Genomic DNA, 56,795 nt, shown 5'->3' with positions numbered 1-56,795 from the left:
CAAGGTCGGGGAAATCGCCCTGCTTCGCAAGACGCATGCGCAATCGGCCTCGTCCACATTTTTGAGCCGGCTATCTGTTTTCCCGCGCTGCGCGTGGCGTTATGTGAGATAGGTGGAAGCAGGGAGGGACGACATGCTGGGTTGGTTTCGCAAGCTGTTGCCGCGCGAGGATCGCTTCTTCGACCTGTTCGAGCGGCATTCGCGCACCGTGGTCGGCGGCGCCGAAGCCCTTGAGCAGCTTCTCCAGGGCAAGGACATCGACCGCTGGTGCCAAAAAATCATCGATCTCGAGAACGAGGCTGACGGCATCACCGCCGAGGTCCTGCTTGCCGTCAGGCGCTCCTTCATCACACCCTTCGACCGCGGCGACATCAAGGATCTGATCCAGTCGATGGATGACGCCATCGACATGATGCACAAGACCGTCAAGACGGTGAAACTGTTCGAAGTGAGGGAATTCGATCCGCTGATGCGGGAAATGGGCGGCGTCATCGTCCAGGCCGCCCGGTTGGTCGCCGAGGCGATCCCGCTGCTCGGCAAGGTCGGCGCCAACGCAGCGCGCCTCAACGCCATCGCCGAGGAGGTCATGCGCGTCGAGGGCCGCGCCGACGATCTGCACGAGCATGGCCTCAAGGATCTGTTCAAGCGTCACGGCCGCAGCGACGCCATGGCCTATCTGATCGGTTCGGAGATTTATGGCCAGCTGGAGAAGGTGGTCGACCGTTTCGAGGATGTCGCCAACGAGATCAGCGGCATCGTCATCGAGAACGTTTAGGCGATGGACGCCACGATCGCCTTTCCCCTGCTGGTCGGCCTCGTTGCCGTGGCGCTGTTCTTCGATTTCCTCAACGGCCTGCACGATGCCGCCAACTCGATCGCGACCATCGTCTCCACCCGGGTGCTCAGGCCGCATTACGCGGTGCTGTGGGCGGCTTTCTTCAATTTCATCGCCTTCCTGTTCTTCGGCCTGCATGTCGCTGAGACGGTGGGAAAAGGCATCATCGACGCCAGCATCGTCACGCCGGCGGTGATTTTTGCCGCACTCGTCGGCGCCATCGTCTGGAATATCGTCACCTGGGTCGCCGGCATTCCGTCGAGCAGCTCGCACGCGCTGATCGGCGGGCTGGTCGGCGCCGGCGTCGCCAAGGCAGGCCTGGGCGCCATCGTTTGGTCGGGGCTCGGCAAGACTGTCGCGGCCATCGTGCTCTCACCGGCGACGGGATTCGTGCTGGCGCTCGTCCTGGTACTCATCGTCTCCTGGCTGTTCGTGCGCCAGACGCCATTCGCGGTCGACAACAGCTTTCGCGTGCTGCAGTTCTTTTCCGCCTCGCTCTATTCGCTGGGACATGGCGGCAACGACGCGCAGAAGACCATGGGCATCATCGCCGTGCTGCTCTTTTCGCAGGGCGCGCTCGGCCCGACTTTCCATGTGCCGCTGTGGGTGGTGCTCACCTGTCAGTCGGCACTGGCGTTGGGCACGCTGCTCGGCGGCTGGCGCATCGTCCACACCATGGGATCGAAGATCACGCGGCTGAATCCGATGCAGGGTTTTTGCGCCGAGACCGGCGGCGCCGTAACGCTTTTCGCCGCCACCTGGCTCGGTGTCCCGGTTTCGACGACGCATACCATCACGGGCGCCATCATCGGCGTGGGTGCCGCCCGCCGCGTCTCCGCCGTGCGCTGGGGCATCGCCGGCAATATCGTCGTCGCCTGGGTGATCACCTTGCCGGCGACGGCGGCGATTTCGGCGTTGACCTATCTCGCCACAAGGCTGGCCGGATGACGGGTTCCGGCCCCGCCTGAGAGTGGGCGCTATTTGCCCACCAGGTTCAGGATGTTGCCGTCGGGATCCTTGAACCAGGCCACCTTCATGCCCGAGCCGACATGGATGTCGCCTTCGAGCGACAGGCCGGGCATATCATAGTGCTCGAAGGTTATGCCCTTCGACCGCAGCGATTTGACGATCGTCTCGATCCGGTCGCCGACCGCCCAGGTTGCGGCCGTCGCCTTGTTGGTGCCGGCGAATTGCGAGCGATAGACATTGAGGAGCGTGTCACCGCTTTTGTAGACGATCAGCTCGCCATCCATGTCGTCCACTTGGCTGAGGCCCAGCGTGCCCTCGTAGAACGCCCTTGCCTTGGCGATGTCCTTCACCGCGAGATTGGCTGTCACATTGCTGTTTTCAAGCATGACCGTCTTCCTTCCCCGGTTGTCGTGATGGCGATGGAGATAGCGCGGGCGCACCGTTTGGCTATGACCGGGCCCGAACCTGCGCAACGGCCATGGCCAAAGCCGACACCATCCGTCGCTTTCCGGGGCACGCCGGGCGAGCCGTTGCGCCACGGCTTGGTTCTGCCGGCAAACTGCACTATCTGGACGCCAAACGCCGAGGAAAGATCATGACCGTTACCAAGGAATCCGTCATCGAGCGCCTGAAGACGGTGAACGGGCCGGACTTCACCGGCAACATCGTCGATCTCGGCATGGTTTCCGAGATTTTCATCGCCGATTCCAAGGTCTTCTTCTCGATCACCGTGCCCGCCGCCCGCGCCCAGGAGCTGGAGCCGCTGCGTGCCGCGGCCGAGCGCGCGGTGAAGGCTATCCCCGGCGTCGCCAGCGCGGTCGTCGCGCTGACGGCGGAGAAAAAGGGCGGCGGCATGGAAGCGCCGGTTCCGCCGCGTCAACCTTCGCAGGCTGCACCGCAGCGGCCGACTCCGCAGCCGGCGCCGCAGCGCCCTGCGCCGCATGCGCCCGCCTCGCAGAGCCATGGCAGGCGCGGCGTGCCCGGCATCGACGCCATCATCGCCGTCGCCTCCGGCAAGGGCGGCGTCGGCAAGTCGACCACCGCCGTCAACCTGGCGCTCGGCCTTGCTGCCAACGGGCTGAAGGTCGGCGTGCTCGATGCCGATATCTACGGCCCGTCCATGCCCAGGCTGCTCAACATCCACGGCCGGCCGCAGACCGTCGACGGCAAGGTGCTGAAGCCGATGCAGAATTACGGTCTCAAGGTGATGTCGATGGGCTTCCTCGTCGATGAGGAGACGCCGATGATCTGGCGCGGCCCGATGGTGATGTCGGCGCTGACGCAAATGCTGCGCGAGGTCGAATGGGGTCCGCTCGACGTGCTGGTGGTCGACATGCCGCCCGGCACCGGCGATGCCCAGCTCACCATGGCCCAGCAGGTGCCGCTCGCCGGCGCTGTCATCGTCTCTACGCCGCAGGATCTGGCGCTGATCGACGCCCGCAAGGGCCTCAACATGTTCAAGAAGGTCGACGTGCCGCTGCTCGGCATCGTCGAGAATATGAGCTACTTCCTCGCTCCCGACACCGGCAAGCGCTACGACATTTTCGGCCATGGCGGCGCGCGCCGCGAGGCCGAGCGCCTCGGCGTCACCTTCCTCGGCGAGGTGCCGCTTGAGATGGGCATCCGCGAAAGCTCGGACGCCGGCGCCCCGGTCGTCGCCTCCAAGCCGGAGGGCGCGGAGGCAAAGATCTACCGCGATATCGCCAGCAAGGTCTGGGAAAGGGTCCAGGAAGAGCGCGGCGCCGCTGAAGCCGCCGTGCCGAGCATCGTGTTCGAATAACGCCCTTTCCTTTGAGTGTCAGGCGCCGACCTTCTCGCCGAACGTCGAGAAGAACTGCCCTGCCAATTTCTTCGATGTCGATTGGATCAGCCGGCTGCCGAGTTGCGCGATCTTGCCGCCGACCTCGGCCTTGGCGGCGTATTTGAGCACTGTCGAGTCTACCCCGTCGGCGGTCAGCGTCACGTCGGCGCCGCCCTTGGCGAAACCGGCAACGCCGCCCTTGCCTTCGCCCTGGATGGTGTAGGAATGCGGTGGCTTGAGGTTTTTCAGCGTGACTTCGCCGTTGAAGGTCGCCTTGATCGGGCCGATCTTGAGCACCACGGTCGCAGCCATGGCGGTGTCCGAATTCTTCTCGAGGCTCAGGCAGCCGGGAATCGCCACCTTCAGGATCTCCGGGTCGTTAAGGGCTTCCCACACTTTCCCGATGGGTGCGGCGATCCGCTCCTCGCCTTCGATCACCAAAGCCATCAAGACCTCCCGCATTGCTGATGCCGGTTGGTCGTAGCGCGCGGCCCGAAACAAGTCTATCGCACCAAAGTCCGGGTTCCGGCAGCGTCTGCCTCTTGCCTGCATGGACGCATTGTCCTATCGATTTGTCATACAAATACGGAGACCACCATGGCAGGCGCCCCCACCAAGAAGAAGAAATTTCGCTCGCAGGAGTGGTTCGACAATCCCGACAATCCGGGCATGACGGCGCTCTATCTCGAACGCTACCTCAATTACGGCCTTACGCGCGCCGAGCTGATGTCGGGCAAGCCGCTGATCGGCATCGCGCAGACCGGTTCCGACCTTTCGCCCTGCAACCGGCATCACCTCGAGCTTGCCAAGCGCGTGCGCGAGGGCATCGTCTCGATGGGCGGCATCCCCTTCGAGTTCCCCTGCCATCCGATCCAGGAGACCGGCAAGCGCCCCACGGCCGCGCTCGACCGCAACCTTGCCTATCTCAGTCTGGTCGAAGTGCTCTACGGCTATCCGCTCGACGGCGTGGTGCTGACCATCGGCTGCGACAAGACGACGCCTGCCTTGCTGATGGCGGCGGCCACCGTCAACATCCCGGCGATCGCGCTTTCGGTCGGCCCGATGCTCAATGGCTGGCACAAGGGCAAGCGCACCGGTTCGGGCACCATCGTCTGGGAATCGCGCCAGCGGCTGTCTGCCGGCGAGATCGACTATGACGAGTTCATGGACATCGTCGCCTCCTCGGCGCCGTCGACCGGCTATTGCAACACCATGGGCACGGCTACCACGATGAATTCGCTGGCCGAGGCGCTCGGCATGCAACTGCCGGGCTCTGCCGCCATCCCGGCCCCGTATCGCGAGCGCGGCCAGATTTCCTACGAGACGGGCAAGCGCATCGTCGAGATGGTGCATGAGGACCTGAAGCCGTCCGATATCATGACCCGCGAGGCGTTCGAGAACGCCATCGTCGTCAACTCGGCCATCGGCGGCTCGACCAACGCGCCGATCCACCTCAACGCCATCGCCCGCCATCTCGGCGTGCCGCTCGACAATGACGACTGGCAGAAGATCGGCCTCGATATCCCGCTGCTGGTCAACCTGCAGCCGACGGGCGAGTATCTCGGCGAGGACTATCACCATGCCGGCGGCGTGCCGGCAGTCGTCGCCGAATTGATGAAGGGCGGCCTGCTGCCGCATCCCGATGCCGTCACCGCCAACGGCAGGTCGATGGGCGACAATTGCCGGGATGCCGTCAACGAGAATCACGACGTCATCCGCAGCGCCGACAAGCCGCTCAAGGCCAATGCCGGCTTCATCAACCTCAAGGGCAACCTGTTCGATTCCGCCATCATGAAGACCAGCGGCATCTCGCCCGAATTCCGTGAGCGCTACCTCTCCAACCCGAACGACCCGGAGGCCTTCGAGGGCAACGCCATGGTCTTCGACGGGCCGGAGGATTACCACGCCCGCATCGACGATCCGGCGCAGGGTATCGACGAGCACACGATCCTGTTCATGCGCGGCGCCGGTCCGGTCGGCTATCCGGGCGGCGCCGAGGTGGTCAACATGCAGCCGCCGGCCTACCTGATCAAGAAGGGCATCCACGCCCTTGCCTGCATCGGTGACGGCCGCCAGTCCGGCACGTCGGGCTCCCCGTCGATCCTCAATGCCTCGCCTGAAGCTGCGATCGGAGGCGGGTTGGCGCTGCTCAAGAGCGGCGACCGCGTCCGCATCGACCTGAAAAAGGCCACGGCCAATATCCTCGTCAGCGACGAGGAGATCGCCAAGCGGCGCGCCGCGCTGCAGGCCAATGGCGGCTATCACTATCCCCAGCACCAGACGCCATGGCAGGAGATCCAGCGCGGCATAGTCGACCAGTTCTCGGCCGGCATGGTGCTGAAACCGGCGGTGAAATACCAGGACGTCGCCCATACCAGCGGCGTGCCGCGCGACAATCACTAAGCCTATATATTCGGCCAATCAAAAGGGCGGCTTGCCGACGGCGGGCCGCCCTTTTCTGTTGCCCTTGTTTCATCTCCAAGGAACCCACAGATAAGCTCGACCTCGGCAGCTCACGAAGGGACAGATCATCGTGGCGAAACGGCGCTCTTCCCTCGGCTTCCTCGGCATGTTCGGCCGCTCCGGCGATCTGCGCCAGCTCGACGACGCGTTGCGTGCGGCCGACCTGCATCCGGCGCTGGTACCAGAGGGCGTGAAACTCACCATCGTCAACCTGATGAACGACCGCTGGCCCGACGAGCCGCCGGCGGACGCCTATGCATCCGTGGCGCAGCTCTGCGGCTATTGCGTCGCCGGGCGCCATGTGTTCGAGCAGGCCAACGGCCGCGAGCCGACATTGCAGGTCGAGCGCCGCATCGAGGCGGCGCTGGAGGCCGGCGACAGTTTCGACGCGCAGATCGTGCTGATGACGCTGCACGCTAAGCTGATCAACGCCGAGGTCGTCGAGCGCTATGCGCTGAGCGCGGAATGATCAAACGAACAGGATGCGTTGAGATTTCGGTCAGGCCGAGTCGAAAATGGCGGGTTCCGAGAACCGGCCTACGCCGGCCGTAGCCTTAACTTCCGCGCCGCCGCCCATGAGTGCTTCGGCCGGCGAAGGCGGAAGCGCAGGAAGGCATCGTTTGCAGGCCGGCCTCACCTGAATATTAGCCGCCCATCTTGCTGCGCGGCAATTTGATCATCTCGCCGAAGCGGGCGCGCAATTTGTCGTCCAGCAGGCGCGAGACATGGCGCGGGAAGCGCTCGGCAAGCACGCGCTTCTTCTCCGCGATCGCCCGCGACAGGATGTCGGGCCGGCCCTTTTCGTTCCATTCCTTGGGCGAGAAACGGTCGCCGACGGCGGGATAGAAATATTCCGTCTGCATCAGCTTCAGCGTCTGATCGTTGCCGAGATAATGGCCGGGGCCCTTGAGGCAGACATCGGCGATGGTATCGATCGACAGCGCATCGTCGGTCACCTCGATGCCGCGCACGCAGCGCAGGCAATGTCCGAGCATATCGTTGTCGATGATCAGGCTTTCGAGGCAGAAGCCGAGCAGCGAGGCATGCATGCCGGCCGATTCATAGACCAGGTTCAGGCCGGACAAGCCCGCCATGACATTGGTGATGCCCTTCTCGTAGCCGGCCTGGATGTCAGGCAGCTTCGAGTCCGACATGCCGGCGGCCGAGCCCCCGGGCAGGTCATAATATTGCGCCATCTGGGCGCAGGCCGCGGTCAACACTGCTTGCTCCGCCGAGCCGCCGGACATGGCGCCGGTCCTAAGATCGGAGACGAACGGCCAAGTGCCGAAGATCGCCGGATGTCCAGGCTTGACGGCATTGACATAGACCAGGCCCATCAGCACTTCCGCGACCGCTTGCACGACGGCGCCGGCAATGGCGGCAGGTGCGGTGGCGCCGGCCTGGCCGGCCGACAGAAGCAGGATCGGAATGCCGCCTTCGACGCAGGCCTCCAGCACGCCGCAGGCGTCCTCGGCGAACTTCATCGGCGGCACGACGAAGCAGTTCGAGTTCGACACGAACGGCCGCGCCCGGAAATTCTCCTCCCCGCCGGCGATTGCATAAAGCATTTCCAGCGCTGGCTTGACGTTCTCGCGCACGGTGAACGAGGTGCCGACATGCTTGGACGTCCCCATCACGCAGGCATAGAGCGTGTTGAAATCCATATCGAGCGGGTCGGGAATGTCGCGCGGCACCATGGTGCGCTGGAAGAAGTGGATGTTGTCCAACCCATCGACCAGACGGGCGGCGTCGTAGAGGTCCTGCAGCAGCGATTCGCGATATTCGCGCTTCTCGACATCGACCAGATGCACCGCCGCGCCCGCCGTGCCGTAATGCACGCGTTTGCCCTGGATCAGCATGTCGTGCTTCGGATCCTGGCCATGGAGGGTGAAGTTGCGCGCCGCCTTTTTGATCGTGTCCAGCACCAAGGCGCGCGGCAGCCGAACGCGGCCGTCATCGCCGTGGGTGGCGCCGACCCGGGTCAGCGCCTCGATGCAGGACGGTATGGCATTGGCGAAGCCGACCGTTTCCAGCAGCGTCAGCACCGCTTCGTGGATGCGCTCGCGGTCGTTCTGGCTCAATGGGCCATAGCTGCCGCCTTCAAGCCCCGGCCGCACCGGACGGATGTCGTCGGCCAAGGGCGCTGCCCGCATCGCGCGGCGCGCTTCGCGCCCGCCGGAACGCCGCGAACGCTGGTCCGACGACGATTCCTGCTTCTCGAGAGCCACTGACATGGAAGCACTCCACCTTTTGTCTTTTTCTGCGCGGCGAACGCGGCGGTTGGTCCACCATCGGCTGCCTCGTCCCCTTCTGGCTCCGACTATGCCGCCGGCATTGGCACAGCCTATGGGCCAAGCAATCCCGTCGAATATGCCAGAGTGCTAAAGCGGCAAACATGCGCCCAAACAAAAAGAGCCGGCGCGGTGCCGGCTCTTTTTCAGGAGGTCCGTGGCGATCAGGCGGCGGCGGGCCTGCGCCCGGCGGCGGTGGCAAGTTCGCGGATGCCCGGCTCGATATGCTGCAGCGAGATCGAGGAGATGCCCAAGCGCATGAAACGAGAGGGCTTTTCGCTGCGATCGAAGAACCGGTCGCCGGGTTCGATGATGACGCTGCGCGAAGCGGCCGCTTCCGCAAGGCCGCGTGAATCAGTGCCGCGCGGCCCTTCCAGCCACAGCGATGTGCCGCCCGCCGAGTCGGTCGAACGCCACTCTGGCAAGAAGGCGGAAATCGCATGGACCAGACGCTTGCGCCGTTCGTCGAAGGCGGTGGAAAGCCTGCGCACCAGCGCCTCGTGATGTCCGAGCGACAGGAACAGCGCAACGGCGCGCTGGTTGTTCGCCGGCGGGTGCCTGAGCATGAAGCGGCGCAGCGCGCGAAGCTCGGCGATCAGCCCGGCCGAGGCCACGATGTAGCCAAGCCTGAGACCTGGAGCCAGCGTCTTCGACATCGAGCCGACATAGATCACGCGGCCGGAACGATCGAGGCTCTTCAGCGCCTGCTGCGGCGCCTCGTCGAGCAACTGGCTGTCATAGCCATCCTCGATGATGATCTGATTGTTGCGGTTGGCGCGCGCCAGGAGATCCTGCCGCCGCTCGGCCGACAATGGCACCATGGTCGGGCAGTGGTGGCTGGGCGTGACGAAGACGAAGCCGGAATCGCTGGGGATCGCCGAGGTCACGATGCCCGACTGGTCGACCGGAACCGGCTGGATATCGGCGCCGGCCAGCCGGAAGATCGAGCGGGCGTCGGGATAGCCCGGGTCTTCCATGGCCACCTTCGAGCCCTTGGTCATTAGCAGCGATGCAAGCATGTAAAGCGCGTTCTGCGCGCCCAGCGTCACGATGATCTCGTCCGGATTGGCGAAGATACCGCGCCGCGGCAGAAGCCTGGCCTGGATCTGTTCGATCAGCAGCGGATCGTCGCGATCCACCATGTCGGACGCCCAGTTGCGGATCTCGAGCACCGCCAGCGCCATGCGGTTGCACTCGCGCCATTCGGCGGTCGGAAACAGCGCCGGATCGAACTGGCCGTAGACGAAGGGATAGGAGGACTTGATCCAGTTGTCGTGCTTGGCCGGCGGCGGCATGTCGCTCGCGGCGATCTGCCGGCGCGCCTTCCAGTCGATCTCGTTCTGCTGGTCAGGCGCTTTCTGGTGCGGCTTGGCGGGAGTGGCCAGCACGTCCGGATTAACGAAATGGCCGCGCCGTTCGCGCGCCACCAGGAAGCCCTGGTCGACCAGCTGCTGGAAGGCGAGCACCACTGTGCCGCGGGCAACCCCGAGTTTTTCCGCAAGAATTCGGCACGACGGCAACGGCATCGAGGCGGCGATCTGTCGGTCGAGAATGGCCGCGACGATCGCCTGGCGGATCTGCGCCTGGAGGGTTTGGCCGGATTCAGCCGAAATCCGGAACAGGCCGGACCATATGGCCGTGTCATTGCGCTGTGGCATGGGAAATCTTCCTCGGACGGCCAGCTGTTTTCACTTGGCTGGACCAGTGGAGTGTATGGGTGGCATAAGGGGTTGCGCCAATCAATTTTTCTGATCGCTGGGATTTATGCCAGTGATCTATCAAGCGCGACGCGAAGCGTCGTCGCCGCGTTCAGGCGCGATGCGCAGCATCTTCGCGGCACTGTCCCAAGGCGCGATGCGACAGCATCGTCGCCCTCCGCCCAGCGCCTCGCCGCGAATTCCCGCACCTCACCATCCAACACCGCCTCTCATCAAAGCGTGAATGCGGTGCGGCAAAGCCGCGCTTGAACGAAATGGAAATCGGCTCGATAGAATGACGCGCCGACACGCGCCGGAAACATCCGGCCTGTTAAAATGGTCTAAAAACCCGCCAGGAGCCCGCCAGTGGATCAGTCAGCCTTCGACAAGCAGGTCACCGCTCTACGTGAGCAGCGTGCGGCGGCCAGGGGCACAATGCGCGAGGCCTTCGCCGCCGATCCCAAGCGCTTCGAGACATTCTCCGCCACTGATGGGGACCTTCTGCTCGACTGGTCGAAATGCGCGGTCGACGCAAATACGATGACGATGCTGGAAAAGCTCGCCGCCGCCGCCGATCTCGCGGGGCGCCGCGCCGCCATGTTCGAGGGCAAGAAGATCAACATCACCGAGAACCGCGCTGTGCTGCACACCGCGCTGCGCAACCTGACCGGCAAGAGCGTGATCGTCGACGGCCAGGACACCAAGGCCGATGTGATCGCCGTGCTCGACTCCATGGGCGCCTTCGCCGACGCCATCCGCTCCGGCAAGGCGGCCGGCGCCACCGGCAAGAAGATCACCGACATCGTCAACATCGGCATCGGCGGCTCGGACCTCGGCCCGGCGATGGTGACGCTGGCGCTCGCGCCCTATCATGACGGACCGCGCGCGCATTATGTCTCCAATGTCGACGGCGCCCATATCCACGACACGCTGAAGGGCCTGTCTGCCGAGACGACCCTGTTCATCATTGCCTCCAAGACCTTCACCACGGTCGAGACGATGACGAATGCGCAGACCGCGCGCGATTGGGTTCAGAAGGCATTGGGCAAGGAAGCGGTCGGCAAGCATTTCGCCGCCGTCTCGACAGCCCTCGACCTTGTGGCGAAGTTCGGCATCGAGCAGGACCGTGTCTTCGGCTTCTGGGACTGGGTCGGCGGCCGCTATTCGGTCTGGAGCGCCATCGGCCTGCCGGTTATGATTTCCGTCGGCCCGCGCAACTTCCGCGCCTTCCTCGACGGCGCGCATGAGATGGACGAGCATTTCCGCTCGGCGCCGATGCAAAAGAACCTTCCGGTGCTTCTGGGGCTGATCGGCTGGTGGCATCGCGTCGTCTGCAAATATCCGGCCCGCGCCGTCATCCCTTACGACCAGCGCCTGTCGCGCCTGCCGGCCTATCTGCAGCAGCTCGACATGGAATCGAACGGCAAGAGCGTCACGCTGGACGGCACTGCGGTCCCCACGCCGACCGGCCCGCTGGTCTGGGGCGAGCCCGGCACCAACGGCCAGCATGCCTTCTTCCAGCTCCTGCATCAGGGCACCGACTTCATTCCGGTCGAATTCCTCGCCGCCGCCGTCGGTCACGAGCCCGAATTGAAACACCAGCATGATCTTTTGCTCGCCAACTGCCTGGCGCAGTCGGAGGCTCTCATGAAGGGGCGCACGCTGGAAGAGGCGCGCGCGCAGATGCTGGCCAAGGGCATGAAGCCGGCCGACGTCGACCGCATCGCGCCGCACCGCGTCTTCTCGGGCGATCGCCCCTCGCTGACCATTCTCTACAGAAAGCTCGACCCGCGCACGCTCGGCCGGCTCATCGCGCTTTACGAGCACCGCGTCTTCGTCGAAGGCACGCTGTTCAACATCAATTCCTTCGACCAATGGGGCGTCGAGCTCGGCAAGGAACTGGCGACAGGCCTGCTGCCTGTCGTGGAAGGCAAGGAGACTGCCGCAAAACGCGACGCCTCGACTGCCGGGCTGGTGGGACATATCCACCAATTGCGCGGCGCGGAGTAAACGGGATTGGCGGATATCAAGGGAATATTGTTCGACAAGGACGGCACGCTTGTCGACTTCAACGCAACCTGGCTCGGCGTCGCCGACTTCATGGCGATGGATGCCGCCGAGGGCGATCGCTGGAAAGCCGATCGGTTGCTCGCCGCTGCCGGCTTCGACTTCGTCACGAAACGCTTCAAGCCGGATTCGATCTTCGCCTCCGGCTCGAACATGGATGTCGTCGAGCTCTGGTTTCCGCGCCTGTCCGAGGAAGATCAGATGCACGCCGTTTCCCGCTTCAACGAGATCACCTCGGCGCAAGGTTCGGCCATGGCGGTCGCGCTGCCGGGCGTCGTCGACTCGTTGCGGGCCTTGCACAAACGATCCTATCGCATGGGCGTCGCCACCAACGATTCGACCAGCGGCGCCGAAAAGACGCTGGCTACGCTGGGCATCGCGCAGCTCTTCGATGCCGCCTTCGGCTATGACGCCGTTGCCAACTCCAAGCCGGCGCCCGACACGGTCGTCGCTTTCTGCGACTTGACCGGGTTGAAGCCCGGCGAGATCGCCATGGTCGGCGACAACCGCCATGACCTGGAGATGGCGCGCGCCGGCGGCTGCGGCCTGGCGGTGGGCGTGCTCTCCGGCACCGGCACGCGCGACTCGCTGGCGCCGATGGCGGACGTCGTTCTGGACTCGGTCGCCGACCTGCCGGATTTTCTGACTGCGCGGGTGAACGTGCCGGCGGGTTAGACCGGGCGCGTCCCAGGAAGACGCCTCAATCAGCCATTCTCCGATGCGACTGCTTCTTGGCCCGATTGCCGCAGCTGTTCATCTCGCACCACCGTCGCGAACCGTTCTTCGTGCGATCTATGAAAAGCCAGCGGCAGTCATGCGGCGGGCATTGTTTGAGACGCGATAGTTCGTCGCCGCGAAGCAGGTCGAGAGCCGACCACGCGATTGCCGCGGTGATGCGATTGGCGCCTCGGAAATGCAACGACACCGGCGATCCAGCGAGCGCGGCGGTTCTGAGCGCTTCGGCCGCGTATTTTCTGATGGTATCGAGCGCGGCAGTGGGAGGTTCGTCGCCATGAGCTATTGCCGCGCCGGCGTCGTTTACGGCGCGGCGAAGGGCGAGAACGTCTTTGACCAAAGCTTTGTGGTCGGCCGAAGGAAGGGCGAAATCATCGTCGATCAGGCCCGTTTGCCTTGACCACGCCAGGATGTCCGCCGCCGTCGCGAGATGGTCGATTTCCCGGTCGGTGCCGCGCCGACTGATGGTGTTGGCGAGGTCAAGAGCCAGATTGCCGGCGATACGATGGGGAAATGACATTGGCGACGGCTTTCATTTCCTCGCTGCGTTGGGGCGGTCGCGCCCAAACAACGCCAATCCTGCGGCTACCAACAACAGTGCGGCGCCGCCAATCTCGGCCGCTCCGACCTTTTCGCCGAACAGCCAAACGCCTACGGCCAGTGCAACGATGGGCGAGATGAAGGCATAGAGCCCGGCGCGGGCGGTGCCCCATTGTTCAAGCAGACGCAGATAGATCGTGTAGGCTACGATGGTTCCGAGGAGGGAGAGGAACAACAGGCTTGCCGCAGCCGGAGCGACGTCGATTTTTCCTGGCAGCGTCGCCGAAACCTCGCCCAGAAGGAACGAGACGACGATCAGCGCCGCGCCGCCGAGAACGGCGTGGATCGCGGTGAGCGTCAGGGGCTTGATCGGGCCGATCAGCGGCCGCGCAATGACGCTCCCCGCGCAGTAGCACGCCGTGCCGGCCACGATAGCGGCAAGGCCCAATCCGTTTCCGGATTCCTGCTCGACAAGACGCGTCCAGAAGAGGCCAAGGAGACCTGTGCAGCCGAGCGCCAGCGCCAGGCCGTGCCGCCAAGTGGGCCGCTCTTCTCTGAGCAGGACTGCCAAGCCAAACAGAAGCACCGGAACCAGCGCGAGATTGACCAAGCCGGATAGGCCGGACGGGACCGTTTGCATGCCCCAGAACAGCAGTCCGTAGGTTCCGGCATTCGTCAGCAGGGCCGATATGATGACTCGCATCGACCGGCCTTCCGCGAAGGCCGATAAGGCTCCCTGTGTCCAAAATGCCAGGATTCCCGCGGTCAGCAGATAGCGCAGCCCCGCCAGAAGGATCGGGGGAATGCCGGCCTCCAGGCCGATCTTGACTGCCGCCCAGGTCAGCCCCCAGATCAGCGCCATGAGCCCGAACAGGGCGAGGTTGCTCATGACGGCAACGTCAGCGCAGATCCTGGTCGTCGACGAGGATGCGATGGATCTCGATGCGCTCGGGCAGTTCGATCAGAAATTCGGCGTCGCGGTCCAGATGGTGGACTTTGATCGGGTCGCCCTTGGTGAAAGCGGTCATCGCCTCGATATCGGGCCAGTAGGAGATGGTCGTGAACCAGGTCTCCTCTTCCCGGTCCTCGCGAAAGAGCTGGACGCCGAGCGCAACCCGCTGAAGCGGAGGAATGCCTTCTGCCTTCAAATAGGTTTCGTAGCTGTTCGCGACGTCGCGACGGGTGCGGCCGCGCCAGATGCGTGCGATGGTTGGTTTCGTCGCCATGTTCGTCTCCTTGGGTTCTGGATGTGGCGGAGAGCCGTGCTTACGGCAGCGTTCGCGAGAGGAAGTCGCGCACCAGCCGCAGGGCTTCCTCGAAATGTGTTTCCAACAGCCAATGGCCGGCCTCGTCGAGGATGTGCAGTTCTGCATCCGGGAGGTCGCGCCGATAGGCGAGCGCCGACTGCTCGGGCATGTAGCCGTCCTGCGGTCCCCAGACGATCAGCGTCGGCGGACGGTGCTCGCGCAGATAGGATTGGTATCGCGGGAACCATTCGATGTTCTGCTCGAGCTTTTCCATCAGCCGGATCGACACCGCCTTCCGGATCGGTGTGTTCATGAGCGGCCAATGCAGCTTCCACAGATCCGGAGGGACGCGGCTGGCGACGTCCTCGGAGACCTCGCCGATGAACTCCTCGCGGAATCCCTCCTCGCTCACCGCCTCCTCGAGTGGACGGTGTCTCTCGACCGATTTATCCGCCCACCAGGCTTTGATCGTCTCGTATTTCGGCCCGAGCACGTCCTCGTAGATGTCGCCGTTCTGGATGATCAGCGCCGCGATCCTGTCGGGATGCGCTATCGCGTGACGGAGGCCGATCTGAGAACCGTAATCGTGGAGCCAGAGCGCATAACGCTCCAAATGCAGCGCATCGGCAACGTCAGCGAGAACGCCGGCATAGGCGTTGAAATCATAGTCGAACTCGGCGGGGTCCGGTGTGTCGCTGTAGCCGAATCCAGGCCAGTCGAATGCTACTGTTCGCCAGCGGTCGGCCAAGCCCGGCATCAGGCGTCTGAACTGGTAAGACGAGCACGGGTAGCCATGCGGCAAAAGAAGGACGGGAGCATCGGGCGGTCCTGCTTCCCGCAGAAATATCGTGTGGCCGCCGATCTTTGATCGACGGTGATTTGTGTCGTGGATTTCCATGACTGCTCCGTCTCTTCGTTCAGTCCGTTAGAACTGGTAAAACGGGTTTAGCTGGTCCCTGTTCCGAGCTTTGCTCTCGGAACCATGAACAAGAAAGTGCTGTGTGACCGGTGGCGCCCGAGGTGAGGCGAGGGCGATTGCTGGGCTCCTCAGCCACTCTTTTATCGGACAAAGGCGAACACCGCGCTGGGCCTGGGTTCGCTGCCGCCGTTTCCGCCGACATCCGGCACGTGATATTCGCCGAGCAGGCAAAGCCGTGGTCTGGGCAGCCAGGCGCGGCCGGGATCGCCGACCAGCACATCGATGCCGGCGGCTAGGCAGCGGTCGAGGAACGGGATCATCCGTTGCCCGACATCCTGCGCGTAAAAGACGTCGCCGGCGAGAACCAGGTCGACCACCGGCGGGGGGCCGTCGGTGAGGTCCTCGTCGCGTGTCTGGATGGCGACGCCGTTGGCTTGCGCATTGAGGCGGAGCGCCACGATGCCGTTGCGGTCGATCTCCGCTGCGATCACTGCGCTCGCGCCGGCTTTTGCCGCAGCGATGCCGACCAGCCCCGAGCCGGCGCCGAGGTCGAGCACGCGTTTGCCGGCTACGATCGACGGACGGTCGAGGATATAGCGTGCCAGCACGGTGCCGCCGGCCCACGCATAGGCCCAGTAGGGCGGCTGTGGGTCAGGCCGGCTTCCGTCGCTCTCGTCTTCCGGTTCGAGCAGCCGCCGCAGTCCGCTGCCGGGATGCGCCTGGTAGAGTCGGACCTCCGGCACTGACGGTACCGGTGCCAGCCGCATGTTCGCCTTGATGAAATCCGCCGGATCGAGCCGCTTGCCTCGCTCCCATGCCTTGCCGGCGGAATAATCGCTCAAACCTGGTCCCGCAGCGCCCGCCGCAGGATCTTGCCGACCGGTGTCTTCGGCAACTCGGTGCGGAATTCGATGAATCTCGGCCGCTTGTAGCCGGTCAGGTTCTCGCGGCAATAGGCCATCAACGTCTCGACGGTGAGCGCCGGATCCTTCTTCACCACGAACAATTTAGGCACCTCGCCGGAATGCTCGTCCGGCACGCCGATGGCCGCCACTTCGAGCACGCCGGGGTGATGCGCCACCACCTCTTCCAGTTCGTTGGGATAAACGTTGAAGCCGGAGACCAGGATCATGTCCTTCTTGCGGTCGACGATCTTGGTGTAGCCGCGCTCGTCCATGAAGCCCATGTCGCCGGATTTGAAGAAGCCGTCCTTGGTCATTGCCTTGGCGGTCTCGTCGGGCCGGTTCCAGTAGCCGGCCATAACCTGGGGGCCGCGGATGCAGATCTCGCCCACTTCGCCGAGCGGCACGTTGTTGCCGTCGTCGTCCCGAATGGCGATCTCGGTCGAAGGCAGCGGCAGGCCGATCGTGCCGGTGAAATCGGCCGAGCTGAACTTGTTGGCGGTCGCCACCGGCGAGGTTTCGGAGAGCCCGTAGCCTTCGCTCACCGGACAGCCGGTCAGCGCCTTCCAGCGCTCCGCCACGCCCTTCTGCACCGCCATGCCGCCGCCCAGCGTCAGGATCAGCGGCTTGAAGTCCAGCTTGCGGAACTCCTCATTGTTGAGCAGCGCGTTGAACAGCGTGTTGAGGCCGGGGAAGATGTGCATCGGGTATTTCGCCAGTTCCTTGACGAAGCCCCGGATGTCGCGCGGGTTGGGGATCAGCACGTTCTGCGCGCCCTGCTGCATGCCCATCAGCGCGTTCACCGTCAGCGCGAAGATGTGATAGAGCGGCAGCGCGCAGATGAAGTTGAGATGCGCCGGCTTCGGCTTGACCGTATAGGCGTCCTCTACCCATAGCGAATTCTGCGCGACGTTCGAAAGCACGTTGCGATGCAGCAGCACCGCACCCTTCGAGACGCCGGTGGTGCCGCCCGTATATTGCAGGAAGGCGATGTCGTCGCCAGAGACCGTGGGGGGCTTGAAGGCGATGCTCGCTCCGGTCTTGAGCACGGCGTTGAATTTGACATGGCCAGGCAGCGACCATGCCGGAACCATCTTCTTAACCCGTCGCACCACGAGGTTTACGATGGCGCCCTTGAGTCCGCCCAGCATGTCGCCCATGGCGGCGACGATGACATGCTTCACCGGCGTCCTGGCGATCACCGCCTGCAGCGTGCCGGCGAAGTTCTCGAGGATGACGATCGCCTGCGCGCCGGAATCCTTCAGCTGGTGTTCCAGCTCGCGCGGCGTGTAGAGCGGGTTCACGTTCACCACCGTATAGCCGGCGCGCAGTATGCCCATCATCGCCACCGGATATTGCAGCACGTTCGGCATCATCAGCGCCACGCGCGCGCCCTTCTCCAGGCCTCTCGCCTGCAGATAGGCGCCGAACGCGGACGACAGCCGTTCGACCTCGGCATAGGTGATCGACTTGCCCATGCATACGAAAGCCGGCCGCCCGGCGAATTGCTTGCAGGCGCCAACGAGGAACTCGCCGATGGACTTGTAGGGCAGGGCGCCGATCTCGGCCGGCATGTTCTTGGGATAGCTTTTCAGCCATGGCTTTTCCGGCAGGCCGACGGTGAGCTCGGTGATCGCCTTCGGCAGGCTCTTCGAGGCAGGCTTCGCGTTGCCCGTCGCTGGCGCCATCTTCGCGGCGGGCACGGCGGCGGTCGACTTCGCGGTCGCTTTTCCGGCCTTTGCCGCTGCGGGCTTGGCAGCGGCCGGCTTTAGGGCTGACTTTGCAGTCGTCTTCGCCTTCGCTGTGGCTGCGGCCTTGGCGGTCTTGGGCGCATCGCTTGCGGCGGCGCCCTTGGCCTTTGCATTCCCCGGGGCTGTCGTCTTGGCTGCTTTTGCCACCTGTCTCTCCCTGTCGCCTTCAATCTCGGCGCCCGCTTCCAGGGAAGCGTCCTCCACGCCGTCGCGGATTTTCGGGAAATCCCGCCCATAGTCTATGTATTGCCTCTATCGGCGACGGTGCAAGCCTTGCCCCAGCGGCAGGGTGGGGAAAGATTTGCCGTCGAAATCTGATGATCCGGACACTTCCGCAGCATGTCCGGCGGCGGGCAGATCTCCGGCAGTCGGGGCCTGTCGGCTCGTTTTAACAGGTGGGCGATCAATAAAAAAATGCCGTCGTTAATAATGTTGTGAGCAGAAAAAACTACTCATTTTTTCTGCGGTTTGAGCAAACGCTAGATTCTTTTCCTGCTTCCCATGGGGTACGCAAACGAGGTGTTCCAAAGGCGAAGAAACGGTGCTTATATGCGCCCTTCGCGAGCCTGATAGAGGGGCTTGAGAGAACATCAGGGAGTGGTCAATGAAAAAGACAATGACTTTTGCAGCCGCGTTGCTGGCTGCAAGCGTCCTCAGCGGCATGGCCAGTGCTAAGACGCTCGTTTATTGCTCGGAAGCGTCGCCGGCCAATTTCGATCCGGGTACGACGACCGGCGGCAACGACTTCGATGCGTCTTCGCGCACCGTCTATTCCCGCCTGGTCGAATTCAAGCATGGTGGCACCGAGATCGAGCCCGGCCTGGCAGACAAGTGGGAAATCTCTGACGATGGCCTGGTCTATACTTTCCATCTGCATCCGGGCGTGAAGTTCCAGACCACCGACTATTTCAAGCCGACGCGCGACCTCAACGCCGATGACGTCGTCTTCTCCTTCGATCGCCAGTTCAACAAGCAGAACCCGTGGAACGGCGACAAGTATCTGCCGAACCTCACCTGGGACTATTACACCGGCATGGACATGCCGAAATACGTCGCCAAGTGGGAGAAGGTCGATGACCTCACCGTCAAACTGACGCTGACCGAGCCGAACGCGCCGATGCTGGCCAATCTCGGCATGGATTTCGCCTCGATCGTGTCGAAGGAATATGCCGACCAGCTCCAGAAGGACGGCAAGATGGCCGACTTCTCGACCAAGCCGGTCGGCACCGGCCCGTTCCAGTTCGTCGACTACCAGCTGGATTCGGTCATCCGCTATGCTGCCAATCCCGACTACTTCAAGGGCAAGGAAAAAATCGACGATCTCGTCTTCGCCATCACGCCTGACGCGACCGCCCGCATCCAGAAGGTGCTCGCCGGCGAATGCGACGTCGCGCCCTATCCGAACCCGGCCGACATCGCCACCATCAAGACCAACAAGGACGTGACGCTGATGGATCAGGCCGGCCTGAACATCGGCTATATGAGCTACAACACCACGATCCCGCCGCTCGACAAGCCGGAAGTGCGCCATGCGCTCAACCAGGCAATCGACCGGGAGGCCCTGATAAAGTCGCTGTTCCAGGATGCCGGCGCGACGCCCGCCGAGAACCTCATCCCGCCGACCATGTGGTCGTGGAACAAGGACGTGAAGACCGATACCTACAATCCGGAAGCGGCCAAGAAGGTTCTCGCCGATGCCGGCTTGAAGGAAATCCAGCTCTGGGCTGCCGATCGCGTTCGTCCCTACAACCCGAACTTCCAGCGCGCGGCTGAGCTGATCCAGGCCGACTGGGCCAAGGTCGGCGTCAAGGCGAACATCGTCAACTACGAGTGGACGAAGTATCGCGAGGAAGGCAAGAAGAAGGACCGTCCCGGCGCCTTCCAGATCGGCTGGACCGGCGACAATGGCGATCCGGACAATTTCTTCGCCACTCTCTTCGCCTGCTCCGCCATCGGCGTCTCGAACTACTCCAGCTGGTGCGACAAGGATTTCGAGGACCTGATCCAGAAGGCCAAAAAGACCAGCGACCAGGCCGAGCGCACCAAGCTCTATGAGCAGGCGCAGGTGATCTTCGCCAAGCAAGCGCCCGCTTTCCTGCTCGCTCACAGCCAGGTTTACGCGGTCGTTCGCAATAATGTCACCGGCTTCAAGATGGACCCGCTCGGCATTCACCGTTTCGACGGCGTTGACAAGTCCGAGTAATATTGCGAACGGGGCGGCGCAACTTCCAGCGCCGCCCCGTTCCATTTGATGATGCTCCGATATCTTCTCAACAAAATCGCCCTCCTGATTCCGACCCTGGTCGGCATCACCATCTGTGCCTTCGCCTTTGTCCGGCTGCTGCCGGGCGATCCGATCCTCGCCATGGCCGGCGAGCATGGCGTCGCCCCCGCCCGCTACGAAGAGCTCAAGCAACAGTTCGGCTACAATCTGCCGATCTGGGAGCAGTATGCACGCTATGTCGGTGAGGTCGCCACCGGCGATTTCGGCGTTTCCATCTCGTCCAAGCGCCCGGTCCTCGAGGAGTTCAAGACGCTCTTCCCGGCGACGCTGGAACTGTCCTTCTTCGCCATGGTCTTCGCCATGGTGATCGGCATTCCCGCCGGCATTTTTGCCGCCGTCAAGCGCGGCTCATGGTTCGACCAGTCGCTGATGGGCACGGCCCTTGTCGGTTACTCTATGCCGATCTTCTGGTGGGGCCTGCTGCTCATCATCTTCTTCTCGGGCTATCTCGGCTGGACGCCGGTCTCGGGCCGCATCGGCCTGCAGTTCTTTTTCAAGCCGATCACCGGCTTCATGACCGTCGACAGCCTCCTCTATGGCAAGTGGGATGCATTCCGCTCCGCGCTTAGCCATCTCGTCCTGCCGGCGATCGTGCTCGGCACCATTCCGCTGGCAGTGATCGCGCGCCAGACGCGCTCGGCCATGCTCGAGGTGCTGGGCGAGGACTATGTCCGCACCGCGCGCGCCAAGGGCCTTTCGGCAGCGCGCGTCATCGGCGTGCATGCGCTTCGCAACGCGCTTATCCCGGTCGTCACCACCATCGGCCTGCAGGTCGGCACGCTGCTTGCGGGCGCCATCCTCACCGAGACCATCTTCGCCTGGCCAGGCATCGGCAAGTGGATGGTCGATTCCATCTTCAAGCGCGACTATGTCGTCGTGCAGTCGGGTCTGCTTTTGATCGCGCTCATCGTCATGGCGGTGAACCTCATCGTCGATGTGCTCTATGCCGTCATCAACCCACGCATCAGGGCGGCATAAATGACCCAGACCGAAATCGCCCCGATGGCCGCCGGCAGCCCGGATCGGCTCACAGGCCTCAAGACCTTCTGGCACTATTTCTCGGTGAACCGCGGCGCCGTGATCGGCCTGTTCGTCTTCATCCTTTTGGTGCTCGCCGCGCTTTTCGCGCCGCTGCTCGCGCCTTATGCACCCGACGTCCAGGACAAGACCGCGTTTCTCAGGCCACCGGCCTGGCAGGCCGGTGGCAGCACGCAATATCTGCTCGGCACCGATCCGGTCGGCCGCGACATCCTCTCGCGCCTGCTCTACGGCGCGCGCTTCTCGCTGCTGATCGGCGCGGTGGTGGTCACGCTGGCGCTCACCGGCGGCATCACGCTCGGCCTGCTGGCGGGCTATTTCCGCGGCTGGGTCGACGTTGCGATCATGCGCGTCATGGACCTGATCCTGGCCTTTCCGTCGCTGCTCCTGGCGCTGGTGCTTGTCACCATCCTCGGCCCGGGCCTGTTCAACGCCATGCTGGCGATCGCATTGGTCCTGCAGCCGCATTTCGCCCGCCTGGTGCGTGCCGCCGTGATGGCCGAGAAGAGCCGCGAATATGTCGTGGCGGCGAAGGTCGCTGGCGCCGGCCATCTGCGGCTGATGCTCGCGACCATCCTGCCCAACTGCCTGGCGCCGCTCATCGTGCAGGGCACGCTGTCCTTCTCCAACGCCATCCTGGAAGCCGCCGCGCTCGGCTTCCTTGGCCTCGGCGCCCAGCCGCCGACGCCGGAGTGGGGCACCATGCTTGCCACAGCGCGCGAATTCATCCTGCGCGCCTGGTGGGTGGTGACCTTCCCGGGTCTCGCCATCCTCATCACCGTGCTTGCCATCAACCTTGTCGGCGACGGCCTGCGCGATGCCCTCGATCCCAAGCTCAGGAGGTCGTGATGGCGCTGCTCGACATCCAGAACCTCGTCGTCGAATTCCAGACCGCGTCCGGTCCGTTCCGCGCCGTCGACGGCGTCTCGCTCCATGTCGACGAGCGCGAGGTGCTCGCCATCGTCGGCGAATCCGGCTCCGGCAAGTCGGTGTCGATGCTGGCCGTGATGGGCCTGCTTCCATGGACGGCGACCGTCACCGCCGACCGCATGGCTTTCAACGGCCGCGATCTGTTGAAGATTGACCCGGCCGACCGCCGTAAGATCATCGGCAAGGACATTGCCATGATCTTCCAGGAGCCGGTCGCCAGCCTCAATCCCTGCTTCACCGTCGGCTTCCAGATCGAGGAAGTGCTGCGTTTCCATATGGGCATGGACAAGGCCGAGCGCCGGGCGCGCGCCATCGAGCTTTTCAAGCAGGTCGGCATTCCGGAACCGGAGGAGCGGCTGAATTCCTTCCCGCACCAGATGTCGGGCGGCCAGTGCCAGCGCGTCATGATCGCCATGGCGATCGCCTGCAATCCGAAGCTGTTGATCGCCGACGAGCCGACCACCGCGCTCGACGTCACCATCCAGAAGCAGATCCTCGACCTGCTGGTCTCGCTGCAGGCCAAATACGGCATGGGCCTGATCATGATCACCCACAATATGGGCGTGGTTGCCGAAACCGCCGACCGCGTCATCGTCCAGTACAAGGGCCGCAAGATGGAAGAGGCCGACGTGCTGTCGCTCTTTGAATCGCCGAAGAGCAACTATACGCGCGCGCTGCTCTCGGCGCTGCCGGAGAACGCCGTCGGCGACCGGCTGCCGACCGTCTCCGACATGCTGTTCGAGCCCGCACCTTCAGGAGCCGGCGCATGACCAAGGTCGTCGAAGGCAAGGACATCAAGCGCGACTACAATGTCGGCGGCGGCTTGTTCCGCGGCGCGCGCACCGTCCATGCGGTGAAGGGCGTGTCCTTCAGCGTCGAGAAGGGCAAGACGCTTGCCGTCGTCGGCGAGAGCGGCTGCGGCAAGTCCACGCTCGCCCGCATCATCACGCTGATCGATCCGGCCACCTCAGGCGAGCTCTTCATCGACGGCAACAAGGTCGATATCGCCAGGGACGGGCTCACCAAGGAAATGCGCCGCAAGGTGCAGATCGTGTTCCAGAATCCTTATGGCTCGCTCAATCCCCGCCAGAAGATCGGCGATGTGCTGGGCGAGCCGTTGCTCATCAACACCGACAAGCCTGCCGAAGAGCGGCGCGACCTGTCGATGAAGATGCTGAAGAAGGTCGGTCTCGGACCCGAGCACTACAACCGCTATCCGCATATGTTCTCGGGCGGCCAGCGCCAGCGCATCGCCATTGCCCGGGCGCTGATGCTGAACCCGAGCCTGCTGGTTCTGGACGAGCCGGTCTCGGCGCTCGACCTCTCCGTGCAGGCGCAGGTGCTCAACCTGCTTGCCGACCTGCAGGACGAATTCCAGCTGACCTATGTCTTCATCAGCCACGACCTCTCGGTGGTCCGCTATATCGCCGACGACGTGATGGTCATGTATTTCGGCGAAGCCGTCGAATACGGCCCGCGCGACGAGGTCTTCTCCGACCCCAAGCACGCCTACACCAAGACGCTCTTCGCCGCGACGCCGCGCGCCGACATCGCCAGCATCAAGGCGCGGCTGGCGAAGAAGGCGGCGTAGGCCTCCTGCTTCGTCATTCTAGGGCGGAGCGCCGCGAAGCGGCGCGAAGACCCTAGAATCCATGCCGGTACCTCAGCCGAAGAATGCAGCGGAGTAGAATTTCTGCACCGTGAGCGGCGCTCTCACGTCACGGCATGGATCCTCGGGTCTGCGCGCGTCGCTTCGCTCCTTGCTTCGCCCGTGGATGACGACGCGGAGGTGGTCGGGATCACCGCAACTTCGCAATAATCGCCCGCAGCGCTTCCCCAAAACGGTGCACCTCTTCCACCGTGTTGTAATGCACCAGCGAGGCACGAATGGCGCCGCTGTCCATCGACAGATTCAGCCGCTTCATCAGCCGCGGCGCATACATGTGGCCGTCGCGTATGCCGATCTGCATGGCCGCCATCTCCTCGACGATCCGCTGCGGCGACAGCTTGCCGATGTTGAAGCAGAAGGTCGGCACGCGCTCATGGATGCGCGCCTCGTCAGCGACGCCGTAGATCGTGGCATTGCAATCCCTCAGCACCTTCAGCATTGCGCGCGCCAGCATCAGCTCATAGTCGCGGATGGCGTTCATGCCGGCGACGATGTTGTCGCGGCGCGAGCGGTTGTTTTCGGGAAGGAAGTTGCGGCCGATCGATTCCAGATAGCGCACCGCCGCGTCCATGCCGGAGACGTTCTCATAGATGAAGGTGCCGGCCTCGACCTTGTAGGGCGGCTCGTCGGGAATGAAGTCCTCGCGGAAGGTCGGCAGCCGCTTCAGCGTGTCGAAGCGACCCCATAGGAAGCCCATATGCGGCGAGAAATTCTTGTAGCCGGAGCAGACGAGATAGTCGCACTGCCAGGCTTGCACGTCGATCAGCCCATGCGGGCCGTAATGCACGCAATCCAGGAACACTTCGGCGCCGGCCGCATGCGCGATCCTGGCCACCGCGGCGACGTCGACGATCGAGCCGATCGAGTGCGCCGTCACCGTGCAGGCGACGAGGCGCGTGCGCTCCGACACCAGCGGCTTGAGGTCGTCGACATGCAGATTGCCGTCCTCGCGCATGCGCCACCATTTGAACTTGGCACCGGCGGATTCCAGCGCCAGCCAGGTGGCAATGTTGGCATCGTGATCCATGTCGGTAACGACGATCTCGTCGCGCCCCCCAGGATCTTTCGCGAGCATCTGGCCGATGCCGAGGCTGACCAGGCGGATGAACGAGGTGGCGTTCATGCCGAAGCAGATTTCGGACGGGCTATAGGCATTGATCAACAGCGCCACACTCTCGCGTGCGTCGGCGACCGACTGATCGACGGTGACGCTGCGGCCATAGCGGCCGCCGCGCTGCACATTGTGTGAAACCAGATGATTGGTCACGGCATCCAGCACGCTTTGCGGGATCTGCGCGCCGGCGGCATTGTCGAGGAAGATGAAGTCGCCCGCCTGTTGAAGCGCCGGAAACATGGCGCGGATCTTCTCGACCGGGAACGCGGCGGCGTTGGTATTGTCGGACTGGTGCTTGTTCACGGGCAGGCTCCTGCGGGGGACTTGGACGATCGGTGGACGGGGTTCAGCGCATCTTCTCGGTCTGGAAGCGGCGCTCGAGCAGGCTGACGAGGCGCACCATCGGCCAGAGGAAGATGAGGTAGACAAGCGCCGCGCCGATCAGCGGCGAGGGATTGGCGTAGAGCGACTGCGCATTGGTCGCTTCCTTGAGCAGCTCCGGCAGCGCCACGGTCGAGGCGAGCGAGGTGTCCTTAAACATCGAGACGCAGTTGCTGGTCATCGGCGGGATGACCACGCGGATCGCCTGCGGCAGCACGACCTTGCGCAGGGTCAGCATGAACGGCAGGCCAAGCGCCTGCGCCGCCTCGAACTGGCCGCGCGGAATGCTTTCGATGCCGGAGCGAAATACCTCGGCCGAGTAAGCCGACATGATGATGGCGAAAGCCGTCACGGCGGACGCCCAGGACGACAGGCGTATGCCGAGGAAGGGCAGCGCGTAGTAGATCAGGATCAAAACCACCAGCACCGGCAAAGCGCGAAAGATGTCGGTGTAGCCGACTGCGAGCAGCCGCAGCGGCTTCGGCGCATAGAGCCGCACGAGGCTGATCGCCAGCCCCGCCGCGATGCCGATGACGATGCTCATCACCCCAAGCAGAAGCGTGTTGAGGAAGCCGCGCAGCAGCGCCGGCAGGCTGGCTGCAATAACGCCGGGATTGAAGAAGGTGTCGATCAGCGACATGGGAGCGTTCCCGAACCGTTTTGCGCCCAGAGCAATTCCACGAAAAGTGCGAAACGGCTTTTCGTCCGCAATTGCTCAAATCAAGGAGACAGACGCCAGAGCCGCGCACCGACACCGATTTTGCCGCACCGGCTTCGGCGATGGCAGGGCTCATGGGTGAAAAAAAACTGACGTGCCGGCCTCTCGCGCCGGCACGTCCTGTTGTGTTCGTCGCCGCTCAGGCCTTGGGCAGCGGCATTTCCTTGACCGTGGAGGAGTCCGCCGGAGCATCGCTGTCGAACCACTTCTTGTGGATCGCGGCCAGCGTCCCGTCCTTCTTCATCGCGGTCAGCGCGTCGTTCAGCTTGCCGAGCAGCGGGTGGTCCTTGGTCATCATCAGGCCGTATTGCTCACCGGTCTTGATGCGCTGCTTGACGACGAGGTCCTTCATCTTCTTGAAGGAGTATTGCATGCCGGGGATATCGCTGACGGCGGCATCGACGCGGCCGGCGCTGAGGTCGAGCAACAGGTTCTGCTGCGTGTCGTAGCCCTTCACGTCGCTGAAGCCGTCGGCCTGCTGATGGTCCTTGACCCAGGTTTCGCCGGTGGAACCGGAAAGCACGCCGACGACCTTGCCCTTGAGGTCCGCCTCGGTGCTGATAGGGCTGTCGGCCTTGGTGGCGATGCCCATGTCCGAATCATAATAGGGTTGCGTGAAGGACTGCGACTTCAGCCGCTCCTGCGTGATGGTGATCGAGGAGATGGCGACGTCGATGCGCTTGGAGGTGGTGGCGGCAAACAGCGCCTGGAACCCGAGATCGGCGATGTCGGTGGTCATGCCGATGCGCTTGGCCGCCTCATTGACGATGTCGACCTCGAAACCCTCGAAGGTGCCGCTCTCGTTCTTGTATTCGAAAGGCGGATTGGTCGGGTAAGCGCCGACATTGAGCGCATCCGCGGCGTTAGCGGTGGCGGGGCCGGCGGCGATGCCGATAGCGGCGGCCATGAGAAGCAGGTTGCGACGAGTAAAGCTCATTTCTGTTCCCTCTGTTGTTGAACGGGCGGGTTCGACCCGCACGGCTTTTTGCCGCCCCGCTTTCGGCAGGGCGTCAATTCATTGCGGCGGTCATGCGTTGAAGCGCCGTTTCTATCTGGTTGCTGTCGCGGCACACGCACATGCGCAGGAACGCTGCCGCCGAATTTCCGAACAGGTGACCGGGCGCAAGCCCGACCCGCGCCGTCTCCAGAATGCGGGCGCAGGCGCGCCGCGCGTCGTTCTCGCCCTCCAGGGCGAAGAACGCATACATGCCTCCGCGCGGCTTGGTCGGCAGGATGGTGCCTGGGACTTGCGCCAGCCGGTCATAGGCGAGGTCGAGGCCTATCCTGATCCGCTGCCTGATTTCCTCGACCAGCGGCTCACCCTGGCGGATGGCGGCGACGGCGCCGGCCTGGATCGGCGCGGCGGTGCCGCTGTTGACATATTGCGTCATGGCGCCGAGCTGGTCGGCAACGCCCGACGGATGGGTCAGCCAGCCGACGCGCCAGCCGGTCATCGCCCAAGCCTTCGAGAAGCTGTTGACCGACAGAACCCTGTCGCCGTCCTCGGCGATCTGCAGGATGGAAGGGGCGACGTCGCCCTCGAGATAGAGCCGGCCGTAGACCTCGTCGGAGATGATCCAGATGCCGGTGCGCCGGCTGAAGTCGAGCAGCGCCTGCATCTCCTCGCGCGTCGCGGTCCAGCCGGTCGGATTGGATGGCGTCGACAGGAAGATCGCGCGGGTGCGCGCATCGCAGCTTGCAAACAATCGGTCGAGATCGAGCTGCCAGCCGCCCTTGAAATCGAGCGAGAACGGGCGCGGCTCGCCGCCGATCAGATGGATGGCGTTGTGGATGTTGGGCCATTGCGGCGCGACATAGACGACGTTGGTGCCGGTATCGACCAGCAGTTCCAGCGCCAGATAGAGCGCCTGCATGCCGCCCGGCGTCACCGTGGTCCGCGCGATCGGGATCGAGCGGCCGTGGATGCGCGTCTGGTATTCTGAAAGCGCCTCGTTCAGCGGGCCGTGCCCGCGCATGTTGGGAACGTAGAAGGTCAGGCCTTCGTCGAACGCGGCCTTCGCCGCGTCGCGGATGAAGGCTGGCGTCACCATATCGCCTTCGCCGTACCAGAGCGCGATGACATCGCCGAGTTCCCGCGCGCGAACCGCAAGGTTGGCGATGTTTTCGGTGTGCAGGTCGCGAATCTGGGCACGCACGCCATCGAAAGCATAGCGCGCGCTGGACGATGAATGGGGCAGTATGAACGACAAGGACCGAACCCCTCTCACCCGGAACACTGCGATGGACCGGAAAAGCCCCTCCAGCCGGACAGTCGCGATCTTGATGCTATCCAAAGTACGGCGCTTTTCAAGGCGAAAGTTTTAAGCTTAAAGTTTGGCGACCCTCTGCCCTGCCGATATGCTCTCGCCTAGCCGGCCCCAGACGCCAGTTCGGCGCGGGCGGCGGTGCCGTTGGCCGCGGCCCCGGCACCGAGAAACATCGTGTCGCTGGCCAGCACGAAGAAACTCGCGCCGATGGCTGCCCATCGGCTGACGGTCTGGGGGCTGGCGCAAAATATGCCGGCAGTCCTGCCATGTGCGATCGTTACGCGAATGATTGTTCCGATCGCCTCGGAGAGCTTGTCCGCGCCTGCCGGGCCGATCGCGTCGATCGACACCGAGAGATCGCCAGGGCCGACGAAGACCACGTCGATGCCGTCGACGGCCGCGATCGCTTCGATGTTGGCCAGCCCCTCCGATGTCTCGACCTGGATCGCGACGATCGTTCGGTTGTTGGCGGAGGCAAGATATTCGGGAATACGATAGCCATAGCCCGCGGCCCGGCCGGGACCGACACCGCGCGCGCCTTGCGGCGGATAGCGCGAGGCCTTCACCGCCATCGTGGCCTGCTCCGCTGTCGAGACGCGCGGCACGAGCACCCCTTGCGCGCCGCTGTCCAGCGCCGCCTGAATGGCTTCCGGCGCATGGCCGGGAACCCGGACCATAGCCGGCACGCGATGCACGTCGGCTGCTCGCACCATGGCCTCGATCATGTCGCGCGAGATCTGCGCGTGCTCCCAGTCGATGCAGAGGAAATCGAGGCCGGACAGCGCCATGACCTCGACGGCGACCGGATGGGGAATGGCGGCGAATGACCCGATAAGGTTCGTCTTGCCGATGCACTTCTGGCGGAACTCGCTCATGCCATCCCCTTTTTGAGTTGCCCAAAGCATACCCGCAAACGACGGCGAGGCGAAGCTATTTCAGGCTTGAAATATTTTCACGCCGGCCTAGCGTGTGGCGTCCCGCCGCGAGTTTCCGAGATGATCAAAGCCCATCCCCTGCACGGCCCGAACAGACTGAAGCTCGGCGTCTTCTCGACCAATGCCGATGGCGGGCTTGCCATCACCGACGTGCCGGAACGCTGGACGGCGAGCTGGCGGGATAATCTGACGGCCGCGCAGATAGCCGACCGCGCCGGCCTCGAATTCATGTTGCCGATCGCGCGCTGGCGCGGTTTCGGCGGCCGCAACAAGGTCCGCGAATTCTCCTTCGAGACCTTCACCTGGGCGGCGGCGCTCGCGGCCGTGACCGAGCAGATCGGCCTGTTCATGACGGTGCATGTGCCGCTGGTGCATCCACTCTACGCCGCCAAGGCGCTGGCGACGGTCGACCACATCAGCCAGGGCCGCGCCGGGCTCAACATCGTTTGCGGCTGGAACCCGAAGGAATTCGGAATGTTCGGCACGCCGTTGGTCGAGAAGGGCTATGACCAGGCGGCGGAATGGATTGAAATCCTCGAGCGGCTCTATGCATCGAGCGAGCCTCTCGACTATGAAGGCGCTTATTATCGGCTGAAGGAGGCGGTGAGCCGGCCGGCCAGTCTTCAGGTTCCGCGTCCGGTGACGATGAATGCCGCTTTCGGCGGCCCGGGCCGGGATTTCGCCGCCGCCAGATGCGACTATCTGTTCACGACCTTTTCCGAGATAAACGATGCCGGCAAGCATGTCGCCGACATCGGTGAGCGCGCCGACAAGGCGGGCCGCGATGTCGGCGTCTATACGGTTGCGCATGTCGTCTGCCGCCCGACGGTAGAAGAGGCGCAGGCCTATTACACGCGCTACGCCGTCACGATGGCCGATCACGAAGCCGTCGACGCCCATATGGCCGGCAAGAAGGAATTCTCCCAGTCGCACGATCCGCACGCCTATGATCTCTATCGGCAGCGCTTTGCCGGCGGCGCCGGCACTTATCCTTTGATCGGAACCCCTGAAAAGATTGCCGCCGATATGGTCGCCATTGCCGGGCATGGCTACCAGGGCATCGCGTTGTCCTTCGTCAACTACACCCAGGAACTGCCCTATTTCTGCGACCATGTTCTGCCGCTGCTGCGGCAGGCCGGGCTTCGCGAGTAACTACTCGGGGATAACAGCCGTCGCCTGAATCTCAACCTTGGCCCGGTCCTCGACCAGCGCCACCACTTGCATCGCCGCCATCGCCGGGAAGTGTCGGCCGATCACGTCGCGATAGGCCTCGCCGATGCCCTTGAGGTTGCCGACATATTCGGCCTTGTCGGTAAAGTACCAAGTCATCGAGGTGATGTGCCGCGGCTCGCCGCCGGCTTCGGCGAGCACGGCAACGATGTTGGCGAGCGTCTGGCGCACCTGGCCGACGAAGTCGTCGGTCTCGAACCGGCATTCGGCATTCCAGCCGACCTGGCCGCCGATAAAGACGAGCCGGCCACGCGCGGCCACACCATTGGCGTAGCCGATCGGTTTGGCCCAGCCTTCCGGCTGCAGGATCGTGTGCATGTCCAGTTCCCCCTGGTTCAAACTCGTTGTCACGCCCCGCTCATCACCTGCCTGGCGATGACCACCTTCTGCACGTCCGAGGCGCCCTCATAGATGCGCAATGCCCGGATCTCGCGATAGAGGCTCTCGATGATGTGTCCCTTGCGGACGCCATCGCCGCCATGCAGTTGCACCGCCTTGTCGATCACGTCCTGCGCCTTGTCGGTGGCGAAGAGCTTGGCCATCGCGGCCTCGCGCGTCACCCGCGCGGCGCCCATGTCCTTGGTCCATGCGGCGCGGTAGATGAGGAGCGCAGCCGCGTCGACATCCAGCGCCATGTCGGCGAGGTGACCCTGCACCATCTGCAACTCCGCCATCGGCGCACCGAACAGTTTTCGCTCGGTCGCGCGTTTGATACTTTCGTCCAGCGCGCGGCGCGCGAAGCCGAGGGCGGCCGCGCCGACCGTCGAGCGGAACACGTCGAGCACCGACATGGCGATGCGGAAGCCGTCACCGGGCTTGCCGATCAGGCCGGAAGCCGGAACGCGCACATTGTCGAAGGAGAGCCGCGCCAGAGGGTGAGGGGCGATGACCTCGAGCCGCTCGGCGACGCTGAGCCCCTTCGTCTCCGCCGGCACGACGAAAGCGGAAATCCCCTTGGCGCCGGGCGCCTCGCCGGTGCGGGCGAACACCACATAGAGGTCGGCGATGCCGCCATTGGAGATCCAGGTCTTTTCGCCCGAGAGCAGATAGTCGCCGCCTTCGCGGACAGCGGTCATTTCCATATTGGCGACATCCGACCCCGAGCGTGGCTCGGAGAGCGCAAAGGCGGAGATCGCTTGGCCGGCCCGCGTCTTCTCCAGCCAGCGCTGCTGGTCCGGCGTGCCGAACAGCGTGATCGCGCCGGTGCCCAGCCCCTGCATAGCGAAGGCGAAATCGGCGAGCCCATCGTGGCGGGCAAGCGTCTCGCGCGTGATGCAGAGCGTGCGCACGTCGAGTGGTCCGGGATTGGCCGGGTCGAGCGCCGTCGGCTTCAGCCACCCGTCGCGGCCAAGCATCGCCACGAGATCGCGGCAGGCGGCGTCGACGTCGTGGTGGTCGACGGGAAGGTTTTGTTGGCACCAGGCTTCGAGACGCTCGGCGAGTTGGCGGTGGCGATCTTCGAGGAAGGGCCACGAGAGGAAGGTGCGGTCAGGCATTTGCACCTCCGCAGTGCTTAGGGCGTTGCGCTCTACGGCGCCCCCCTCTGTCCTGCCGGACATCTCCCCCTCTAGGGGGGAGATTGGCAGTTTTGGCGTCCCGCTCAATCCTGCGGCGTTGGTGGTTGGCGAAAGCGGGGGGGACATCCGATCTCCCCCCTAGAGGGGGAGATGGCCGGCAGGCCAGAGGGGGGCGCTGTCCCGCCAACCTCTCCAAGAACACACCCATCCTCAACTCCCCTCGAACACCGGCTTTTCCTTCGCGGCGAACGCCTTGTAGGCCCGCTTGAAATCGCCGGTCTGCATGCAGATCGCCTGTGCCTGCGCTTCCGCCTCGATCGCTTGCTCGAGGCCCATCGACCATTCCTGGTTGAGCTGTGTCTTGGTGATGCCATGCGCAAAGGTCGGGCCGGAAACGATGCGCGCCGCCATGTCGAGCGCGTCGGCCTTGAGCGCCGCCGGCTCGACCAGGCGATTGTAGAACCCCCAGCGCTCGCCTTCGGCGGCGCTCATGGTGCGGCCGGTGTAGAGCAGTTCGGCGGCGCGGCCCTGGCCGATGATGCGCGGCAGGATCGCACATGCGCCCATGTCGCAGCCGGCGAGGCCGACGCGCGTAAACAGGAAGGCGGTCTTTGCCTCCGGCGTGGCGATGCGGATATCGGAGGCCATGGCGATGATCGCGCCGGCGCCGACCGCGACGCCGTCGACGGCCGCGATGATCGGCTTGCCACAGTTGAGCATCGCCTTGACGAAATCGCCGGTCATGCGCGTGAAGGCGAGCAGCGCCTTCATGTCCATCTCGACCAGCGGCCCGATGATGTCGTGGACATCGCCGCCCGAGCAGAAATTGCCGCCATTGGGCAGGAACACCACGGCATCGACGTCGTCGGCATAGACGAGCTCGCGAAACGTGTCGCGCAGCTCGGCATAGCTGTCGAAGGTCAACGGGTTCTTGCGCTCTGGCCGGTCGAGCCGGATCTTCGCGATCTTGCCTTCGACCTGCCAGAGGAAATGCTTGGGCTTGAGCTTGGCCATGGCGCTCATTCGCGTCCCTCCCAATTGCTGCGGAACGATTTCAACATGCCGGTCAGCTGCCGCGCCTCGTCCTCGCTGACATTGCCGAGCAGCTCGCCGACCCAATTCTCATGCGCGGCTGCGATCGCGGCGAAAGACTTCGAGCCTTCCTCGGTCAGCCGTACCATCGACGTGCGGCGGTCGCCGTTACGGCGCGCCCGCGTCACCAGCCCTTCGGAAACCAGCCGGTCGACGATGCCCGTCACATTGCCGTTCGACACCAGCAGGAAGCGCGACAGGTCGCTCATCAGCATGCCTTCCGGCGAGCGGTAGAGCGCCGCCATCACGTCGAAGCGCGGCAGCGTGGTGTCGAACTCCTTCTTCAAACGCTCGCGCAGCTCCGCCTCGATGGTGCGCGAGGCGCGCAGCAGGCGTATCCACAGCCGCAGCCTGTCCTTGCCTGGTCCGGCGGAAGTCGGTCCCGCTACCATGTCTCGCCTCCCGAAATCGAAATGGCCTGCCCGGTGATCGACCGCGCGGCGTCGCTGCACAGCCAAAGCACCGCCGCCGCGACTTCTTCCGGCTGGATGAAACGCCCCTGCGGGTTCGTCGCCGCAAGGCTCGCGCGCGCCTCGCCGGTGGAACGTCCGGTCTTCTCGACGATGCGCTGGACGGATTCTTCAAGCATCTCGGTTTCGACGAAACCCGGGCACACGGCATTCACGGTGACACCGGATTTGGCGGTCTCGGCAGCCAAGGCTCGCATCAGCCCGACCACCCCGTGCTTGGCGGCGACATACGGCGCCACATAGGCATAACCCTTGAGGCCAGCGGTCGAGGCAATGAAAATGATCCGGCCGGTCTTTCGCGCGAGCATTCCGGCGAGCGCCGGCTTCACGGTTAGGAACGCGCCGGTGAGATTGACGTCGAGCGTGCGCTGCCAGTCGGCCAGCGCGGTCTTGTGCGCCGCCGCGCTGCCCGCCATGCCGGCGTTGGCCACGACGATGTCGAAGGGTCCGCGTGCGGCTTCCGCCTTCTGGTACACGTCCGCCATGGCGGCCTCGTTCGTGACATCGGCGGTGACGGCAAAGATGCGGTCGTTTTCCTTTGTAACCTCAGCCAGCGTCGCTTCGCGCCGCCCGCATATGGTGACGGCCACACCTTCTGCCGCCAGCGCTTGCGCAATGGCTTTGCCGACGCCGGAGCCGCCGCCGGTGACCAGCGCGTGCTTGCCGGCAATTTCGCGCACGGCGCTCATACTTTGAGCCCCGCAGCCGCTTCGCGCTCGGCCAGGCGGTAGATCTGGTCGCGTCCCGGCAGATAGGGATCGGGCCATTTGACGCCGCGGTCGCCGAGCGTCACCGCCGCGTGCAGCGTCCAGTAGGGATCGGCAAGATGCGGCCTGGCCAGCGCCACCAGATCGGCGCGGCCGGCCATCAGGATCGAGTTGGCATGGTCCGGCTCGTAGATATTGCCGACCGCCATCGTCGCCATGCCGACCTCGTTGCGGATGCGGTCGGAAAACGGCGTCTGGAACATGCGGCCATAGACCGGCTTGGCGGCGATGGTGGTTTGCCCGGCCGACACGTCGCAAAGGTCGACGCCCGCTCCGTGCAGAAGTCTGGCGATCTCGACCGCATCCGAAGGCGTGACGCCTTCGATGCCCACCCAGTCATTGGCCGAGATGCGCATCGAGATCGGCTTTTCGGCCGGCCACACGGCGCGCACCGCATGGAAGATTTCCAGCGGATAGCGCATGCGGTTTTCCAGCGAGCCGCCATAGTCGTCAGTGCGGCGGTTGGTCAGCGGCGTAATGAAGGCCGACAGCAGGTAGCCATGCGCGGCATGGATCTCCAGCATGTCGAAGCCGCAGCGCGCGGCCATCTCGGCCGAGGCGACGAACTGGTCGCGAACCACATCCATGTCGGCGCGGTCCATCGCCTTCGGCACCTGGTTCTTCGGCGACCATGGCACGGCCGAAGGCGCCATCACCGGCCAGTTGCCGTCCGGCAGCGGCACGTCGGTTCCTTCCCAGCCCACCCGGGTCGAGCCCTTGGCGCCGGAATGGCCGATCTGGGCGCAGATCTTTGCTTCGGTCTCGGCATGGACGAAATCGACCAGCCGCTTCCAGGCGACCTCATGCTCCGGTCTGTAGAAGCCCGGGCATCCGGGCGTGATGCGCCCTTCCGGGCTGACGCAGGTCATCTCGATATAGAGCAGGCCGGCGCCGCCCTTGGCGCGCTCGGCATAATGCGAAAAATGCCAGTCGGTCGGGCAGCCGTCGACGGCCTTGTACTGCGCCATCGGCGAGACGACGATGCGGTTGGTCAGCGCCATATCGCGCAGCTTGAACGGCGCGAACATTGGGGTGCGGCGTAAGCTGTTGCCGCCGGCGCCGGCCTTGCGCTGGAACCATTCTTCGGCGCCCGCCAGCCATTCGGCATCGCGCAGCCGAAGGTTCTCGTGGCTGATGCGCTGCGAGCGGGTGAGCAGCGAATAGTTGAATTGAACTGGATCTAAACCGAGATATCGTTCGACTTCTTCGAACCATTCCAACGAATTGCGCGCCGCCGATTGCAGCTTCAGCACCTCGGTGCGCCGCGCATCCTCATATTTGCGGAAGGCCGCATCGAGGTCCGGCTCGGACTCGACATAGTCGGCAAGCGCCACCGCGCTCTCCAGCGCCAGCTTGGTGCCGGAGCCGATCGAGAAATGCGCTGAAGCCGCGGCGTCGCCCATCAGCGCCAGGTTCTTGTACGACCAGCGCTCGCACAGCACGCGCGGGAAGTTGATCCAGGCCGAACCTCGAATGTGGTTGGCGTTGGTCATCAGCGGGTGGCCGCCGAGATGCTTTGCAAAAATGCGTTCGCAGACCGCGATCGATTCCTGCTGCGTCATCTGGCCGAAGCCGAACGCAGCCCAGGTCGCTTCGCTGCATTCGACGATGAAGGTCGCGGTCTCGCTGTCGAACTGGTAGGCATGCGCCCACACCCAGCCATGCTCGGTCTTCTCGAAGATGAAGGTGAAGGCGTCGTCGAATTTCTGCGTGGTGCCGAGCCACACGAACTTGCATTTGCGGGTGTCGATGTCCGGCTTGAAGACGTCGGCGAACGTGGCGCGGGATTTAGAGTTCAACCCGTCGGCGGCGACCACCAGGTCATGCGTTTCCATAAAGGGTTTCGGGTCGGAAACATCGGTCTCGAACATCATCTTGATGCCGAGCTCGCGGGCGCGCCGCTGCAAGAGGATCAGGAGCCGCTTGCGGCCGATGCCGCAAAAGCCATGACCTGAAGACACCGTGCGCACGCCGTCATGAATGACGGCGATGTCGTCCCAATAGGCGAAATGCTTCTTGATCCAGACGGCGCTGACCGGATCGTTCCTGGTCAGGTTCTCCAGCGTCTCCGCCGACAAGACCACGCCCCAGCCGAACGTGTCGTCCGGTCGGTTGCGCTCATAGACCGTCACCTCATGCGCGGCATCGCGCAGCTTGAGCGAAATGGCAAAATAGAGTCCGGCTGGTCCGCCGCCGAGAACCGCAACCTTCATGTCTTGCGATCTCCTCTAGAGCAATTCCAGGAAAAATGCGTAGCGGTTTTCCGTCCGGAATTGCATGAAACGCTCTAAGGCATCGGGAACGCCGGCAGGCCGGCGACCCAGCAGTCAGTATCGCGCTGGCCGGCGATTATTTCAAGCTTAAAGTTTTATAATTGAACGATCGACGCCGGCTGTTTGGTTCGTCACTTGGTCGGATTCTTCGGGCTCCACAGCACCGTCTCGGCGTCCTTTTCATACGCCATGCCTTCGGGGTAGCTGATCGCCTCCAGCTGCAGACCCCAGGGCGCCTGGAAATAGAGGATGGTCTGGCCTGCAGCCGGCCCTTCCTTCACCGGCAGCGGTCCCATCCGGGTCTTCACGCCCTTGGCCTCGAGATAGGTTTTCGCGGCGGCGACGTCGTCGACATAGAAGGCGATGTGGAAGCCGCCGATATCGCTGTTCTTCGGCGTCAAATCCTTCTGGTCGGGCGCCGTGTATTTGAACAGTTCGATGTTCGATCCATAGCCGCAGCGCACCAAGGTGATCTCCTCGATCACCGCCTTCGGATCGACGCCAAGCAGATCCTGCATGAAGGTACCCTTGTCGTCGGCGAACGGCCCGAACGACATCGCCTTCTTGCAGCCGACGACATTGGTGAAGAAGTCGACGGCCTGCTTCATGTCGGGCACGGTGACGCCGGTGTGGTCATGCCCCCGCATGCCGGGGATCGAATCCGCGGAAGCTGCTCCTATTGCGCCGAACAAAGAGGCCGCGAAGGCCGCTGCCTGGATTACGTATTTCATGTCACCCTCCGTTGGCGGGCTGACTTGTCCTTGCGCACATCCGAGGCCCGCTGGTCGGCGTGCGGATCAAAAACTCACGTCATGCCGACGCCTTGGGCCGCAGCCAGTCCGGGTCGATTTCCGGCAGCGGAATGGCGGCGAGCAGGTCGCGCGTGTAAGTCTCCTTCGGGTTCTCGAACAGCGCGTCCGTGGCGCTAGCCTCGACGATCCTGCCTTCGCGCATCACGATGACCTGCTGGCAAAGCCGCCGGATCACCGACAAATCGTGGCTGATGAAGGCCACCGTCAGCCCCATCTCGGCCGCCAGCCTTTCCAGCAGCGTCAGGATCTGCGCCTGCGTCGAGACGTCGAGGCCGGAGACGATCTCGTCGGCCAGCACGAATTTCGGCGACAGCGCGAGCGCTCGTGCGATACCGACACGCTGACGCTGGCCGCCCGACAATTCGTGGCGGTAGCGGCTGGCAAAACTCTGCGGCAGGCCGACGCGCTGCAACGCTTCCGCGACGCGTTCCTTCAGCCTGTCGCCAAGGCCGTTCTGCCTCAAGGGTGCGGCGATGATGTTGAAGATCGTATGCCGCGGATTGAGCGACGACATTGGATCCTGGAAGATCATCTGCAGGTCGCGGCGCAGCGGCCTGAGCTCCGCTTCCGAAAGACGGCTGATGTCGCGCCCCTCGAAGCCGATGGAGCCTGCGCTAGGTTCGAGCAGCCTTACCAGCGCGCGCCCGAGCGTCGATTTGCCCGAACCGGATTCGCCGACGATGCCGGTCACCGATCCCATGGGCAGATCGAAGTCGAGCCCTTTCAGGATCTCGGCCAGTGGCGCGCTGCCGATCAGCGGCTTGCGCGTCATGTCGGGCAGCGCCACCCTCAGCCCGCGCACGGAAATCAGCGGCTCAGCCATGGCCGGGCCTCCAGTCCTGGTCGGCGGCGGCGATCTCCACGGCCAATCCGGCAAGCACGCTTTCGTCCACCGGCTTCAGCGAGGCGTATGGGTCGGTGTAGCGCGGTGTCGCCGCCATCAGCGCGCGCGTATAGGGGTGCTGCGGTGCCGCAAACAGCGCCTCGGTCTCGGCCTCTTCGACCACCTTGCCGGCATAGAGCACCGACACTTTCTGGCTGATCTTGGCGACGACGCCGAGATCGTGGGTGACGAACAGGATCGCCGTGCCGTGGTCGCGCTGCAGTTGCGCGATGAGCCGCAGGATCTGTTTTTGCACCGTTACGTCCAGCGCCGTCGTCGGCTCGTCGGCGACAATCAATCGGGGTTCCGCCGCGAACGCCGCTGCGATCAGCACACGCTGCCGCATGCCGCCGGACAATTCATGCGGATAGCTCTTCAGCACGCGCTCGGGATCGCGGATCTGCACCTCGTCGAGCAACTGCCATATGCGCTGGTCCGCCCTCTCGCCGCTCCAGCCGAGGATGCGCACCAGCCGGTCGGTCATCTGCGGGCCGATGCGGCGCGACGGGTTGAGCGCGGTGAGCGGATCCTGCGGGATCAGCGCCGTTCGCGCGCCGATCAGGGTCCGCCGCGCCTTGGCATCGAGCTGGCCCAGGTCCTCGCCCTCGATCAGCATCTCGCCTTCGACGATGCGCACGCTTTTCGGCAGCACGCCGAGCACCGCCTTGCCGATCATCGTCTTGCCGGCGCCGCTTTCGCCGACCAGCGCGCGCACCTCGCCCGGCTGGACGACGAGCGACACGGAGCGCAGCACGCGCTGGCCGTTGGGCAGCACGGCGCTCAAACCGCGGATTTCCAGGCACGCGCTCATCGCAGCACCGGATCGAAGCGCGCCTTCAGCGCTTCGCCGAATTGGCTGAAGGAGAGCACTGTCAGGATCAGCGTGATGAGCGGGAACACCAGCACCCACCAAGCCTGGTGGATCGACAGTCGCCCCTCGGCGATGATGCTGCCCCAGGTCGGGTCGTCGGTCGAGATCGACAGATTGACGAAGGAGAGGATCGCCTCGACGATGACGGCGATGCCCATCTCCAGGGACAGCAGCGCCACCACCGACGGCAGCACATTGGGCAGCACTTCGCGCAACATGATGCCCATGCGGCCATAGCCGGCAATGCGCGCGTTCTCGACATAATCCATGCGCGCCTGACTCATCGCCTCGGCGCGGATCACCCGGCAGAAGCGCGTCCAGTCGATGATCGCGATGGCGAGGATGACGGAGCTCAGGCCGGTGCCCAGCACGGCCACCAGCAGGATCGCGAACAGCACCGGTGGGAAGGCCATCCACACATCGACGATGCGCGAGATGGTGCGGTCGGGCCAGCCGCCGAAATAGCCGGCGATCAGGCCGAGCGTGGAGCCGAGAACACAGGCGGACGTCGCCGCCGCGAAGGCGACGATGAAGGCGATGCGGCCGCCGAAGATCAGCCGCGACAACAGATCGCGTCCCAGGCTGTCGGTGCCCAGCCAATAGCCGGGTTCGGCGCCGTCCAGCCAGAAGGGCGGCAGGCGCTCCAGCATCAGGTCCTGCGCCAGCGGGTCCTGCGGCGCGATCAATGGCGCGAAGACCGCCGCCAGCAGCGTCAGCAGAAGCCAGCCGCCGGCCAGCCACAGCCTCGGAGCCAAACCGCGCCTGGCGACACTTGCCTCATCCATGGCGCAGCCTCGGGTTGAGCAGCGCATATGTCATGTCGACGGCGAGGTTGATCAGCACGAAGAGCAGCGCGAACACCAGCACGATGCCCTGGATCAGCGGCAGGTCGCGGTTGATGACGGCGTCGATCGCCATGTTGCCGAGACCTTCATAGGAAAACAGCCGCTCGACGATGACGGTGCCGCCGATAAGGAAGGTGAACTGAACGCCGACCAGCGTCAGCGTCGGCAATGCCGCGTTCCTCAGCGCCTCGCGCAGGATCACCTGTGTCTCCGAAAAACCTTTCACGCGTGCCAGCACCACATAGTCGAGGTCGAGCACTTCCTTCAGCGACTGTTTGAGCAATTGAGCGATGATCGCCGCCAGCGGCAGCGCCAGTGCCACGGCCGGCATCAGCATGTGTTTCAACAGGTCCCAGGTCAGGTCGAAACGAAGCCTGAGGATGCTCTCGACCAAGTAGAACTGGGTGGCGAAGGGCAGATCGAGCTGCGGCGACACCCGGCCCGAAATGTCGAAGACGGGCACCAGCACGCCGAACAGCAGGATCAGCACCAGGCCCCAGAGGAAATCGGGAATGGAGAGCGTCGCGCCGCTGGCGATGTCGATGCCGGCCTCTATCGCCGTCCCGCGCGAGCGCGCGCCGAGGATCGCGGCGGTCGTGCCGATCGTGATCGCCATCAGCAGCGCGACCGTCGCCAGCTCCAGCGTCGCCGGCAGCCGGTTGAAGACCAGGCCGAGCACGTCCTGGCGCAATGATATCGACGTGCCGAAATCGCCATGCAGCACGCCGCCGAGCCAGATGAAGAACTGCTGCACGATGCCCTTGTCGAGTCCATAGAGCGCGCGCAGCCGCGCGATATCGTCATTGCTGGCGCCGGGCGGCAGCATCATCGCGATCGGGTCCCCGGGCGCGACGCGGATGACGACGAAGACGACGACGGCGACTCCGAAAAGCGTCACCATCATCGTCAGCAGACGAACGAGGAATCTTTGCAGCAGCATGCGCCCTAATCACTCTGAACGGACTCCCCCTCATCCGGCCCTCGGGCCACCTTCTCCCTGAGGGGAGAAGAGGTCGCAGACGGCTGAGCTAGTCTCTTCTCCCCTCGGGGAGAAGGTGGCCGCGAAGCGGCCGGATGAGGGGCCCTGCCGGGCGAAGACCGGCAGGGGTCAAGGCCGACACTCAGGCCGGGGTCATCAGCGCCGGCAGCAGCGCGCCGGACACATGCTGCACGACATTGACCTTCTTCGAATGCACGATCGGCTGCGCATATTGGATCAGCGGCAGCACATAGGCCTGCTCGGCGATGTATTTGTCGACGGCCTTCCAGCCAGCGATGCGCTTGGCTTCGTCCTTCTCACCCCACAGCGGGTTGATCATGTCGATCAGGTCCTGGCTGTCCCAAACCGAATGCGGGCTCGGGCCATACATGGCGAAACCGGTCGAGGTGGTCGGATCGCCGATGGAGTTGCCCCAGTTGTAGAAAGCGGCCGGAGCCAGCTTGTCGGCGGCGCGCAGCTCGTAATGCTTGGCGATCTCGTAGACCTCGATATTGGCCTCGATGCCGACCTTGCGCCACATGCCGACGATCGCCTGGATCATCTCGTAGTCCTTGGGCTTGAAACCCTTGGTCGTCTGGATGGTGAACTTGGCCGGCTTCTTGGGCGAATAGCCGGAGGCGGCGAGCAGCTCCTTGGCCTTCTCGGGATTGTGCTCGACCTTGATCGATGGATCGAAGGCGGCGTATTCCGGCGTCTCCAGCGTCGCGATCGGCTGGCCGTAGCCGCGCAGCAGCCGCTTGACCAGAAGCTCCTTGTCCACTGCCATCACGGCGGCCTGGCGGACGTTCTTGTCCAGCATCGCCTCGATGTCGTTGAAGAAGATCATGCCGATGTCGGAAACATTCTTGATCGAGCCGGCAAGCCCGTCCTTCGCAATCAGCCGGTCATATTCCTCATAGGGGATTTCGAGCGTCACCTGCGAGGAGCCGGACTCGATCTCGGCGACGCGGCTCGCCGCGTCGGTCACGAATTTGATCGTCACGTTCTCGAAGGCGGGCTTCGTGCCCCAGTAGTGCGGATTGGCCTTCAGCCGCAGGAAGGCGTTGCGCTCGAACTTGTCGACCATATAGGGGCCGGTGCCGATCGGCGCCTTCTCGAAGCCTTCCGCGCCGACCTTCTCGTAATAGGCCTTCGGCAGGATGTAGCCGGTCAGGAACGACATCCACTTGAAATAGACCGGGTCGAACTGCACGACATCGCCGGTGATCTTGTTGCCGTCGATCTTGAAGTTGTTGACGTTCTTCCAGACGAACTGGATCGGATTGCCGGTCTTCTCGTCGCCGGCCCGCTGCAGCGACCACACCACGTCCTCGGCCGTAAAGGGCGAGCCGTCATGCCATTTCACGCCGTCGCGCACCGTCATCGTCACCTTGGTGCGGTCGTCGTTCCAGCCCCATTCGGTGAGCAGTCCGGGCGTGAAGGAAAGGTCCGGCTTCTGCCCGATGATCTGGTCGAACACCGATTGATAAAGGCCCTGGATGGTCGGGTTGACGGCCGAGGGGCCGGTCGTCGGGTCCCAGGAAGGCAGATTGACGTTGTAGGCGATGGTGAGTTCGTCCGCCGCCTTTGCTGCCCTCGGCAGGCCAAACGTGGCGGCACTGAGCGCCGCTGCGCCATATCCAAGCAAGTCACGTCTGTTGATGGTCATGGTCGTTCCCCTTGTTGGTTGTCATTTGTCTGCGCGGCGTTTTCATTCGGTGGTGGGCAACCGCGCCTTGTCCATCCCGGATTTCTTAGGCTCAACTTCCTCCCAGCTGTTGGGCGAGCATGTAGCCCGAGCCTGCGCCCGTGCCGGCGCCGGGCCATGTCGCGGCGCCGGTGAGGTAAAGGTTCGAGACCGGCGTGTTCCAGCGCGCGAAGCCCCGCGCCGGGCGGAAGAGGAAATTCTGCGCCAGGTGATGGCTGCCGCAGATCTGGTCGCCGCCGACGAGGTTCGGGTTTTCGCGCTCGAGGTCGAGCGGCGAGAAGATCGCACGGCCGAGGATTTTTTTGCGCAATCCCGGCGCATAGCTCTCGATGATGTCGAGCACGCGCTCGGCATAGGCGTCCTTGACCGCATCCCAGTGCGCGGGCGCGATCTTGCCCGCGGCATCGCCGACGATCTCCGCCGGCAGCATGCGCACCTGCACCCACAGCACATGCTTGCCTGGCGGTGCGCGCGACGGATCGACCGCCGTCGGCTGGCCGACGACCAGCACCGGCTGGTCAGGCAGCAGCCCGGCGATCGCCTGCTGATAGACGCGCGACATGGCGTCGAGCGACGGTGCCAGATGTACATAGGCGAATTGGCGAAGCTCGGCGCCGGCGCTCCAGTCGGGCAAGTCGTCCAGCGCCATATGGATCATCATCGTGCCCGGCGCGTGGCGGAATGTCTTCATCGCCGCATCGAAACCGGCGTCACCGGAACCATTGGGCAGCAGCCCGCCTGCCAGCGCCTTGGGCGCGACGCCGGCAATGACCGCCTTGCTTGCGGCATGGGTTTCGCCGGATGCCAGCCGCACGCCCGACGCCCGGCTGCCGGCCACCGTGATCTCCGACACCTCCGCGCCTGTTACGATCTTGCCGTCGGCCGCCTTGAGCATGCCGGCAAGCGCCCGGATAATGGTATCGGCGCCGCCTTTGCCGAGCACCATGCCGAAACTCTGGTTGGCCATCGATTCCAGATAGGGGAACACAGCACCCCCGGCGATGTCGGGCGCGAAATCGAGATGCATGCCCCAGGCCGCGAGTGTCGTGCGCACATGCGGCGTCTCGAAATTTTCCTCGAGCCACGCGCGCGGTGACGACAACAGCAATCGGGCCGTATCGAGCGCGCCGGAAAAACCCTTCTTGCGCCAGAGATTCCAGCCTGTGCCGGCCAGCGCCCTTGCGCTCATCGGCGAACCCAGCAGGCGGAACAGATGTTCGGCCTCACCCGGGAAGGCGGCGACCAGTTTCCGCCATGTGGCCGCGTCCGCCGCGGAGAAGGCGGCCAACCGCGATGCGGTCCTTTCGAGGTCGTTGCTGACGCCGAACCATTTGCCGTCCGGGAAGGCGCTGGCGAAACAATCAGCCGCGGGCGCGAATTCCAGTCCGTGGCTTTTCAATTCATTTGCATATTTCCGGTGGAAGGCCGAGCCGGCGAAGAGGCTCAAATTCATCGCGCCGAAATCGTGCCGGAAACCCGGAAGCGTGTACTCGGCGGTCCGTACCGCGCCGCCGATCGCCTCGCTGCGTTCGAAAACCGCTATTTTCCAGCCTTTGAGCGCCAGATGCGCGGCGCATGCCAGACTGTTGTGGCCCGCCCCGACAAAGATGGCGTCGAACTCGCTCACGCCCCGCCCCAAAAATGCTTTATGCTTAAAGATAATTGCAGATGCATATGTTTTCGTCTAGTAGGTATATTAAGGGCCGCAACGAGCCTTGAAGGTCACGAACAAGAGGGAACAAAAGACCATGGACACGCAAGAACTCCTCGGCGAGGTCGCCGGCCAGCTGCTTTCGGGCGCCATCAAGGTGGTCGATCTGACGGCGCCGCTCGGGCCGAACACGCCGCTGATCAAGCTGCCGCCGGAACTCGCCGTCGACACGCCGAAGGTCGAGATCCACGAGATCTCCAAATACGACAAGAACGGCCCGTGGTGGGCCTGGAACTGGCTGAAGCTCGGCGAGCATTCGGGCACGCATTTCGACGCGCCGCAGCACTGGATCACCGGCAAGGACTATCCGGACGGCGCCACCGACACCATTCCGGCGCAGAACTTCATCGGCCCAGTCAACGTCATCGATTGCTCCAAGGAGGCCGCCGCCGACCACGACTTCCTGCTCACCGTCGACCACATCAAGGCCTGGGAAGCCAAGCACGGCGCGATCAATCCCGGCGAGTGGGTGGTGATGCGCACCGACTGGTACAAGCGCAACGGCTCCGAGGCCGAGTTCCTCAACGCCAACGAGACCGGCCCGCATACGCCCGGCCCGACGGCGGAAGCCATCCAGTTCCTGATCAGTAAGGACATCAAGGGCTGGGGCTCGGAGACGATCGGCACCGACGCCGGCAAGGCCGGCGGCATGGAGCCGCCGTTCCCGGCCCACACGCTGATGCACAAGGCCAACCGTTACGGACTCGCCAGCCTGTGCAATCTCGACCAGCTGCCGCCGAAGGGCGCGATCCTGATCGCCGCCCCGCTCAAGATCGAGCACGGCACCGGCAGCCCGATCCGCGCATTGGCGCTGGTGCCGGGCAAATAGGCGAGGCGACGGTCTTCGGGAGAAGATCATGCTTGCGGGCGATGGAGTGATCGGGACGTTGGGACTACCGTTCTGTAGCGCTAGCGCTCTACGGCGCCCCCCTCTGTCCTGCCGGACATCTCCCCCTCTAGGGGGGAGATTGGATGTCACCCCTGCTTTCGCCAATCTCCCACGTCGCAGCACGATGTGGGGCGCCAAAACTGCTGATCTCCCCCCTACAGGGGGAGATGTCCGGCAGGACAGAGGGGGGCGCGAAGGAACTCGGCTTCGCGCGATTGACGCCCTCGTACCCGCGAGCCTCCAATGACCGCCCCCGATCACATCATCGTCGGCAGCGGCATCAACGCCCTGGTTTGCGCGGCGATGCTGGGCGCCAAGGGCGCCAAGGTGCTCGTGCTCGAGCGCAACGATCGTCTCGGCGGCTGCATGCGCACCGACGAGATCACGGCGCCTGGCTTCGTCCATGATGTGATGGCCACGACTTTCGTGCTGTTCATCACCTCGCCGGCGTTCGCCGCGCTCGGCAAGGACCTTGCGCGGCATGGACTGGAGTTCTGCCACACCGCCACCCCGACAGGCGTGCTCACGCCCGACGGCAGCCATGCCGTGCTCACCACCGACCGTGCCGCCAACATTGCGGCGCTGAACCGGATCGCCTCCGGCGACGGCGACCGCCATCGCGGCGATGTCGGCGACATCGAACGCAATGCCGGTCTTCTCTTCGGCCTGCTCGGCGGCGCGCTCTGGTCCTACCCGACGACCAAGCTCATCGCCGGCGAGGCCTGGCGGCGCGGCCCGCGCAACCTTGCCGCCTTCATGGGCGAGGCGCTGGTGCCCGCCCGCGGCTGGCTGGAAACGACTTACAGTTCCGGCCTCGTCCGCGCGCTCTGGGCACCCTGGGTTTTGCATGCCGGGCTCGGGCCGGAAGATGCCTTCTCCGGCCAGATCGCCAAGGTTATCGCCTTCGCGCTGGAGGCGGCCGGCGCGCCGATCGTCAAGGGCGGCGCCAAGAACCTGCTCGCCGCCTTCGAGGCGCTGATCAGGGAACGCGGCGGCGAGATCCGCGTCAACGCCGACGTCGCCTCGATCGTCCAGAGCGGCGGACGCGCCGGCGGCGTGCGGCTCGCCTCCGGCGAGACGTTGAACGCCGAGAAGAGCGTCATCTGCTCGGTTACGCCGACGCAGCTCTATAGCCGCCTGCTCGGCGATGCGGCTCCAAAGCGCGACGTCGAAGCGACGCGCGTTTATCGCTACGGCAAGGGCAATTTCCAGATCCACTACGCGCTGGACAAGCCGCCGGCCTGGCGCGGCGAGGGCCTCGACAAGGTCGCGCTGCTGCATCTGACGCCGGGTTTGGATGGCGTGTCGAAGGCCTGCAACGAGGCGGTGCGCGGCCTGCTGCCGGAAGTGCCGACCATCTGCGTCGGCCAGCCGCACGCGCTCGACCCGTCGCGCTGCCCCGATGGCAAGGCGATCCTGTGGCTGCAACTGCCGGAGGCGCCGCGCCACATCAAGGGCGATGCCGCCGGCAAGCTTGAAGCGCCCGCCGACGGCCGCTGGACCGAAGCGCTGCGCGAAGCCTATGCCGACCGGGTCGAGGCGATCCTCGCCAACCACATCGACGGTTTCCGCGAGAGCGTGATCGCGCGCCGCGCCTATTCGCCGGCCGATCTCGAAGCCCTGAACGTCAACCTTGTCGGCGGCGATCCCTATGGCGGCTCGTCGACCATCGACCAGTCCTTCCTGTGGCGGCCGTTCAAGGCGAGCCGCAACCACGAGACCGGCATCAAGGGCCTCTATCATATCGGCGCCTCGACCCATCCAGGCGCCGGCCTCGGCGGCGGCTCCGGCTTTCTGCTGGCGGGGAGGCTATGATGGAACAGAAGCTCGCCGAAAAGCGCCAGCGCATCTCGACCCTCGGCCAGATCGGCCTGCAGCAATTCGCGCCCTATCTGATGAACCGCATCATGGGCCGCTACAACGCCACTTTGCGCGACGACTTCCGCAAGCAGGGCCTGACCATCCCGCAGGTGCGCACGCTGGCCGTGCTGTCAGTCGCCGACGGCGTCACCGTCAACGATCTCTCGGTCTACACGGTCATCGAGCAGTCGACCTTGAGCCGCACGCTCGACTCGCTGGAAGGCCAGGGCCTGGTGCGGCGCGAGCAGGGCGTCACCGACAGCCGCATCCGCCATGTGTTCCTGACCGATGACGGGCGGGCGCTGTTCACCCGCGCCTGGCCCGCAATGCATGACGCTTTCGAAGCCATGTTCGACGGTATCGACGATGCCGAATACGCCGCGCTGATCGCGATCCTGCAGAAGATGCTCAGGAACATTCGCAAACACGACATCTGAGTTTGACGCACGCGCCGCCTGCCCAAAGGCAACGGGAAGGCGGCAACGGAAGGAGGCGGAGATGGCCGAACGGTCTTTTGCCAAGGAAGTCGAAAAGCTGAGGCTTGGCGCCGGCGAGGAATTCGCCGGCGAGGGCATCCTCGCCATCACCAAGGCGCTCTTGCAGTGCGGCGTAGGCTATGTCGGCGGCTACCAGGGCGCGCCGATCAGCCATCTGATGGATGTGCTGGCCGACGCGCAGGACATTCTGGGCGAGCTCGGCGTGCATTTCGAGGCGAGCGCTTCCGAAGCGACTGCCACCGCCATGCTGGCCGCCTCCGTGCATTATCCGATCCGGGGCGCCGCCACCTTCAAGTCGACGGTCGGCACCAACGTCGCTTCCGACGCGCTGGCGAACCTGGCCTCCGGCGGCGTCACCGGCGGCGCGCTGATCATCGTCGGCGAGGACTATGGCGAGGGCTCCTCGATCATGCAGGAGCGCAGCCATGCCTTCGCCATGAAGAGCCAGGTCTGGCTGCTCGACCCGCGCCCGAACCTGCCATCGATCGTCAAGGCGGTCGAGGACGGATTCGAGCTGTCGGAGGTGTCGAACACGCCGGTGATGCTGCAGGTGCGCATCCGCTGCTGTCACGTCCATGGCCACTTCATCGCCAAGGACAACAAGCGCCCGCCGATGTCGGTCGCCGATGCGCTGTCCGCGCCGCGCCGCGACACCGGCCGCATCGTGCTGCCGCCCGCCTCCTTCCTGCATGAGAAGGAGAAGGTCGCCAAGCGCTGGCCGGCGGCGGTGGATTTCATCAAGAGCCGCAAGATCAACGAGATGTTCGGGCCGGATCACGGCTCGGTCGGCATCGTCATGCAGGGCGGCATGTATAATTCCGTCATCCGCGCGCTGCAGCGGCTCGGCCTTGCCGACACCTATGGCGAGACCGACGTGCCGCTTTACGTGCTGAACGCCGTCTACCCGCTGGTCGACGATGAGTTCCTCGCCTTCTGCGAGGGCAAGCAGGCGGTGCTGGTCGTCGAGGAAGGCCAGCCCAATTATATCGAGCAGGCCTTTGCCGCGATGCTGCACAAGGCCGGGCGCGGCACCAAACTGGTCGGCAAGGAGCATCTGCCGATGGCCGGCGAATATACCGGCCAGGTGATGCTCGACGGCATCGGCTCCTTCCTGCGCGCCAATGCCCCGCATCTGCTGCCGGGCAAGGTCCGGGCTCCGAACAAGGTGGGTGAAGGCGTCGATACGGCCGACCTCATCAATGTCGTGCCTGGACGTCCGCCGGGCTTCTGCGTCGGCTGTCCTGAGCGGCCGATTTTCGCCGCGACCAAGCTTGTCGAGCAAGAGCTCGGCAAGCACCACATCGCTTCCGATATCGGCTGCCATCTGTTCTCGATCATGCCTCCTTTCGAGCTTGGCGCCACCACCATGGGCTACGGGCTGGGACCGGCCTCGGCTTCCGCCTTCAATTCGCCGGAAGCAAAGCGCCGCTCGATCTCCTTCGTCGGCGACGGCGGCTTCTGGCACAACGGCCTGACCTCCTCGATTGGCAATGCGGTGTTCAACAAGAATGACGGCGTCATCGTCATAGTCGACAATTTCTACTCCGCCGCCACCGGCGGCCAGGACATCCTGTCCTCGCGCGCCAACAACCGCACCAAGTCGACCAAGCATCCGATCGACGAAGCGGTGAAGGGCATGGGCGTCAAATGGCTGCGCCACATCGACCGCACCTATGATGTCGGCAAGATGCAAGCCGCGCTGCGCGAGGCGCTGACCACCGAGGAGAAGGGTCCGAAGGTTATCGTCGCCTCGTCCGAGTGCATGCTCAACCGCCAGCGCCGCGAGAAGCCGCTGGTCGACAAGGCGATCAAGGGCGGCGAGCGCGTGGTCAAGCCGAAATTCGGCGTCGACGAGGACATCTGCACGGGCGACCATGCCTGCATGCGGCTGTCCGGCTGCCCGTCGCTGTCGGTGAAGTCGCTCGACGATCCGCTGCGCGACGATCCGGTCGCCTCGATCGATCAGAACTGCGTCGGCTGCGGCAATTGTGGCGAGGTGGCGGACGCCGCCGTGCTCTGCCCATCCTTCTACCGCGCCGATGTCGTCCACAATCCCGGCCGCTGGGACCGTTTCCTCGAAAGCGCGCGCCGCGCCGCGATCGGCCTTCTGCAGCGCCGCCGGGAGAGCCGCCGCTTGATGTTTGCCGATGCTTGACCAGGCTTCTCCCCTGCGCCCGAAGGCGGGCGCCTCTGACGACGAGCGGGTGATAAAACTCGCCGTGCTCGCCGTCGGCGGCCAGGGCGGCGGCGTGCTCGCCGACTGGATCACCGACGTCGCCGAGCGCAACGGCTATATCGCCCAATCGACCTCCGTGGCCGGCGTCGCGCAGCGCACCGGCGCCACGATCTATTATATCGAGATGGCCCGCGACACCGGCCGGCTGCCGGTCTTCGCGCTGTCGCCGTCGCAGGGCGATGTCGACATATTGATCGCGGCCGAGCTGATGGAAGCCGGCCGCGCCATCATCCGCGGTTTCGTCACGCCCGAGCGCACGACGCTGATTGCGTCCTCGCACCGGATCGCCGCCGTCTCGGAAAAGATCGAGCCGGGCGACGGCCGCGCCTCATCGGAAAAAGTGCACGCGACGGCGCAGGCTGCGGCCAGGCGCTTCATCGCCTTCGACATGGAAAAGATCGCCGCCGAGAATGGCACGATGATCTCGGCCAGCCTGCTCGGCGCGCTGGCCGGTTCCGACGCGCTGCCCTTCACCCGCGAGACTTACGAGCAGGCGATCGGCGCCGGCGGCCGTGGCGTCAAGCCGAGCCTCGCCGCCTTCGGCGCGGCCTACGACCGCGCGCGCGGGATCGCGGCAGCGCCGGCCGGGGAAAAGGCGGCGGCGGAACCTGCCGTTGCCCAGCCCAGGCCAACGGGGCGGGTCAGCGGCCCGGAAACCCTGCTCAAGGGCTGGCAGGCGCTTGCCGCTCGCGTCGCCTCGCTCCCTGAGCCCGTGCGCGACATGGCCGAGCGCGGGCTGAAGAAGGTCGTCGATTACCAGGACATCGCCTATGGCGGCGAGTATCTCGACCGGCTGGACAGAGCGGTGGCGCTTGACAATGCGGAGCGCGGCTACGCGCTGTCGATCGCCGCGGCAAAGCATCTCGCCAACGCCATGTGCTACGACGACATGATCCGCGTCGCGGATTTGAAGACACGCTCGACGCGAGACAAGCGGGTGCGCAAGGAGGTCGGCGTCAAGGAAGGCTCGGTCCTGCAGGTCACCGAATATTTCCATCCGCGCATCGAGGAGTTCTGCGGCACGCTGCCGGCCGGGCTTGGCAGCTACATCGAGAGCCGCCCAAAACTCGCCGCCTTCCTCGATCGCCGCATCAACCGCGGCCGCCACATCCGCACCGACAGTTTCACCGGCTTCGCCATGCTGTGGTTCATCGGCGGCCTGCGCCGCTGGCGCCGCCGCCTGCTGCGCCACAGGGTCGAGATAGGACATCTCGAACGCTGGTACGGCCTGGCGCTCGGCTATGTGCCGCAGGACTACGCGCTTGCCACCGAAATCCTGAACTGCCGCCGGCTGATCAAGGGCTACAGCGACACCCACGCCCGCGCCCAGTCGAAATTCGATCGCGTGCTGTCGGCGCTGCCGATGCTCAAGGGCAGGGAGGACGCCGCCGACTGGATCCGCCGCCTGCGCGAGGCGGCTCTCAAGGACGAGAAAGGCGACATGCTGGACGGCGCGCTGAAGACCGTGGCGACGCTCAACTAGAATCACCTTAAATAAATGGCGATTATTTCTGATCCCAGCCGACCACTATGCCATTCTCTACTATAACGCGATCGCTATAGCGGTTCTTGCCAGTTTGGTTGTATTTCAACGTGTGCGCGACTTTCGTTTTATAGACCCGCTCGGTCATATCCGCTGGCTTTCCCCAGGAATCGATCAATTGCTCAAAGGTCATGCCCTGCCAAATTCGCCGGATCATGATCCAATCCGCGATCTCCTCGTCGCCATATTTTGCTAAAAGCAAAGCGCGACGTTTCTTCTGTGCAGACTTTTTTGCAGCGCTGACAATTCCTGCTAAGCCAGCCGCACCGGCACCAATAACAACAAGAACGGAAACAGACATATTCTCCCCCATCTCCAGACAAAAAAGCAAAACAACTTGGAAATGTCGAGGGACTAAGGGAATTGAGAGGATATCCGGATTGCTGCCGCCGATCTGGCCGCTAACGAGGATGTGATCCATCGCGCTCCGACGGAATTCGGCCCTGTACTCCGTTTCACGGAGGTAGGGAAATTTACGGAGACAACGCATGTTCGCAAAATACTTTCTGCCTCTCGCCATGGCTGCCGGCACGTTGATGCTGTCCAGTGTCGGCTCGCAGGCCATGCCAATGGCCAAGCCTATTGCTGCGCGGCTGCCCATCGAAACCGTCGGCTGGCGCTGCGGTCCCGGCCGGCACGTGAACCGCTGGGGCAATTGCGTGCCCAACGGCCGCCGGTTCATCCGGCCGGTGCGCCATTGGCATCCCGGCTTCTGGGCGCATCACCGCTGGCACCCCGGTTATTGGAGCTGGTGATCCGTCGAGAGGATCGCGGTCGATGCCCGCGCTGACCGGCAAACTCACGGCTCACGCCACTAAATCCCGCATCGGCCTCACCGCCGCCGACTCCGGAAACACCTTGTCGCCAAGCACCGCCGGCGACAGCCCGAACTGGTCGGCCAGCAGCCCCTTCAGCACCGCGCGCACATCGCTGGTCGGCGCCAGGTCGCGCTGTTCGTGGAGCTGCGCCGGCTTCAGTCCCGGCCAGTCGGCGATGACGCGGCCGCCCTTGATCGCGCCGCCGGCGAGCAGCACCACCGTGCCGGTGCCATGGTCGGTGCCGACCGTGCCGTTGATGCGCGCCGTGCGGCCGAACTCGGTGATGGCGACGACCGCGGTGTCGCGCCAACGCTCGCCAAGCCCTTTCTCGAGCTCCTCGAACGCCCCGTCGAGGCCGCCGAGCAGATTGGCGAGCCTCCCTGTGGCGCCGCCTTCGTTGACATGGGTGTCCCAGCCGTCGAAGGCGAGCGCCGCGATGCGCGGTCCGTCGTCGGCAGCCATCAGCCGCGCCGCGCCTTGCGCCGACTGCCGCATGCCGCCGGCATTGTCGAGGCCGCCCTTCGGCTTCATCGTCTTGCCGTCGAGCTGGTCGCCCAGCGCCATGCGGTCGGCGTCGAGCCCTTTCTGAAGCGCGGCCGCCAGCGCAGGATCGCGATGGTTGTAGAGATCGAGCACACGCTCCGCCAGCGCATCGCCGGGCGTCGGCAGCGCCTGCGGTGCCCAGCCGAGCACGGGCGCGGCGCCACGGATCACCAGCGGCGTCGACGGCCCGACCGCCAGCCCGCCGAGCCTCGCCACGCGCTCGCCCGCCGGCAGGCTGGCTAAAGCCCGGTTGAGCCAGCCGGTGGTGGCGTTGCCGGGGCCCGGCAGGCCGGTTTCCAGCACGTCCTGGCCATCGAAATGCGAGCGGTCGCGGTAGCCGGTCGCGGCCGCATGAACGACCGCCGCCTGGCCCGCCTTGAACAGGCGCGCAAACACCGGCATTGCCGGGTTGACGGCGAAGAAACCGTCAAGCGGCAATGCCGGGTTGGCGCCTGAGAGCGAAAGCGCGATGTCGCCATGCAGGCCGGCATAGTTTGGATCGCCAACCGGCCCGACCGTCGACAGCCCGTCCAGCGCGCCGCGCAGCACGACGACGATCAGGCGCGGGTCGCGCTTGTCGGCTGCGCGCGCGAAGCGCGGCAGATAGGCCCAGGCAAACAGCGCGCCGCCGCTCATCAGCACCGCGCGGCGGGAAAGGCTGGGGGTTTCGCAAAGAAGGCTCATGGCTGCATCTCCACTTCTGCTACCGGCGCTGGAATTCCGGCGCCATCAACAGCAACGCCAGGCCCTGCTGCCGGGACTCCGCGCGCGAAATCGCCTGCCGCGTCTCGGCCGAGACGGATGTGCCGATCAGCGACGCGAGCATCTCGTCGGGATCGCCGATATCGTCCGCCTGCTTCGCCGCCTGCCACGCAATGTCCAGCCGCGTCTTGAGGCCCTCGGCGGAAACCCATGCGTCCGTCCGGTCGGGAAAGCCGTTCGGCCCCGGCGGTCGCCACAGCGGTTCGCCGAGCACGCTCAGCCAGCGAAGCGATCGTTGCGGTTCGTTGCCGGCGGTGGTGCCCACCGCCCGGCGCAACGCCACGACATAGTCTAGTGGCGAGCGCAGCTTCGTGAGCGGCGTCGACCAGGCTTCTGGCATGTCGACCAGCGCCAACGCGATCGCTCGCAGGTCGCCGTCGGTCTTGGTGAAGACCGTGGCCAGGCGGGCGACCGCCGCTTCGGGCGGATCGTCCGCGATGAAATGGCGGGCAAGCTTGCTGGCGATGTGCCGCGCGGTGGCCGGGTGGCGGGCAATGTCGTTGAGCGCGGCCTCCGCCTGGCCCATGCCGCCATCGGGATAGGTCTTGCCGAGCAGCACCGCCTGGCCCGGCTGATGCGCATTGGCGTTGAAGACGAAGCTTCCCGGCTCGCCCAGCCGCCCCTCGCGGCCGGCCATCGTCCAGCCGGTCAGCATGTTCGCGAAACTGGTGACGTCGGCCTGGGCATAGCCGCTGCCGACGCCCATCGTGTGCAATTCCAGGATCTCGCGGGCGAGGTTCTCGTTGAGGCCGCGTCCGCGTCGCTTGCCGGCGCGGGAATCGGGGCCGATGGACTGCCGGTTGTCGAGATAGAACAGCATGGCCGGATGGTGCTCGACGGCCAAAAGCATGTCGGCGAAGCGGCCGAGCACGAAGGGGCGGATCGCCTCGCGCTCGAAGGCGCCGGCGCATGCCCGCACGACGGGTGCCTTGGCGACGGAAACGCAGAAATGGTTCGACCAGAAGCCGACCAGGCGCTCCACGAAGCCGGGCGCCGCAGTGAGCGCCTTGTCGAACCGGGCCTGCGCTTCGTCGCGATAGATATCGGCCTCGACACGCGGCACCGCGGGTTTGGCTTTTGCCATGGCCGGGCCGGCTGGATCATCCGTTGCCATCGGCTGCATAGCGGCGGCCGCCGCCTCGGCGCGCGCCGCCTTGCGCTCCATGGCTGCCGCCATGCTGGCCTGGATCGCCGCAGTGCTGTCCAGCAACCCGGCATTCCGTGGGTCGTCGGGGGAAATGAGCGCGATGTCCTGCTGCTTGAGCTCGGCCTCGAGGTAGCCGCGCGGATCGGCGGCGATCTTGCCAAACTCGTCGCCGGGTTTCGCGCCGAGGCCGAAGCGGTTGAGCGTCACCAGGGCGGGGTTCGGCGAGACGGAATTTGCAAACGTTGCGGCCAACGAAGCCTCCGTTGAACCCGGCGCAGATCGCGTCGGTTTCATGGATCATCGGGGATACTCACGATGCCGGCCGCAGCACCGGCATCGCGAAGGGTTGTTACCAGCGGCGCCAGTGGTGCCAGCGATGGTAGGGATGCCAGACGGGGCCGATATAGACGCGCGGTCCGCCCCAGTAGTAATAGCCGGGATAGATCACGCGGCGATTGGGCACGCAGCGGCCCCAGTGGTTGGGATGCCAGCCCGGACCGCAGCCCCAGGCGACGTGCTCGACAAGCGCCGGTGAGGGCGCAACCGGTGCGATCGGCATCGCCGAGGCGGCGCTTGCGGCGGCCGTTCCGCCGAGGGCGAGGGCAGCCGCGATCGAATATTTTGCCAGACTGTTCATGCGATACTCCCGAGAGTTTCGAGGTTGAAGAGAACCTGCCGCCGCCAAAGGCGGTCGCAGGCCTGTCCCTCTTCCCTTGAACGGAGCGTGCTCGCCGTTTCCGTCGCCGCCTATGGCGATTTTTTTGCAGGCGGCGGCTGCCGGCCGGCGCGTCGCAACAAGGCGTCCGCCAGCAGCCGGCGGTCCTCCGGCGAGCCCGATGCGGCGAATTCGATGATGCGTTGCTCGATCCGGGTGCGCACGGTGACATCGGCATTGCGCGCGCGCTCCAGGGCGGCGGCAAGCGCGTTGGTGTCGAGAGCCGGCTGTTGCAGAAGGTTTGCCGCCTCGCGCCGCGCGGCCTGTCCGTCGAGGATCACGTCCCGCGACTCCCGGCGCACCTCGCGTAACGCCTGGCGGAAGACCTTGCGGTCGGCGGCAGGCAACCTACCGCCGGCCGATTCCAGCGAATAGCCCGGATTGGACTTGCCGATCAGCCAGCCGGCGCCGCCGGCCACCGCGCCGATCAGAAAAACATTCAGCACCAGCGATGCCGCGACAAGACGGGGGTTCATAGATCTTCTTCGTAAGGATCGGCGTCGGGACCGGCATCGCCGAACGACGTCGCATTGGCATCCATCACATAGTGGTCGGGCTGCATATCCGGGTTGACGACGGTCACCAGCGCCAGGCCGGCCGCGGCGCCGGCCAGCCCGACACACGCAAGCCCGAAGCCCAGCCACCAGAACTGTCGGCGGCGGCTCTGCCTGACCTCGGCCGCTGCCCGGGCGACAATGGCGCGATGGAGCGCCGGGCTGGGTGCTTCGACCCGATGCCGATCGAGCATGGCGTCGAGCCTGCCGGCGCGCGCCAGGATAGCTCGGCCCTCGTTGGTGTCGGCAAACAGCATCGCGGCTGCCTGTTCGCCCGGCGGCCAGCGGTGCAAGGCGCCGCCATAGGCATCTGCCAGCGCAGCGAAGCGCCCGGCATCCATCCGCCCCTTCGTTCTCTTCTCAGCCATCCCGTTCCCCCTTCCGCCATCCCGACCTGGCCCCCCACGTCCTTGCCCGCAACGCCGGCAATGCCTTTGCTGTCTCAGTCATCGCCATCGTCTCCAATGAGCATGGCATGCAAGGAGCGCCGGCCTCGCGCGAGCAGGCTTTCCAGCGCATC

At 64.7% G+C, this 56,795-nt stretch carries 54 protein-coding genes (1 of these 54 only partly in view); 19 read left to right on the top strand and 35 right to left on the bottom strand.

Annotated features, from left to right (window positions below; translation table 11 throughout):
- Positions 1–133 precede the first annotated feature (133 nt).
- A complete protein-coding gene (locus tag LB529_RS22135) occupies positions 134–775 on the top strand; it encodes a DUF47 domain-containing protein (RefSeq protein WP_095766211.1) in 642 nt (213 codons plus the stop codon).
- A 3-nt stretch (positions 776–778) separates the two neighbouring features.
- Positions 779–1,783, top strand: coding sequence for an inorganic phosphate transporter (locus tag LB529_RS22130; protein WP_140843886.1), 1,005 nt, complete (start codon positions 779–781; stop codon positions 1,781–1,783).
- Between the two features lie 29 nt (positions 1,784–1,812).
- On the opposite strand, the gene LB529_RS22125 is transcribed toward LB529_RS22130, so the two are convergent.
- On the bottom strand, positions 1,813–2,190 hold the full coding sequence (locus tag LB529_RS22125; protein WP_140843884.1) for a VOC family protein: 378 nt from the start codon (positions 2,188–2,190) through the stop codon (positions 1,813–1,815).
- Positions 2,191–2,396: 206 nt separating this feature from the next.
- Here LB529_RS22125 and LB529_RS22120 point away from each other — a divergent pair, with 206 nt between their 5' ends.
- Positions 2,397–3,584, top strand: coding sequence for an Mrp/NBP35 family ATP-binding protein (locus LB529_RS22120; RefSeq protein ID WP_224712357.1), 1,188 nt, complete (start codon positions 2,397–2,399; stop codon positions 3,582–3,584).
- 18 nt (positions 3,585–3,602) lie between these two features.
- Here LB529_RS22120 and LB529_RS22115 read toward each other — a convergent pair whose 3' ends face one another.
- Positions 3,603–4,052, bottom strand: coding sequence for an SRPBCC family protein (locus LB529_RS22115; protein ID WP_224712344.1), 450 nt, complete (start codon positions 4,050–4,052; stop codon positions 3,603–3,605).
- Positions 4,053–4,202: 150 nt separating this feature from the next.
- Between LB529_RS22115 and LB529_RS22110 the strand changes: the two genes are divergently transcribed.
- Complete coding sequence (locus LB529_RS22110; protein WP_224712343.1) at positions 4,203–6,008, top strand: IlvD/Edd family dehydratase; 1,806 nt, start codon at positions 4,203–4,205, stop codon at positions 6,006–6,008.
- A gap of 130 nt (positions 6,009–6,138) precedes the next feature.
- Positions 6,139–6,537: a hypothetical protein gene (locus tag LB529_RS22105; protein WP_224545163.1), complete on the top strand. Its 399-nt coding sequence runs from the start codon at positions 6,139–6,141 to the stop codon at positions 6,535–6,537.
- 175 nt (positions 6,538–6,712) lie between these two features.
- On the opposite strand, the gene LB529_RS22100 is transcribed toward LB529_RS22105, so the two are convergent.
- Both LB529_RS22100 and LB529_RS22095 read right to left on the bottom strand, forming a co-directional pair.
- The gene (locus LB529_RS22100) at positions 6,713–8,302 is read right to left on the bottom strand and encodes a trimethylamine methyltransferase family protein (RefSeq protein WP_140843876.1); all 1,590 of its coding nucleotides are present in this window, start codon (positions 8,300–8,302) and stop codon (positions 6,713–6,715) included.
- Positions 8,303–8,523: 221 nt separating this feature from the next.
- Positions 8,524–10,017 carry a PLP-dependent aminotransferase family protein gene (locus LB529_RS22095; RefSeq protein WP_095766049.1) on the bottom strand — a complete coding sequence of 498 codons (1,494 nt, stop codon included), beginning with the start codon at positions 10,015–10,017 and terminating at the stop codon, positions 8,524–8,526.
- Between the two features lie 405 nt (positions 10,018–10,422).
- Here LB529_RS22095 and pgi point away from each other — a divergent pair, with 405 nt between their 5' ends.
- Both pgi and LB529_RS22085 read left to right on the top strand, forming a co-directional pair.
- Positions 10,423–12,066 (top strand): glucose-6-phosphate isomerase, encoded by a 1,644-nt coding sequence (gene pgi, locus LB529_RS22090; protein WP_224712342.1) that lies wholly within the window; start codon positions 10,423–10,425, stop codon positions 12,064–12,066.
- A gap of 6 nt (positions 12,067–12,072) precedes the next feature.
- Complete coding sequence (locus LB529_RS22085) at positions 12,073–12,798, top strand: HAD family hydrolase (protein WP_140724452.1); 726 nt, start codon at positions 12,073–12,075, stop codon at positions 12,796–12,798.
- Between the two features lie 25 nt (positions 12,799–12,823).
- On the opposite strand, the gene LB529_RS22080 is transcribed toward LB529_RS22085, so the two are convergent.
- The 6 genes from LB529_RS22080 to LB529_RS22055 all read right to left on the bottom strand — a co-directional run bounded on the left by LB529_RS22080 (position 12,824) and on the right by LB529_RS22055 (position 18,364).
- A complete protein-coding gene (locus LB529_RS22080; RefSeq protein WP_224712341.1) occupies positions 12,824–13,378 on the bottom strand; it encodes a CGNR zinc finger domain-containing protein in 555 nt (184 codons plus the stop codon).
- 12 nt (positions 13,379–13,390) lie between these two features.
- The gene (locus LB529_RS22075; RefSeq protein ID WP_224712340.1) at positions 13,391–14,287 is read right to left on the bottom strand and encodes a DMT family transporter; all 897 of its coding nucleotides are present in this window, start codon (positions 14,285–14,287) and stop codon (positions 13,391–13,393) included.
- 10 nt (positions 14,288–14,297) lie between these two features.
- On the bottom strand, positions 14,298–14,624 hold the full coding sequence (locus LB529_RS22070) for a hypothetical protein (RefSeq protein WP_224602708.1): 327 nt from the start codon (positions 14,622–14,624) through the stop codon (positions 14,298–14,300).
- A gap of 40 nt (positions 14,625–14,664) precedes the next feature.
- Positions 14,665–15,543, bottom strand: a complete 879-nt coding sequence (locus LB529_RS22065) for an alpha/beta fold hydrolase (protein ID WP_224712339.1) — start codon at positions 15,541–15,543, stop codon at positions 14,665–14,667.
- A gap of 161 nt (positions 15,544–15,704) precedes the next feature.
- Positions 15,705–16,331: a class I SAM-dependent methyltransferase gene (locus LB529_RS22060; protein ID WP_224603395.1), complete on the bottom strand. Its 627-nt coding sequence runs from the start codon at positions 16,329–16,331 to the stop codon at positions 15,705–15,707.
- Positions 16,332–16,402: 71 nt separating this feature from the next.
- Positions 16,403–18,364, bottom strand: a complete 1,962-nt coding sequence (locus LB529_RS22055; protein ID WP_224712338.1) for a long-chain fatty acid--CoA ligase — start codon at positions 18,362–18,364, stop codon at positions 16,403–16,405.
- A 457-nt stretch (positions 18,365–18,821) separates the two neighbouring features.
- Between LB529_RS22055 and LB529_RS22050 the strand changes: the two genes are divergently transcribed.
- Genes LB529_RS22050 through LB529_RS22030 form a run of 5 tightly spaced genes read left to right on the top strand, consistent with a single transcriptional unit; the run spans position 18,822 to position 24,060 of the window.
- The gene (locus LB529_RS22050) at positions 18,822–20,420 is read left to right on the top strand and encodes an ABC transporter substrate-binding protein (RefSeq protein ID WP_095766043.1); all 1,599 of its coding nucleotides are present in this window, start codon (positions 18,822–18,824) and stop codon (positions 20,418–20,420) included.
- A 51-nt stretch (positions 20,421–20,471) separates the two neighbouring features.
- Entirely contained in the window at positions 20,472–21,479 is a 1,008-nt protein-coding gene (locus LB529_RS22045; RefSeq protein ID WP_095766207.1) for an ABC transporter permease subunit, read from the top strand.
- Entirely contained in the window at positions 21,480–22,388 is a 909-nt protein-coding gene (locus LB529_RS22040; RefSeq protein WP_140843856.1) for an ABC transporter permease subunit, read from the top strand.
- Entirely contained in the window at positions 22,388–23,239 is an 852-nt protein-coding gene (locus tag LB529_RS22035) for an ABC transporter ATP-binding protein (protein ID WP_095766041.1), read from the top strand. Before LB529_RS22040 ends, LB529_RS22035 begins: the two co-directional genes overlap by 1 nt.
- Positions 23,236–24,060 carry a dipeptide ABC transporter ATP-binding protein gene (locus LB529_RS22030; RefSeq protein ID WP_224712337.1) on the top strand — a complete coding sequence of 275 codons (825 nt, stop codon included), beginning with the start codon at positions 23,236–23,238 and terminating at the stop codon, positions 24,058–24,060. Before LB529_RS22035 ends, LB529_RS22030 begins: the two co-directional genes overlap by 4 nt.
- A 208-nt stretch (positions 24,061–24,268) precedes the next feature.
- On the opposite strand, the gene LB529_RS22025 is transcribed toward LB529_RS22030, so the two are convergent.
- The 5 genes from LB529_RS22025 to LB529_RS22005 form a co-directional block, all read right to left on the bottom strand.
- Positions 24,269–25,555 carry a cysteine desulfurase-like protein gene (locus tag LB529_RS22025; RefSeq protein ID WP_224712336.1) on the bottom strand — a complete coding sequence of 429 codons (1,287 nt, stop codon included), beginning with the start codon at positions 25,553–25,555 and terminating at the stop codon, positions 24,269–24,271.
- A gap of 43 nt (positions 25,556–25,598) precedes the next feature.
- Positions 25,599–26,273, bottom strand: coding sequence for an amino acid ABC transporter permease (locus LB529_RS22020; RefSeq protein ID WP_224712335.1), 675 nt, complete (start codon positions 26,271–26,273; stop codon positions 25,599–25,601).
- A gap of 217 nt (positions 26,274–26,490) precedes the next feature.
- Positions 26,491–27,288, bottom strand: a complete 798-nt coding sequence (locus LB529_RS22015) for an ABC transporter substrate-binding protein (RefSeq protein ID WP_140724467.1) — start codon at positions 27,286–27,288, stop codon at positions 26,491–26,493.
- 73 nt (positions 27,289–27,361) lie between these two features.
- Positions 27,362–28,561, bottom strand: coding sequence for a pyridoxal phosphate-dependent aminotransferase (locus LB529_RS22010; protein WP_224712334.1), 1,200 nt, complete (start codon positions 28,559–28,561; stop codon positions 27,362–27,364).
- Positions 28,562–28,719: 158 nt separating this feature from the next.
- Entirely contained in the window at positions 28,720–29,493 is a 774-nt protein-coding gene (locus LB529_RS22005; RefSeq protein ID WP_224712333.1) for an HpcH/HpaI aldolase family protein, read from the bottom strand.
- A gap of 120 nt (positions 29,494–29,613) precedes the next feature.
- Between LB529_RS22005 and LB529_RS22000 the strand changes: the two genes are divergently transcribed.
- The gene (locus LB529_RS22000; protein WP_224712332.1) at positions 29,614–30,705 is read left to right on the top strand and encodes an LLM class flavin-dependent oxidoreductase; all 1,092 of its coding nucleotides are present in this window, start codon (positions 29,614–29,616) and stop codon (positions 30,703–30,705) included.
- On the opposite strand, the gene LB529_RS21995 is transcribed toward LB529_RS22000, so the two are convergent.
- The 13 genes from LB529_RS21995 to LB529_RS21935 form a co-directional block, all read right to left on the bottom strand.
- Positions 30,706–31,101, bottom strand: coding sequence for a RidA family protein (locus tag LB529_RS21995; protein WP_224545178.1), 396 nt, complete (start codon positions 31,099–31,101; stop codon positions 30,706–30,708). It abuts the gene before it with no gap.
- A 29-nt stretch (positions 31,102–31,130) separates the two neighbouring features.
- Positions 31,131–32,279, bottom strand: a complete 1,149-nt coding sequence (locus LB529_RS21990) for an acyl-CoA dehydrogenase family protein (RefSeq protein ID WP_224712331.1) — start codon at positions 32,277–32,279, stop codon at positions 31,131–31,133.
- 231 nt (positions 32,280–32,510) lie between these two features.
- A complete protein-coding gene (locus LB529_RS21985; protein ID WP_224712330.1) occupies positions 32,511–33,323 on the bottom strand; it encodes an enoyl-CoA hydratase family protein in 813 nt (270 codons plus the stop codon).
- Positions 33,320–33,784 (bottom strand): MarR family winged helix-turn-helix transcriptional regulator, encoded by a 465-nt coding sequence (locus LB529_RS21980; RefSeq protein WP_140543119.1) that lies wholly within the window; start codon positions 33,782–33,784, stop codon positions 33,320–33,322. Before LB529_RS21980 ends, LB529_RS21985 begins: the two co-directional genes overlap by 4 nt.
- On the bottom strand, positions 33,778–34,551 hold the full coding sequence (locus tag LB529_RS21975; RefSeq protein WP_224712329.1) for an SDR family NAD(P)-dependent oxidoreductase: 774 nt from the start codon (positions 34,549–34,551) through the stop codon (positions 33,778–33,780). Before LB529_RS21975 ends, LB529_RS21980 begins: the two co-directional genes overlap by 7 nt.
- On the bottom strand, positions 34,548–36,842 hold the full coding sequence (locus LB529_RS21970; RefSeq protein WP_224712328.1) for a bifunctional salicylyl-CoA 5-hydroxylase/oxidoreductase: 2,295 nt from the start codon (positions 36,840–36,842) through the stop codon (positions 34,548–34,550). Before LB529_RS21970 ends, LB529_RS21975 begins: the two co-directional genes overlap by 4 nt.
- A 191-nt stretch (positions 36,843–37,033) precedes the next feature.
- Positions 37,034–37,633: a VOC family protein gene (locus LB529_RS21965; protein ID WP_224712327.1), complete on the bottom strand. Its 600-nt coding sequence runs from the start codon at positions 37,631–37,633 to the stop codon at positions 37,034–37,036.
- A 79-nt stretch (positions 37,634–37,712) separates the two neighbouring features.
- Positions 37,713–38,537, bottom strand: coding sequence for an ATP-binding cassette domain-containing protein (locus LB529_RS21960; protein ID WP_224712326.1), 825 nt, complete (start codon positions 38,535–38,537; stop codon positions 37,713–37,715).
- A complete protein-coding gene (locus LB529_RS21955; RefSeq protein ID WP_224712325.1) occupies positions 38,530–39,408 on the bottom strand; it encodes an ABC transporter ATP-binding protein in 879 nt (292 codons plus the stop codon). Before LB529_RS21955 ends, LB529_RS21960 begins: the two co-directional genes overlap by 8 nt.
- Positions 39,405–40,253, bottom strand: a complete 849-nt coding sequence (locus tag LB529_RS21950; RefSeq protein ID WP_224712324.1) for an ABC transporter permease — start codon at positions 40,251–40,253, stop codon at positions 39,405–39,407. The genes LB529_RS21955 and LB529_RS21950 overlap by 4 nt, the downstream gene beginning before the upstream one ends.
- Complete coding sequence (locus tag LB529_RS21945) at positions 40,246–41,253, bottom strand: ABC transporter permease (protein WP_224712323.1); 1,008 nt, start codon at positions 41,251–41,253, stop codon at positions 40,246–40,248. Before LB529_RS21945 ends, LB529_RS21950 begins: the two co-directional genes overlap by 8 nt.
- Positions 41,254–41,434: 181 nt before the next feature.
- Entirely contained in the window at positions 41,435–42,961 is a 1,527-nt protein-coding gene (locus LB529_RS21940) for an ABC transporter substrate-binding protein (RefSeq protein ID WP_224526824.1), read from the bottom strand.
- A gap of 91 nt (positions 42,962–43,052) precedes the next feature.
- A complete protein-coding gene (locus LB529_RS21935; protein WP_224526822.1) occupies positions 43,053–44,627 on the bottom strand; it encodes a phytoene desaturase family protein in 1,575 nt (524 codons plus the stop codon).
- A gap of 121 nt (positions 44,628–44,748) precedes the next feature.
- On the opposite strand from LB529_RS21935, the gene LB529_RS21930 reads away from it, so the two are divergent.
- The 5 genes from LB529_RS21930 to LB529_RS21910 all read left to right on the top strand — a co-directional run bounded on the left by LB529_RS21930 (position 44,749) and on the right by LB529_RS21910 (position 51,676).
- A complete protein-coding gene (locus LB529_RS21930; RefSeq protein ID WP_224526820.1) occupies positions 44,749–45,540 on the top strand; it encodes a cyclase family protein in 792 nt (263 codons plus the stop codon).
- 303 nt (positions 45,541–45,843) lie between these two features.
- Positions 45,844–47,415 (top strand): phytoene desaturase family protein, encoded by a 1,572-nt coding sequence (locus LB529_RS21925; RefSeq protein ID WP_224526819.1) that lies wholly within the window; start codon positions 45,844–45,846, stop codon positions 47,413–47,415.
- Positions 47,415–47,897: a MarR family winged helix-turn-helix transcriptional regulator gene (locus LB529_RS21920; protein WP_224526817.1), complete on the top strand. Its 483-nt coding sequence runs from the start codon at positions 47,415–47,417 to the stop codon at positions 47,895–47,897. Before LB529_RS21925 ends, LB529_RS21920 begins: the two co-directional genes overlap by 1 nt.
- Before the next feature lie 61 nt (positions 47,898–47,958).
- Entirely contained in the window at positions 47,959–50,112 is a 2,154-nt protein-coding gene (locus tag LB529_RS21915; protein WP_224526814.1) for an indolepyruvate ferredoxin oxidoreductase subunit alpha, read from the top strand.
- Positions 50,105–51,676 (top strand): indolepyruvate oxidoreductase subunit beta family protein, encoded by a 1,572-nt coding sequence (locus tag LB529_RS21910; RefSeq protein ID WP_224526812.1) that lies wholly within the window; start codon positions 50,105–50,107, stop codon positions 51,674–51,676. The genes LB529_RS21915 and LB529_RS21910 overlap by 8 nt, the downstream gene beginning before the upstream one ends.
- 22 nt (positions 51,677–51,698) lie before the next feature.
- Here LB529_RS21910 and LB529_RS21905 read toward each other — a convergent pair whose 3' ends face one another.
- Positions 51,699–52,157: a hypothetical protein gene (locus LB529_RS21905; RefSeq protein WP_224712322.1), complete on the bottom strand. Its 459-nt coding sequence runs from the start codon at positions 52,155–52,157 to the stop codon at positions 51,699–51,701.
- Between the two features lie 67 nt (positions 52,158–52,224).
- Between LB529_RS21905 and LB529_RS21900 the strand changes: the two genes are divergently transcribed.
- A complete protein-coding gene (locus tag LB529_RS21900) occupies positions 52,225–52,491 on the top strand; it encodes a GCG_CRPN prefix-to-repeats domain-containing protein (RefSeq protein ID WP_224526809.1) in 267 nt (88 codons plus the stop codon).
- A 51-nt stretch (positions 52,492–52,542) separates the two neighbouring features.
- On the opposite strand, the gene LB529_RS21895 is transcribed toward LB529_RS21900, so the two are convergent.
- From LB529_RS21895 to LB529_RS21870, 6 genes are all read right to left on the bottom strand, one after another.
- Positions 52,543–53,781, bottom strand: coding sequence for a DUF1501 domain-containing protein (locus LB529_RS21895; RefSeq protein ID WP_224712321.1), 1,239 nt, complete (start codon positions 53,779–53,781; stop codon positions 52,543–52,545).
- Between the two features lie 19 nt (positions 53,782–53,800).
- On the bottom strand, positions 53,801–55,258 hold the full coding sequence (locus LB529_RS21890) for a DUF1800 family protein (protein WP_224712320.1): 1,458 nt from the start codon (positions 55,256–55,258) through the stop codon (positions 53,801–53,803).
- A gap of 97 nt (positions 55,259–55,355) precedes the next feature.
- A complete protein-coding gene (locus LB529_RS21885; RefSeq protein ID WP_224603094.1) occupies positions 55,356–55,643 on the bottom strand; it encodes a GCG_CRPN prefix-to-repeats domain-containing protein in 288 nt (95 codons plus the stop codon).
- Positions 55,644–55,753: 110 nt separating this feature from the next.
- The gene (locus LB529_RS21880; protein WP_224602790.1) at positions 55,754–56,197 is read right to left on the bottom strand and encodes a periplasmic heavy metal sensor; all 444 of its coding nucleotides are present in this window, start codon (positions 56,195–56,197) and stop codon (positions 55,754–55,756) included.
- A complete protein-coding gene (locus LB529_RS21875) occupies positions 56,194–56,643 on the bottom strand; it encodes a hypothetical protein (RefSeq protein WP_224712319.1) in 450 nt (149 codons plus the stop codon). The genes LB529_RS21880 and LB529_RS21875 overlap by 4 nt, the downstream gene beginning before the upstream one ends.
- Before the next feature lie 74 nt (positions 56,644–56,717).
- Positions 56,718–56,795, bottom strand: the final stretch of a protein-coding gene (locus tag LB529_RS21870) for an RNA polymerase sigma factor (protein WP_224712318.1). 465 nt of this gene lie beyond the right edge of the window; only the last 78 of its 543 coding nucleotides appear in the window; the start codon falls outside the window, past its right edge; the stop codon is at positions 56,718–56,720.

Origin of the sequence: Mesorhizobium sp. CA5 (assembly GCF_020165105.1) — a bacterium.
GTDB lineage: Bacteria > Pseudomonadota > Alphaproteobacteria > Rhizobiales > Rhizobiaceae > Mesorhizobium.
The sequence above is the reverse complement of the archived record's forward strand: the minus strand, read 5'-3'. Positions and strand labels throughout refer to the sequence as shown.

Coding starts and splice junctions, on each gene's coding strand:
- LB529_RS22135 (WP_095766211.1), top strand. CDS start 134: ATGCTGGGTTGGTTTCGCAAGCTGTTGCCGCGCGAGGATCGCTTCTTC.
- LB529_RS22130 (WP_140843886.1), top strand. CDS start 779: ATGGACGCCACGATCGCCTTTCCCCTGCTGGTCGGCCTCGTTGCCGTG.
- LB529_RS22125 (WP_140843884.1), bottom strand. CDS start 2,190: ATGCTTGAAAACAGCAATGTGACAGCCAATCTCGCGGTGAAGGACATC.
- LB529_RS22115 (WP_224712344.1), bottom strand. CDS start 4,052: ATGGCTTTGGTGATCGAAGGCGAGGAGCGGATCGCCGCACCCATCGGG.
- LB529_RS22110 (WP_224712343.1), top strand. CDS start 4,203: ATGGCAGGCGCCCCCACCAAGAAGAAGAAATTTCGCTCGCAGGAGTGG.
- LB529_RS22100 (WP_140843876.1), bottom strand. CDS start 8,302: ATGTCAGTGGCTCTCGAGAAGCAGGAATCGTCGTCGGACCAGCGTTCG.
- LB529_RS22095 (WP_095766049.1), bottom strand. CDS start 10,017: ATGCCACAGCGCAATGACACGGCCATATGGTCCGGCCTGTTCCGGATT.
- LB529_RS22080 (WP_224712341.1), bottom strand. CDS start 13,378: ATGTCATTTCCCCATCGTATCGCCGGCAATCTGGCTCTTGACCTCGCC.
- LB529_RS22075 (WP_224712340.1), bottom strand. CDS start 14,287: ATGAGCAACCTCGCCCTGTTCGGGCTCATGGCGCTGATCTGGGGGCTG.
- LB529_RS22070 (WP_224602708.1), bottom strand. CDS start 14,624: ATGGCGACGAAACCAACCATCGCACGCATCTGGCGCGGCCGCACCCGT.
- LB529_RS22065 (WP_224712339.1), bottom strand. CDS start 15,543: ATGGAAATCCACGACACAAATCACCGTCGATCAAAGATCGGCGGCCAC.
- LB529_RS22060 (WP_224603395.1), bottom strand. CDS start 16,331: ATGCGGCTGGCACCGGTACCGTCAGTGCCGGAGGTCCGACTCTACCAG.
- LB529_RS22050 (WP_095766043.1), top strand. CDS start 18,822: ATGAAAAAGACAATGACTTTTGCAGCCGCGTTGCTGGCTGCAAGCGTC.
- LB529_RS22045 (WP_095766207.1), top strand. CDS start 20,472: ATGCTCCGATATCTTCTCAACAAAATCGCCCTCCTGATTCCGACCCTG.
- LB529_RS22040 (WP_140843856.1), top strand. CDS start 21,480: ATGACCCAGACCGAAATCGCCCCGATGGCCGCCGGCAGCCCGGATCGG.
- LB529_RS22035 (WP_095766041.1), top strand. CDS start 22,388: ATGGCGCTGCTCGACATCCAGAACCTCGTCGTCGAATTCCAGACCGCG.
- LB529_RS22030 (WP_224712337.1), top strand. CDS start 23,236: ATGACCAAGGTCGTCGAAGGCAAGGACATCAAGCGCGACTACAATGTC.
- LB529_RS22020 (WP_224712335.1), bottom strand. CDS start 26,273: ATGTCGCTGATCGACACCTTCTTCAATCCCGGCGTTATTGCAGCCAGC.
- LB529_RS22015 (WP_140724467.1), bottom strand. CDS start 27,288: ATGAGCTTTACTCGTCGCAACCTGCTTCTCATGGCCGCCGCTATCGGC.
- LB529_RS22005 (WP_224712333.1), bottom strand. CDS start 29,493: ATGAGCGAGTTCCGCCAGAAGTGCATCGGCAAGACGAACCTTATCGGG.
- LB529_RS22000 (WP_224712332.1), top strand. CDS start 29,614: ATGATCAAAGCCCATCCCCTGCACGGCCCGAACAGACTGAAGCTCGGC.
- LB529_RS21995 (WP_224545178.1), bottom strand. CDS start 31,101: ATGCACACGATCCTGCAGCCGGAAGGCTGGGCCAAACCGATCGGCTAC.
- LB529_RS21990 (WP_224712331.1), bottom strand. CDS start 32,279: ATGCCTGACCGCACCTTCCTCTCGTGGCCCTTCCTCGAAGATCGCCAC.
- LB529_RS21985 (WP_224712330.1), bottom strand. CDS start 33,323: ATGAGCGCCATGGCCAAGCTCAAGCCCAAGCATTTCCTCTGGCAGGTC.
- LB529_RS21980 (WP_140543119.1), bottom strand. CDS start 33,784: ATGGTAGCGGGACCGACTTCCGCCGGACCAGGCAAGGACAGGCTGCGG.
- LB529_RS21975 (WP_224712329.1), bottom strand. CDS start 34,551: ATGAGCGCCGTGCGCGAAATTGCCGGCAAGCACGCGCTGGTCACCGGC.
- LB529_RS21970 (WP_224712328.1), bottom strand. CDS start 36,842: ATGAAGGTTGCGGTTCTCGGCGGCGGACCAGCCGGACTCTATTTTGCC.
- LB529_RS21965 (WP_224712327.1), bottom strand. CDS start 37,633: ATGAAATACGTAATCCAGGCAGCGGCCTTCGCGGCCTCTTTGTTCGGC.
- LB529_RS21960 (WP_224712326.1), bottom strand. CDS start 38,537: ATGGCTGAGCCGCTGATTTCCGTGCGCGGGCTGAGGGTGGCGCTGCCC.
- LB529_RS21955 (WP_224712325.1), bottom strand. CDS start 39,408: ATGAGCGCGTGCCTGGAAATCCGCGGTTTGAGCGCCGTGCTGCCCAAC.
- LB529_RS21950 (WP_224712324.1), bottom strand. CDS start 40,253: ATGGATGAGGCAAGTGTCGCCAGGCGCGGTTTGGCTCCGAGGCTGTGG.
- LB529_RS21945 (WP_224712323.1), bottom strand. CDS start 41,253: ATGCTGCTGCAAAGATTCCTCGTTCGTCTGCTGACGATGATGGTGACG.
- LB529_RS21940 (WP_224526824.1), bottom strand. CDS start 42,961: ATGACCATCAACAGACGTGACTTGCTTGGATATGGCGCAGCGGCGCTC.
- LB529_RS21930 (WP_224526820.1), top strand. CDS start 44,749: ATGGACACGCAAGAACTCCTCGGCGAGGTCGCCGGCCAGCTGCTTTCG.
- LB529_RS21925 (WP_224526819.1), top strand. CDS start 45,844: ATGACCGCCCCCGATCACATCATCGTCGGCAGCGGCATCAACGCCCTG.
- LB529_RS21920 (WP_224526817.1), top strand. CDS start 47,415: ATGGAACAGAAGCTCGCCGAAAAGCGCCAGCGCATCTCGACCCTCGGC.
- LB529_RS21915 (WP_224526814.1), top strand. CDS start 47,959: ATGGCCGAACGGTCTTTTGCCAAGGAAGTCGAAAAGCTGAGGCTTGGC.
- LB529_RS21910 (WP_224526812.1), top strand. CDS start 50,105: ATGCTTGACCAGGCTTCTCCCCTGCGCCCGAAGGCGGGCGCCTCTGAC.
- LB529_RS21905 (WP_224712322.1), bottom strand. CDS start 52,157: ATGGATCACATCCTCGTTAGCGGCCAGATCGGCGGCAGCAATCCGGAT.
- LB529_RS21900 (WP_224526809.1), top strand. CDS start 52,225: ATGTTCGCAAAATACTTTCTGCCTCTCGCCATGGCTGCCGGCACGTTG.
- LB529_RS21895 (WP_224712321.1), bottom strand. CDS start 53,781: ATGAGCCTTCTTTGCGAAACCCCCAGCCTTTCCCGCCGCGCGGTGCTG.
- LB529_RS21885 (WP_224603094.1), bottom strand. CDS start 55,643: ATGAACAGTCTGGCAAAATATTCGATCGCGGCTGCCCTCGCCCTCGGC.
- LB529_RS21880 (WP_224602790.1), bottom strand. CDS start 56,197: ATGAACCCCCGTCTTGTCGCGGCATCGCTGGTGCTGAATGTTTTTCTG.
- LB529_RS21875 (WP_224712319.1), bottom strand. CDS start 56,643: ATGGCTGAGAAGAGAACGAAGGGGCGGATGGATGCCGGGCGCTTCGCT.